Source organism: Cyanobium sp. T1G-Tous (genome assembly GCF_024345455.1).
Taxonomy (GTDB): Bacteria; Cyanobacteriota; Cyanobacteriia; order PCC-6307; family Cyanobiaceae; genus Cyanobium_A.
This window is the reverse complement of sequence record NZ_JAGQBD010000004.1, coordinates 112699-166587: the sequence shown is the minus strand read 5'-3', so window position 1 is coordinate 166587 and position 53889 is coordinate 112699. Positions and strand designations below refer to the sequence as shown.

64 protein-coding genes and 1 tRNA gene (1 of these 65 only partly in view) are annotated in these 53889 nt (G+C 61.7%); 27 read left to right on the top strand and 38 right to left on the bottom strand.

Going from position 1 to position 53889, the window contains the following annotated elements; translation table 11 throughout:
• Nucleotides 1-13 precede the first annotated feature (13 nt).
• The 9 genes from KBY75_RS04675 to KBY75_RS04635 all read right to left on the bottom strand — a co-directional run bounded on the left by KBY75_RS04675 (nucleotide 14) and on the right by KBY75_RS04635 (nucleotide 5007).
• Nucleotides 14-841: a hypothetical protein gene (locus KBY75_RS04675; protein ID WP_255023122.1), complete on the bottom strand. Its 828-nt coding sequence runs from the start codon at nucleotides 839-841 to the stop codon at nucleotides 14-16.
• Nucleotides 822-1073 (bottom strand): hypothetical protein, encoded by a 252-nt coding sequence (locus tag KBY75_RS04670; protein WP_255023121.1) that lies wholly within the window; start codon nucleotides 1071-1073, stop codon nucleotides 822-824. The genes KBY75_RS04675 and KBY75_RS04670 overlap by 20 nt, the downstream gene beginning before the upstream one ends.
• A 139-nt stretch (nucleotides 1074-1212) precedes the next feature.
• Nucleotides 1213-1286: transfer RNA gene (locus KBY75_RS04665), tRNA-Pro, on the bottom strand.
• Between the two features lie 11 nt (nucleotides 1287-1297).
• Nucleotides 1298-1639, bottom strand: a complete 342-nt coding sequence (locus KBY75_RS04660) for a hypothetical protein (RefSeq protein WP_254936871.1) — start codon at nucleotides 1637-1639, stop codon at nucleotides 1298-1300.
• A complete protein-coding gene (locus KBY75_RS04655) occupies nucleotides 1636-1818 on the bottom strand; it encodes a hypothetical protein (RefSeq protein ID WP_255023120.1) in 183 nt (60 codons plus the stop codon). The genes KBY75_RS04660 and KBY75_RS04655 overlap by 4 nt, the downstream gene beginning before the upstream one ends.
• A gap of 13 nt (nucleotides 1819-1831) precedes the next feature.
• A complete protein-coding gene (locus KBY75_RS04650) occupies nucleotides 1832-2122 on the bottom strand; it encodes a hypothetical protein (RefSeq protein WP_254936869.1) in 291 nt (96 codons plus the stop codon).
• 8 nt (nucleotides 2123-2130) lie between these two features.
• A complete protein-coding gene (msrA, locus tag KBY75_RS04645) occupies nucleotides 2131-2829 on the bottom strand; it encodes a peptide-methionine (S)-S-oxide reductase MsrA (RefSeq protein WP_255023119.1) in 699 nt (232 codons plus the stop codon).
• Nucleotides 2830-2855: 26 nt separating this feature from the next.
• Nucleotides 2856-3134 carry a hypothetical protein gene (locus KBY75_RS04640; RefSeq protein ID WP_254936868.1) on the bottom strand — a complete coding sequence of 93 codons (279 nt, stop codon included), beginning with the start codon at nucleotides 3132-3134 and terminating at the stop codon, nucleotides 2856-2858.
• Nucleotides 3135-3225: 91 nt separating this feature from the next.
• Nucleotides 3226-5007, bottom strand: a complete 1782-nt coding sequence (locus KBY75_RS04635) for an ABC transporter ATP-binding protein (protein WP_255023118.1) — start codon at nucleotides 5005-5007, stop codon at nucleotides 3226-3228.
• Between the two features lie 76 nt (nucleotides 5008-5083).
• On the opposite strand from KBY75_RS04635, the gene KBY75_RS04630 reads away from it, so the two are divergent.
• The 9 genes from KBY75_RS04630 (at nucleotide 5084) to KBY75_RS04590 (ending at nucleotide 15840) form a co-directional block, all read left to right on the top strand.
• Nucleotides 5084-5416 carry a DUF3288 family protein gene (locus tag KBY75_RS04630; protein ID WP_255023117.1) on the top strand — a complete coding sequence of 111 codons (333 nt, stop codon included), beginning with the start codon at nucleotides 5084-5086 and terminating at the stop codon, nucleotides 5414-5416.
• A 104-nt stretch (nucleotides 5417-5520) separates the two neighbouring features.
• Nucleotides 5521-6564 carry an anthranilate phosphoribosyltransferase gene (trpD, locus tag KBY75_RS04625; protein ID WP_255023116.1) on the top strand — a complete coding sequence of 348 codons (1044 nt, stop codon included), beginning with the start codon at nucleotides 5521-5523 and terminating at the stop codon, nucleotides 6562-6564.
• A 22-nt stretch (nucleotides 6565-6586) separates the two neighbouring features.
• Complete coding sequence (gene carA, locus KBY75_RS04620) at nucleotides 6587-7723, top strand: glutamine-hydrolyzing carbamoyl-phosphate synthase small subunit (RefSeq protein WP_254936864.1); 1137 nt, start codon at nucleotides 6587-6589, stop codon at nucleotides 7721-7723.
• Nucleotides 7724-7818: 95 nt separating this feature from the next.
• The gene (locus KBY75_RS04615) at nucleotides 7819-8163 is read left to right on the top strand and encodes an STAS domain-containing protein (RefSeq protein WP_254936863.1); all 345 of its coding nucleotides are present in this window, start codon (nucleotides 7819-7821) and stop codon (nucleotides 8161-8163) included.
• A 16-nt stretch (nucleotides 8164-8179) separates the two neighbouring features.
• Nucleotides 8180-8587, top strand: a complete 408-nt coding sequence (locus KBY75_RS04610) for a ribonuclease III domain-containing protein (protein ID WP_255023140.1) — start codon at nucleotides 8180-8182, stop codon at nucleotides 8585-8587.
• Nucleotides 8588-8602: 15 nt separating this feature from the next.
• Nucleotides 8603-10342, top strand: a complete 1740-nt coding sequence (rlmB, locus tag KBY75_RS04605; RefSeq protein ID WP_255023115.1) for a 23S rRNA (guanosine(2251)-2'-O)-methyltransferase RlmB — start codon at nucleotides 8603-8605, stop codon at nucleotides 10340-10342.
• 61 nt (nucleotides 10343-10403) lie between these two features.
• The gene (locus tag KBY75_RS04600) at nucleotides 10404-10643 is read left to right on the top strand and encodes a DUF1816 domain-containing protein (RefSeq protein WP_106501869.1); all 240 of its coding nucleotides are present in this window, start codon (nucleotides 10404-10406) and stop codon (nucleotides 10641-10643) included.
• A gap of 57 nt (nucleotides 10644-10700) precedes the next feature.
• Nucleotides 10701-12185: an Asp-tRNA(Asn)/Glu-tRNA(Gln) amidotransferase subunit GatA gene (gatA, locus tag KBY75_RS04595; RefSeq protein WP_254936861.1), complete on the top strand. Its 1485-nt coding sequence runs from the start codon at nucleotides 10701-10703 to the stop codon at nucleotides 12183-12185.
• 112 nt (nucleotides 12186-12297) lie between these two features.
• On the top strand, nucleotides 12298-15840 hold the full coding sequence (locus tag KBY75_RS04590; RefSeq protein WP_255023114.1) for a DNA polymerase III subunit alpha: 3543 nt from the start codon (nucleotides 12298-12300) through the stop codon (nucleotides 15838-15840).
• Here KBY75_RS04590 and KBY75_RS04585 read toward each other — a convergent pair.
• From KBY75_RS04585 to ruvA, 3 genes are all read right to left on the bottom strand, one after another.
• On the bottom strand, nucleotides 15820-16251 hold the full coding sequence (locus KBY75_RS04585; RefSeq protein WP_396097954.1) for a photosystem II biosynthesis protein: 432 nt from the start codon (nucleotides 16249-16251) through the stop codon (nucleotides 15820-15822). The genes KBY75_RS04590 and KBY75_RS04585 overlap by 21 nt on opposite strands.
• 11 nt (nucleotides 16252-16262) lie before the next feature.
• Nucleotides 16263-16532, bottom strand: a complete 270-nt coding sequence (gene rpsO, locus KBY75_RS04580; RefSeq protein WP_106501986.1) for a 30S ribosomal protein S15 — start codon at nucleotides 16530-16532, stop codon at nucleotides 16263-16265.
• 92 nt (nucleotides 16533-16624) lie between these two features.
• Nucleotides 16625-17272, bottom strand: a complete 648-nt coding sequence (gene ruvA, locus KBY75_RS04575) for a Holliday junction branch migration protein RuvA (protein WP_254936859.1) — start codon at nucleotides 17270-17272, stop codon at nucleotides 16625-16627.
• A 33-nt stretch (nucleotides 17273-17305) separates the two neighbouring features.
• Here ruvA and KBY75_RS04570 point away from each other — a divergent pair, with 33 nt between their 5' ends.
• Nucleotides 17306-17788, top strand: a complete 483-nt coding sequence (locus tag KBY75_RS04570; RefSeq protein ID WP_254936858.1) for a hypothetical protein — start codon at nucleotides 17306-17308, stop codon at nucleotides 17786-17788.
• 17 nt (nucleotides 17789-17805) lie between these two features.
• Complete coding sequence (locus tag KBY75_RS04565) at nucleotides 17806-18252, top strand: hypothetical protein (protein ID WP_255023113.1); 447 nt, start codon at nucleotides 17806-17808, stop codon at nucleotides 18250-18252.
• On the opposite strand, the gene KBY75_RS04560 is transcribed toward KBY75_RS04565, so the two are convergent.
• Nucleotides 18221-19063, bottom strand: coding sequence for a DMT family transporter (locus KBY75_RS04560; RefSeq protein WP_255023137.1), 843 nt, complete (start codon nucleotides 19061-19063; stop codon nucleotides 18221-18223). The two genes, KBY75_RS04565 and KBY75_RS04560, sit on opposite strands and share 32 nt — an antisense overlap.
• 71 nt (nucleotides 19064-19134) lie before the next feature.
• On the opposite strand from KBY75_RS04560, the gene dnaG reads away from it, so the two are divergent.
• Nucleotides 19135-21228, top strand: a complete 2094-nt coding sequence (dnaG, locus tag KBY75_RS04555) for a DNA primase (protein WP_254936856.1) — start codon at nucleotides 19135-19137, stop codon at nucleotides 21226-21228.
• A 365-nt stretch (nucleotides 21229-21593) separates the two neighbouring features.
• On the opposite strand, the gene KBY75_RS04550 is transcribed toward dnaG, so the two are convergent.
• A complete protein-coding gene (locus tag KBY75_RS04550) occupies nucleotides 21594-22226 on the bottom strand; it encodes an isoprenylcysteine carboxylmethyltransferase family protein (RefSeq protein WP_255023112.1) in 633 nt (210 codons plus the stop codon).
• 85 nt (nucleotides 22227-22311) lie between these two features.
• On the opposite strand from KBY75_RS04550, the gene KBY75_RS04545 reads away from it, so the two are divergent.
• Nucleotides 22312-22560, top strand: coding sequence for a hypothetical protein (locus KBY75_RS04545; protein ID WP_255023111.1), 249 nt, complete (start codon nucleotides 22312-22314; stop codon nucleotides 22558-22560).
• A gap of 30 nt (nucleotides 22561-22590) precedes the next feature.
• Here KBY75_RS04545 and KBY75_RS04540 read toward each other — a convergent pair whose 3' ends face one another.
• From KBY75_RS04540 to KBY75_RS04505, 8 genes are all read right to left on the bottom strand, one after another.
• On the bottom strand, nucleotides 22591-23895 hold the full coding sequence (locus tag KBY75_RS04540) for a Y-family DNA polymerase (protein ID WP_255023110.1): 1305 nt from the start codon (nucleotides 23893-23895) through the stop codon (nucleotides 22591-22593).
• Nucleotides 23896-23901: 6 nt separating this feature from the next.
• Complete coding sequence (locus tag KBY75_RS04535; RefSeq protein WP_396096911.1) at nucleotides 23902-24294, bottom strand: LexA family protein; 393 nt, start codon at nucleotides 24292-24294, stop codon at nucleotides 23902-23904.
• Nucleotides 24295-24327: 33 nt separating this feature from the next.
• Nucleotides 24328-24561: a hypothetical protein gene (locus KBY75_RS04530; protein WP_255023109.1), complete on the bottom strand. Its 234-nt coding sequence runs from the start codon at nucleotides 24559-24561 to the stop codon at nucleotides 24328-24330.
• Nucleotides 24558-24935 (bottom strand): hypothetical protein, encoded by a 378-nt coding sequence (locus KBY75_RS04525; RefSeq protein WP_255023108.1) that lies wholly within the window; start codon nucleotides 24933-24935, stop codon nucleotides 24558-24560. Before KBY75_RS04525 ends, KBY75_RS04530 begins: the two co-directional genes overlap by 4 nt.
• A gap of 86 nt (nucleotides 24936-25021) precedes the next feature.
• Nucleotides 25022-26023: a type I glyceraldehyde-3-phosphate dehydrogenase gene (gap, locus tag KBY75_RS04520; RefSeq protein WP_255023107.1), complete on the bottom strand. Its 1002-nt coding sequence runs from the start codon at nucleotides 26021-26023 to the stop codon at nucleotides 25022-25024.
• Between the two features lie 56 nt (nucleotides 26024-26079).
• Nucleotides 26080-26739: a TMEM165/GDT1 family protein gene (locus tag KBY75_RS04515; protein WP_254936849.1), complete on the bottom strand. Its 660-nt coding sequence runs from the start codon at nucleotides 26737-26739 to the stop codon at nucleotides 26080-26082.
• Nucleotides 26739-27155: a hypothetical protein gene (locus tag KBY75_RS04510; RefSeq protein WP_255023106.1), complete on the bottom strand. Its 417-nt coding sequence runs from the start codon at nucleotides 27153-27155 to the stop codon at nucleotides 26739-26741. Before KBY75_RS04510 ends, KBY75_RS04515 begins: the two co-directional genes overlap by 1 nt.
• A 10-nt stretch (nucleotides 27156-27165) precedes the next feature.
• Nucleotides 27166-27708, bottom strand: a complete 543-nt coding sequence (locus KBY75_RS04505; RefSeq protein WP_254936847.1) for a pentapeptide repeat-containing protein — start codon at nucleotides 27706-27708, stop codon at nucleotides 27166-27168.
• An 84-nt stretch (nucleotides 27709-27792) separates the two neighbouring features.
• Between KBY75_RS04505 and KBY75_RS04500 the strand changes: the two genes are divergently transcribed.
• Complete coding sequence (locus tag KBY75_RS04500; protein ID WP_255023105.1) at nucleotides 27793-28158, top strand: YraN family protein; 366 nt, start codon at nucleotides 27793-27795, stop codon at nucleotides 28156-28158.
• Here KBY75_RS04500 and KBY75_RS04495 read toward each other — a convergent pair.
• Nucleotides 28152-28382, bottom strand: coding sequence for a hypothetical protein (locus KBY75_RS04495; protein WP_255023104.1), 231 nt, complete (start codon nucleotides 28380-28382; stop codon nucleotides 28152-28154). The genes KBY75_RS04500 and KBY75_RS04495 overlap by 7 nt on opposite strands.
• An 80-nt stretch (nucleotides 28383-28462) precedes the next feature.
• On the opposite strand from KBY75_RS04495, the gene rsmA reads away from it, so the two are divergent.
• The 6 genes from rsmA to secF all read left to right on the top strand — a co-directional run bounded on the left by rsmA (nucleotide 28463) and on the right by secF (nucleotide 34130).
• Complete coding sequence (gene rsmA / locus KBY75_RS04490) at nucleotides 28463-29302, top strand: 16S rRNA (adenine(1518)-N(6)/adenine(1519)-N(6))-dimethyltransferase RsmA (protein WP_254936844.1); 840 nt, start codon at nucleotides 28463-28465, stop codon at nucleotides 29300-29302.
• Complete coding sequence (gene ispE / locus KBY75_RS04485; protein ID WP_255023103.1) at nucleotides 29295-30230, top strand: 4-(cytidine 5'-diphospho)-2-C-methyl-D-erythritol kinase; 936 nt, start codon at nucleotides 29295-29297, stop codon at nucleotides 30228-30230. The genes rsmA and ispE overlap by 8 nt, the downstream gene beginning before the upstream one ends.
• Nucleotides 30227-30562 (top strand): DUF3082 domain-containing protein, encoded by a 336-nt coding sequence (locus KBY75_RS04480; RefSeq protein WP_255023102.1) that lies wholly within the window; start codon nucleotides 30227-30229, stop codon nucleotides 30560-30562. Before ispE ends, KBY75_RS04480 begins: the two co-directional genes overlap by 4 nt.
• A 139-nt stretch (nucleotides 30563-30701) precedes the next feature.
• A complete protein-coding gene (locus tag KBY75_RS04475; RefSeq protein WP_255023101.1) occupies nucleotides 30702-31685 on the top strand; it encodes a pyruvate dehydrogenase complex E1 component subunit beta in 984 nt (327 codons plus the stop codon).
• A gap of 2 nt (nucleotides 31686-31687) precedes the next feature.
• Nucleotides 31688-33157, top strand: a complete 1470-nt coding sequence (secD, locus tag KBY75_RS04470) for a protein translocase subunit SecD (protein WP_254936840.1) — start codon at nucleotides 31688-31690, stop codon at nucleotides 33155-33157.
• Between the two features lie 31 nt (nucleotides 33158-33188).
• Entirely contained in the window at nucleotides 33189-34130 is a 942-nt protein-coding gene (secF, locus tag KBY75_RS04465; RefSeq protein WP_255023100.1) for a protein translocase subunit SecF, read from the top strand.
• A gap of 281 nt (nucleotides 34131-34411) precedes the next feature.
• On the opposite strand, the gene KBY75_RS04455 is transcribed toward secF, so the two are convergent.
• Genes KBY75_RS04455 through mnmH form a run of 4 tightly spaced genes read right to left on the bottom strand, consistent with a single transcriptional unit; the run spans nucleotide 34412 to nucleotide 37974 of the window.
• On the bottom strand, nucleotides 34412-35413 hold the full coding sequence (locus KBY75_RS04455; protein WP_255023099.1) for an AI-2E family transporter: 1002 nt from the start codon (nucleotides 35411-35413) through the stop codon (nucleotides 34412-34414).
• A 4-nt stretch (nucleotides 35414-35417) separates the two neighbouring features.
• Nucleotides 35418-36506 (bottom strand): AI-2E family transporter, encoded by a 1089-nt coding sequence (locus KBY75_RS04450; protein WP_255023098.1) that lies wholly within the window; start codon nucleotides 36504-36506, stop codon nucleotides 35418-35420.
• A 4-nt stretch (nucleotides 36507-36510) separates the two neighbouring features.
• The gene (gene psb28, locus KBY75_RS04445; RefSeq protein WP_254936836.1) at nucleotides 36511-36882 is read right to left on the bottom strand and encodes a photosystem II reaction center protein Psb28; all 372 of its coding nucleotides are present in this window, start codon (nucleotides 36880-36882) and stop codon (nucleotides 36511-36513) included.
• Nucleotides 36883-36927: 45 nt separating this feature from the next.
• Complete coding sequence (mnmH, locus tag KBY75_RS04440; protein WP_255023097.1) at nucleotides 36928-37974, bottom strand: tRNA 2-selenouridine(34) synthase MnmH; 1047 nt, start codon at nucleotides 37972-37974, stop codon at nucleotides 36928-36930.
• A 68-nt stretch (nucleotides 37975-38042) separates the two neighbouring features.
• Here mnmH and KBY75_RS04435 point away from each other — a divergent pair, with 68 nt between their 5' ends.
• Nucleotides 38043-38771 carry a GUN4 domain-containing protein gene (locus KBY75_RS04435; protein ID WP_255023096.1) on the top strand — a complete coding sequence of 243 codons (729 nt, stop codon included), beginning with the start codon at nucleotides 38043-38045 and terminating at the stop codon, nucleotides 38769-38771.
• 55 nt (nucleotides 38772-38826) lie between these two features.
• Nucleotides 38827-39276, top strand: a complete 450-nt coding sequence (locus tag KBY75_RS04430) for an ATP-binding protein (protein WP_255023095.1) — start codon at nucleotides 38827-38829, stop codon at nucleotides 39274-39276.
• Here KBY75_RS04430 and KBY75_RS04425 read toward each other — a convergent pair.
• Nucleotides 39203-39538 (bottom strand): DUF6439 family protein, encoded by a 336-nt coding sequence (locus KBY75_RS04425; RefSeq protein ID WP_315859052.1) that lies wholly within the window; start codon nucleotides 39536-39538, stop codon nucleotides 39203-39205. The genes KBY75_RS04430 and KBY75_RS04425 overlap by 74 nt on opposite strands.
• 52 nt (nucleotides 39539-39590) lie before the next feature.
• Here KBY75_RS04425 and KBY75_RS04420 point away from each other — a divergent pair, with 52 nt between their 5' ends.
• Entirely contained in the window at nucleotides 39591-39860 is a 270-nt protein-coding gene (locus KBY75_RS04420; RefSeq protein WP_106501840.1) for a hypothetical protein, read from the top strand.
• Here KBY75_RS04420 and KBY75_RS04415 read toward each other — a convergent pair.
• From KBY75_RS04415 to glnA, 3 genes are all read right to left on the bottom strand, one after another.
• A complete protein-coding gene (locus KBY75_RS04415) occupies nucleotides 39857-40915 on the bottom strand; it encodes a class I SAM-dependent methyltransferase (protein ID WP_255023094.1) in 1059 nt (352 codons plus the stop codon). The genes KBY75_RS04420 and KBY75_RS04415 overlap by 4 nt on opposite strands.
• A gap of 154 nt (nucleotides 40916-41069) precedes the next feature.
• Entirely contained in the window at nucleotides 41070-41270 is a 201-nt protein-coding gene (locus KBY75_RS04410) for a hypothetical protein (RefSeq protein WP_255023093.1), read from the bottom strand.
• A gap of 26 nt (nucleotides 41271-41296) precedes the next feature.
• The gene (glnA, locus tag KBY75_RS04405; protein ID WP_254936828.1) at nucleotides 41297-42715 is read right to left on the bottom strand and encodes a type I glutamate--ammonia ligase; all 1419 of its coding nucleotides are present in this window, start codon (nucleotides 42713-42715) and stop codon (nucleotides 41297-41299) included.
• Nucleotides 42716-42923: 208 nt separating this feature from the next.
• On the opposite strand from glnA, the gene KBY75_RS04400 reads away from it, so the two are divergent.
• Both KBY75_RS04400 and KBY75_RS04395 read left to right on the top strand, forming a co-directional pair.
• The gene (locus tag KBY75_RS04400; RefSeq protein WP_254936827.1) at nucleotides 42924-43442 is read left to right on the top strand and encodes an allophycocyanin subunit beta; all 519 of its coding nucleotides are present in this window, start codon (nucleotides 42924-42926) and stop codon (nucleotides 43440-43442) included.
• Nucleotides 43443-43504: 62 nt separating this feature from the next.
• Nucleotides 43505-44683: an alanine--glyoxylate aminotransferase family protein gene (locus tag KBY75_RS04395; RefSeq protein ID WP_255023092.1), complete on the top strand. Its 1179-nt coding sequence runs from the start codon at nucleotides 43505-43507 to the stop codon at nucleotides 44681-44683.
• Here KBY75_RS04395 and KBY75_RS04390 read toward each other — a convergent pair.
• The gene (locus tag KBY75_RS04390) at nucleotides 44646-45134 is read right to left on the bottom strand and encodes a nucleoside deaminase (protein ID WP_254936825.1); all 489 of its coding nucleotides are present in this window, start codon (nucleotides 45132-45134) and stop codon (nucleotides 44646-44648) included. The genes KBY75_RS04395 and KBY75_RS04390 overlap by 38 nt on opposite strands.
• A gap of 94 nt (nucleotides 45135-45228) precedes the next feature.
• Here KBY75_RS04390 and KBY75_RS04385 point away from each other — a divergent pair, with 94 nt between their 5' ends.
• Nucleotides 45229-46644, top strand: a complete 1416-nt coding sequence (locus tag KBY75_RS04385; RefSeq protein ID WP_255023091.1) for an aminotransferase class V-fold PLP-dependent enzyme — start codon at nucleotides 45229-45231, stop codon at nucleotides 46642-46644.
• 182 nt (nucleotides 46645-46826) lie between these two features.
• On the opposite strand, the gene KBY75_RS04380 is transcribed toward KBY75_RS04385, so the two are convergent.
• The 4 genes from KBY75_RS04380 to KBY75_RS04365 are packed head-to-tail and all read right to left on the bottom strand — an operon-like array spanning nucleotide 46827 to nucleotide 51570.
• Complete coding sequence (locus tag KBY75_RS04380; RefSeq protein ID WP_396097944.1) at nucleotides 46827-48374, bottom strand: DUF697 domain-containing protein; 1548 nt, start codon at nucleotides 48372-48374, stop codon at nucleotides 46827-46829.
• Between the two features lie 10 nt (nucleotides 48375-48384).
• Nucleotides 48385-50550 carry a transglycosylase domain-containing protein gene (locus KBY75_RS04375; protein ID WP_255023090.1) on the bottom strand — a complete coding sequence of 722 codons (2166 nt, stop codon included), beginning with the start codon at nucleotides 50548-50550 and terminating at the stop codon, nucleotides 48385-48387.
• Nucleotides 50531-50998 carry a signal peptidase II gene (lspA, locus tag KBY75_RS04370; RefSeq protein WP_254936822.1) on the bottom strand — a complete coding sequence of 156 codons (468 nt, stop codon included), beginning with the start codon at nucleotides 50996-50998 and terminating at the stop codon, nucleotides 50531-50533. Before lspA ends, KBY75_RS04375 begins: the two co-directional genes overlap by 20 nt.
• Nucleotides 50995-51570: a biotin transporter BioY gene (locus KBY75_RS04365; RefSeq protein WP_255023089.1), complete on the bottom strand. Its 576-nt coding sequence runs from the start codon at nucleotides 51568-51570 to the stop codon at nucleotides 50995-50997. The genes lspA and KBY75_RS04365 overlap by 4 nt, the downstream gene beginning before the upstream one ends.
• A gap of 105 nt (nucleotides 51571-51675) precedes the next feature.
• On the opposite strand from KBY75_RS04365, the gene KBY75_RS04360 reads away from it, so the two are divergent.
• Entirely contained in the window at nucleotides 51676-51900 is a 225-nt protein-coding gene (locus KBY75_RS04360) for an NAD(P)H dehydrogenase assembly family protein (protein WP_315859051.1), read from the top strand.
• Between the two features lie 21 nt (nucleotides 51901-51921).
• Here the strand turns inward: KBY75_RS04360 and KBY75_RS04355 are convergent, their stop codons facing one another.
• Nucleotides 51922-53220: a pitrilysin family protein gene (locus KBY75_RS04355; protein WP_255023088.1), complete on the bottom strand. Its 1299-nt coding sequence runs from the start codon at nucleotides 53218-53220 to the stop codon at nucleotides 51922-51924.
• Nucleotides 53217-53889: the 3' portion of a pitrilysin family protein gene (locus KBY75_RS04350; RefSeq protein WP_255023087.1), read on the bottom strand. It continues 596 nt past the right edge of the window; the window shows 673 of its 1269 coding nt (coding positions 597-1269); its start codon lies off the right edge, out of view — the gene reads right to left on this strand; the stop codon is at nucleotides 53217-53219. Before KBY75_RS04350 ends, KBY75_RS04355 begins: the two co-directional genes overlap by 4 nt.

Below are 53889 nucleotides of genomic sequence, written 5' to 3'. Positions count from 1 at the left end.
ATGCTTGCTTCCTCTACAGGGTGAAACGGTCCATGGCTTTCGTAATTCGCTCTTGGCCGAGCCACCTTTTATAGGTGTCCTCATGGACTGTGAGGCTGTGGCCCATGAGCCTTGCCCCGATCTCGGGGGGAACACCGTCGTCCATTAGCCGCATGGCGTAGGCGTGCCTCAGGTTGTAGGGCTTGATGGTGACGCCATCCCGATCAAGGGCATCGTTGAAAGCCTTGGCCATATTTGTGGCCGCCTGTGTCGGACGGGGGAGGCTGCGTAGGGAGAAGGTCACCACCCACTCGCTTGGGCATGGGGTGACTTTGCGGGCTCCGGTCTTTGTGTTTTCGTCGACTGTGATCCAGTCCTTCTCGACCCACTGCAGATCTGCGCACTCGTGGGGGCGGATGCCGTAGGCGGCGCACATGCCAAAAGTCCACCGCCAATGGGGCAGTTGGATCTCCTTCATGGCATCTTCGATCTCCCGGTCTTTGGGGATCTTTCGCTCGGTGAGCTTGTCGACTCCGTAACCACGGTAGGCGGCTAGCAAGGGCTCACTCTCTAGGCCGATTGATTTGGCGATCTGGGCAATGAGGTTGCCTTGGTCCCTACGGCCAGCGGAACCCTCGGGCATCGATTGGATGGTTTTGAGCAGGATCCGTTCGTTGATCGGCCCGGTCGTTGGCAGCTTGCGCAGGGCCGGGGCCCATTTTTTAGACCAGGCGTTGCCACCGCGCTCGGGGGACTTCAGGTATTTGCTGGCGTGGAATTTTTGGGCGGCTTTTTGGAAGTCGGCCGCGGTCAGGGCAGCCTGGCTTTCTGGTGCCACCCAGCTATCCCAGGAAGAAGGCATCGCCTCGGAGTTGTCGGCCTAGCTCGAGGGCTTTGGCTTCGGTTTCGGAGAGATTGGAGTAGTCCGCTTTTAGTCCCAAGGGAATTCGCTGCTGCCTCCGGCGGGCCGGGTCGTTCCGATCTGGCAGGGTGGCCCGAAGACTGAGAGTCTGGTTCTTCTGCTCGATTTGGCAGCGAGCCTGGCAGGCTTTCAGCCGGGTATTGATGCCCTCGAGGGCAATGTCCAGGGACATGAGCGGGACTAAAACCGGGACTAAAATCGAACAACTGAGGCTAACCCCGTCCAACAAGTGGCGATCGGTTTAGGCAAAAAAGAAGCCGCCTCTCAGGTGAGAAGCGGCTCTGTGACTGGGATTCGTTGCTATGAATAAATCGGAGCGACAGGATTTGAACCTGCGACCCCCACTACCCCAAAGTGGTGCGCTACCAAGCTGCGCTACGCCCCGGCAGATCGAAGTTACCACAGCGCTTTGCGCTGTTTCAGCCGGCGTATCAGCCGATCTGTGAGTAGCTCCCTTCCCAACAGCGCATACCCAGGCACGCGCAGGCGACGGGCTAATTGCCGCAGCTCCCCTACCCCCAGGCTCGCCAGCCGCAATTCGGGCAATCGGCTCCATACGGCTGAGGCCGCAGGCAGGTCGGAACCCTTGCGATTGGCTGAGAAGCTCAGCAGGGCGCCGCCAGCCATCCACTCAGGCACCAGCACAAACAACACGGCCAGCAACCCGTAGAGCTCTACAAGACCCTTCGGCAGAGGATGCAGGGGGCGCTTGCGTGGCCTGGGCTCGAGCTTGCTCACAGCAGGGGGGCCTTGGGGTCGTTCTGCCAGCCGGACGGCTGATCGGTGGGCCTTTCCCGCCATTGCAGCTGAGGTTCGGGCCTCGGGTTCAGCTTGACGCTCCAGAAGATCAGGGCAAAACAGAGCCCCAGGGTGATAAGTAAGCCAAGAATCACCAGGCGATCCGGTAAGGGGTTCAAAGTGCTGTCCTGCTCATACCTGGTCCGTGCGCAGGCACTCCAACCTTCTGAATTGCTGCTCCATAGTCAGCACATCGCCTCTCAGCACCAAGGTCAGTTGCTCGTTGCGATAACGGATGCCTGGTAGGTCTGAGGCCTCGCGAAACATGGTTGAACGGAAGCGCCCTGTGAGCAGGGAGGCTTGGGCGTCATTGCGCTCCAGAGTGACTCGGCTCTGATCGGGGCAGATGAATTGTTCGGTGATGCCGTAGTCCTCCCACCAAGGAGACCCCATGGAGAGCAAGACAACGGCAAGCAGCGGCATGGACATGCTCAGGCCAGCTGAATGGGTGCATTGTCCCCCCGCAGCACGCAGTGGGCCACCGTCCAGTCATAGGAAGACCACACCCGCGGATCGAGTTTGTAGGCCGAGCCTGCAAATTCACCGAGCCTTTGTCCGCTTGGCTGGGCCGAGCAGTAAGGCCGGCTGCCGGGTTTGGCTAGATATTGCTGGTGATAAGGCTCCGCATACCAAAGAGTTTGGTTGCTGCGCAGCTCAGTGGTGATCGCCCCAAAGCCAGCGCTGCTCAGCAGGGCCTGGTAAGCGTCGCGGCTGGCTTCTGCTAGAGCCACCAGGCCAGGATCATCCGCATAGATCACCGAGCGGTACTGGCTGCCCCGATCATTGCCCTGGCGGTCTCCCTGGGTGGGGTCGTGGCATTCCCAGAACAGCTTCAGCAAGTCACTGAAATCGATCAGGGCCGTATCCCAGACCACCCGCACAACCTCGCTGTGGCCTGTGCGTCCGGAGCAAACCTGGTCGTAGCTGGGTTGCTGGATTGAGCCCCCGGCGTAGCCCACCGCGGTTGTAACCACGCCAGGCAGGCGCCAAAAGCCCTTTTCTGCTCCCCAAAAGCAGCCGCAACCGAAAACTGCCTCTGCCTGGCCGATCTTTATGGCTGCATCAATTGGGGTGCCCAGCACAACATGGGGAGCTTGGGCCTGAGCGGTGCCCTGAAACAGGCCGAACACGCAGCTAATTGCAATGAAATCGGAGCCTAGACAGTCCCTTTAGTTGCCGCGTCGGGCTCAAAGGCAATGTGATTGAGGAGAGTGGTGGTGAAGGCGAACAGCAGGAACGGCAGGGAAAGCACCAGGATCAGGCCCACACCCACAAGGGCAAAGATCGGCTTGCTGGCCCCCATTAAGGCCAAGCCAGCCGCGAGGCTGGCGAAGATCACCAGCATCCAGATCAAAATCTGCCCGTAGATGTCGCCGAAGGTCAGGGTGCAGCGAAGCCGGTAGGGCAAGCCTGTAAGCGGGGCAACTGGCTCCATGGGTGCTCCAAGGCGAGGAACGCAAAAGGCGACACCATCCACCTAAGCCCCATCTAGGCCACTTGGCTGAACAGCTCAACAAGTATTGAGATCAGCCGGCAGCCTTCAGCTGCTCCGTTGCCTGCTCCCTATCCCAAAGGCGTCGGTAGGTGCCGCCCTCAGCAAGTAGCTCGCTGTGGTGGCCCTGCTGCACTAGCCGGCCATCTTCGAGCACCAGCACTCGATCACAGGCTGCAGCCGCCGATAACTGGTGGCTGATCATCAGCACGGTGCGACCCAGGCCTTGGTTATTTGATTGGGCATTGGCCTGCTCGCTGCGAATAGTGCGCAGGATCTCGGCGGCGGTGGTGTTGTCGACACTGGCCAGGGCGTCATCAAGCACCAACAGAGGGGTGCGTACCAGCAGGGCCCGCCCCAAGGCTGTGCGTTGTCGCTGGCCGCCGCTAAGGGTGATGCCTCGCTCCCCCACCAGGGTCTGGTAGCCGTCGGGGAATCCCTTGATGTCGCCCTCAAGCCTGGCCTGGCGAGCTGCTGCCTCGACCCGCTCCAACGGCGCATCAGGCTCGCCATAGCGCAGGTTGTCGGCAAGGCTGGCGGTGAACAGATAGCCCTCTTGGGGTACTAAGCCCACCTGGCTCCGCAGTTCAGCCAAATCCAGAGCGGTGATGTCGACCCCATCAAGCCAAAGTTGGCCGGGATCGACCTCGACCATGCGCCCCAGGGCACGGGCCAGGGTGGTTTTACCGCAGCCCACGGGGCCCACCACTGCCACAAGCTCGCCGGGGTGGAGCTCAAAACTGACGTCCACTAAGGCTGGTCGAGGAGCGTTGGGATAACGCACTGTGAGGCCGCGGGCCTCCACAGCCCCGCGACCGGGCTTGGCTGGGGGAGTTGGTGAAGTTGAAGAAACGATCAAGGGCCGCCTTCGCAGCAGCTCCTCGACCCGCTCCAGGCTCACCTGGCCGGTTTGGAAGGTGTTGAGGGTGAAACCCAGCAGGGCTGTGGGGAATACCAGCCGCTCTACAAACAGGATCAGGGCGACAAGGTCGCCGATGCTGAGGCGGCCACTTTCAAGTTGGCCACTGCCCAAGGCGAGCAGCAGTAGCAAGCTGATTGACGAGATTCCCTCCAGCAGCGGGAACAGGGTGCTGCGGGTGCGGGCCAGATTCAGGGCAGCATCCCGGTAGATGCGGTTGCGACCGGCGAAGGCGGTCTGCTCGGTGCTCTCCTGGCCATAGATCTTGATGGCGCTGATGCCGGAAAGGTCCTCTTGGATCAGGTCGCTTAAGGAGGCCAAGGCCTCCTGCTGGCGGCGTTGCTGGCGCATCATGCGACCGCCGAACAGGCGCACCACCATCAGCATCAGTGGGTAGAGCCCCACCGCCGCCAGGGTCAACCAGGCGTCGATTGAAAGCATCGCCGGCAAGGTGAGCGCGTAGGCCAGCACCGTGTTGGTAAGGCTGAGCACGGCGAAGCCCAGCAGCCTGCGCACGTTTTCAACGTCGGAAGTGGCTCGGCTGATCACCTCGCCGCTGCCAGTGGTCTGCACCCAGCCGGGCTCCTGCTTGAGCAGGTGATCAAAAATCTGTTGCTTGAGCTCGGCCTCCACCTGCCGGCCTACCCCGAACACCAGCATTCGTGAGTACAGCCGCACCGCCCCCATCACCGTTGCCAGGGCGACGATCAGCGCTGCCTGAGCGAGCACGTCTTGAAGTGCGAAACCATCCTGCAGGTCATCGATGACCCGCCGCACCAGCAGGGGAATGGAGACGCTCAGCAGGTTCACCACCACGAGGGCGGCGACGCCGATTAACACCACCTTGCGATGGGGCCGCAGGTAGCGACGGATCAGATCCAGCCGTATGGCTCCCATCAGGGGCCGTTTTCACAGGTCCCACCAACCTAGGCAGCTGCTTTTCCGGCAGGCTGGCCTCAGCAACAGCTGCGCCATGGCTTCCGCTCCATCCCAATCCGGCAGCAACGATCAAAGTCATCCGCTTTACGCCACGGATCGCGAGGTGGTGGATGGGCTGCTTGCTGCTGAGGTGCCAGCCGACCACCACCTGGTTGATGCCGCCCGCTTGTTGATGCGCTACGAAGCCTTTCCCGGTGCCCGAGATCTCAGCTCAGATTTGGCCAAGACCCTGCGGCTGTGGGGCATTAGCCGTGAAGATCTGCACAGCCGCACCCAGGCAATCTGGGCCAAAGGTTTTCGGCCCGCACCAGCGGCGAGCGAGGCGGTGGGCTCCAGCTTTGACACCGCTGACCAGGAGCAGAACTGACATTTGCCAAGGCAGCCATCGCCATTTACCCCTTCTTCGGGTGATAGTGGAGAGGTCCCCATCACCCGGCCCGGAGTGCTTTGCACCCGGGCTTTTTACTAGTCATGCCCATTGTTCAGTCCTGGCCTTCCCTGTTGGACCAGCTGCTCAATGGCGAGTCGCTGTCGGCCCAACAGGCCACCGAGCTGATGCAGGGCTGGCTGACCGAACAGATCGATCCAGTGCTCACCGGAGGGCTGCTGGCCGCCTTGCGGGCCAAGGGAGTAAGTGGCGAAGAGCTGGCGGCGATGGCCGAGGTCTTGCGACAAGCCTGCCCGCTGCCGGCTTCCCGCCCTTCGCTTGCTCTCGTTGATACCTGTGGCACCGGTGGCGATGGGGCCGACAGCTTCAATATTTCAACGGCTGTGGCGTTTGTGGCGGCCGCCTGTGGCGCCCACGTGGCCAAACACGGCAACCGCAGTGCCAGCGGTCGGGTGGGCTCAGCCGATGTGCTGGAGGCAGTGGGCATTCATTTGCAGGCCCCCCAGGAGCAGGTGATTGGCGCCTTACCAAGTGCGGGGGTGACCTTCTTGTTTGCTCCTGGTTGGCATCCGGCGCTGGTGGGGCTCGCCCCCCTGCGCCGAAGCCTGGGGGTGCGGACTGTTTTCAATCTGCTCGGCCCATTGGTAAATCCCCTGCAGCCGGAGGCCCAGGTGCTCGGGGTGGCCCGGCCTGATCTGCTCGATCCGATGGCTGAGGCACTGGCCCGGCTGGGGCTGCGCAGAGCTGTGGTTGTACATGGTCAGGGCGGCCTGGATGAGGCCTCCCTGGCTGGAGTTAATTCGCTGCGACTGGTGGAATCTGGAGTCGTGAGCAGCGACCAGCTTGATCCGGAGGCATTGGGCTTGCAGCTTGCCCCGATCACCGATCTGGCGGGCGGAGATCTAGCCACCAACCAAGCCATTCTCGAAGCCGTGCTCCAGGGCCGAGCTAGCCGCGCCCAGGCTGATGTGGTGGCCCTCAACGCGGCGCTGGTGCTGTGGGCCGCTGGTTTGAGCGACTCGGTCGCCGCTGGCCTGAGTTTGGCCCAGCAGGCCATTGCCGATGGAGCTGGCTGGCAAGCTCTAGAGCGGCTGCGCGCCGCCCTGCCAGCTCCCGTTGCGGGATGATCGAACCAATTGCCCTGAACCCGTGAGCGAGCCCGCTGCCACTGCCTTGCTGGTGTTGGCCGACGGCACCGTGCTGCGCGGAGAGGCCTTCGGGGCCAGGGGCACGGCCATCGGAGAAGTGGTGTTCAACACCGGTATGACCGGCTATCAGGAGGTCATGACCGACCCGAGTTACTCCGGGCAGTTGGTCACCTTTACCTATCCCGAACTGGGCAATACCGGGATCAACGATGCCGATCAGGAAGCGGATCGCCCCCATGTGCGTGGGGTGATTGCCCGTCAGCTTTCTCCTTGCACCAGTAGCTGGCGCTCAGAGGGTGATCTAGATGGCTGGCTTCTCCGCCATGGAGTAGTTGGAATTCGAGCAATTGATACGCGAGCTCTAGTGCGTCATTTGCGTGATGGCGGCGCGATCAACGGCGCAATTTGCAGTGATGGCACCTCGGCTTCGGCCCTGCTTGACCAAGTGCGCTCGGCCCCTTCGATGCAGGGACTAAACCTGGCGGCATCTGTTACTACCCCCACTCCTTATCACTGGGATCAAGCCTGTGGAGCGGCTTTTGATGCCCGTATGCAATCCCAGCCCGATCGCCCTTACCGGGTCGTGGCCATTGATTTCGGCATCAAGCGGGCGATCCTCGAGCGTCTTGTGGCCCATGGCTGTGAGGTGACCGTGCTTCCAGCCGATACCAGCTTGGAGCAGGTTCTTAGTTACAAGCCCGAGGGAGTGTTCCTGTCCAATGGGCCCGGCGATCCGGCCGCCGTTAGCTCCGCTATTGAGCTCGCCAAAGGTCTTATCGCCCTGCCTAATCTCCCCCTGTTTGGCATCTGCCTTGGCCACCAGATCCTGGGGCTAGCCCTTGGAGGCACCACTTTTAAACTGGGCTATGGCCATCGCGGTCTAAATCACCCTTGCGGCAGCCCAGGCCAGGTGGAGATCACCAGCCAAAATCATGGGTTTGCCCTCGTGCCCGAATCCCTGCCCGCCGACCGAGTGCGGGTAACCCACCACAACCTCAACGACCAAACCGTGGCCGCGCTGGAGCTGCTTGAGGCACCGGTGTTTGGCGTTCAGTACCACCCGGAGGCCAGTCCCGGTCCCCACGACGCCGACCATCACTTCGCGCGCTTCGCCGCCCTGATGGCAAGCCGCCGCTGACGCATTTTTGTTGCGTCTTCTGCAGCGGCAAATTTGCTTCCTACACTTCGCCCCAGAACGGATCGAGGACTGGAGCCATCAACGACCTGCAGCGATTGACTGTCTCCCTGCGAGGGGGCTTCGAGCAGCAGGCCCACTGCCAGCTGTTTCGCTTCACTGGCCAGCTGGATGCCTACTCCGACAAACAGTTCGGGGAATTTGTGGCCTCTCACCGCGGCAATGGTCAGCCTTTGGTGATTGATCTCAGCCACATCGACTTCCTCGACTCGTCCGGTCTTGGCGCCTTAGTCCAGCTTGCTAAGCAGTGCAACGGCGATCGGCAAAAGTTTCTGGTGGTGGGTAATGCCCGGGTTGTTCAAACCGTGAAGCTGGTGCGCCTAGAAGAATTTCTGCACCTTCAGCCCGACCTCGAAACAGCCCTTGGCAACCTCGCCGCTTGAGTCGGGAAAGGCTGAGCTGCGGCCCGCTTCGAGCTGGCTAGCTGGCCTTGCCCCCCATCCTCCCCAGGCCGAATTAGGCCCGCTACAGCTGGCCTGGCTGGGTGATGCGGTCTGGGAGCTTCATCACCGACTGCAGCGGTGTCAGCGTCCAGGCCGCTCCCACGCCCTGCATCAGGAGGTTGTGCAAGTAGTGCGTGCTGACGCCCAGGCCCTTGCACTGGCGAGGCTTGATCACCAGCTCACTGATGCGGAGCGAGACCTGGTGCGCCGGGGCCGAAATCGGGCTGGCAGGGGGCCCCGACGGGGTGATGCGGCGGCCTATGGCCAGGCAACGGGCCTTGAGGCCCTGCTTGGTTGGTTGTTTCTCAACGAGCCTGCCCGGTTAGCCGAGCTGCTAGATCACTTGAAGGAGATCGATCCATAACCTGCAGACAACGCCATGAGCCCACGATTTGAACGCCGTCCCGAGAAGCGGACGGGGGGCGGCGCCCGCGGGGCGGCTGGCCGCCCACCCCGCTTCAGCGGTCCCAAGCCTGAATGGCGCCGCGATGGAGCTGGTGAAGGCCGTGAGGGAAGAGAAGGCCGTGAAGGCCGTGAGGGCCGTGAAGGGCCAAGAGATCGGGAACCCCGGCGAGAGGCTGGTACGCGACCAGCCCCCCGGGGTGTATCCCGCTTCCAGCCCCGCCGGGATGGGCCAGCGGATCGCCCAAGTAGTCGCGGCGAGCGCCGCCCATTTGAACGGCGTGGTGATAGCGAGCGGCCGTCCTTCGACCGTCTGCCTGCTCCCCGTTTTTCTAGCGATCGCTCCGGCTCAGACAGCAAGCCCTACGAGCGGCGACCCGGTGGCCGCTTTGAAGGTCGTCCCCAGGGGCGCCGTCCCGACTCAGGTCGCCCAGATGGCCGTCGCTATGAAGGTGGTGGTCGCTTTGAAGGGGGCGGTCGCCCTGATGGCCGCCGTTTTGATCCCGGGGGCCGCCCAGCGCCTGGCAGGTTTGCTGGCAAGCCGCTGATCGTCGACGCGGATAGCCTCCCCCCCAGCGGTGATGCGGAGCGCCACAGCGTCGATCCCAGCGCCGATTTGATCTGGGGCCGGCATCCAGCGCAGGCGGCACTTGAGAGCGGTCGACCTATTCATCGCGTCTGGTGCACTCCAGAAATGCGCTTCAGCCCCAAGTTTCTGCAGCTGCTGCGAGAAGCCAAGGCCTCGGGGGTGCTGGTTGAGGAGGTCACCTGGGCGCGCTTGGGTCAGCTCACAGGTGGTGCGGTGCACCAGGGCATCACCCTGCAGACAGCGGCAGCTGAGACCCTTGATCTGCAGACCCTGATGGAGGGCTGCGCAACCATTGGTGAGCCGGCCTTGCTGATGGCGGTGGACGGTCTTACTGATCCCCAAAACCTCGGCGCAATTGTGCGTAGTGCCGAAGCCCTGGGTGCCCATGGCCTGGTTTTGCCCCAGCGCCGCAGCGCTGGGCTTACCGGCTCGGTGGCCAAGGTTGCGGCAGGTGCGCTTGAGCACTTGCCCGTGGCACGGGTGGTCAACCTCAATCGCGCCCTCGACACCCTTAAGCAGGAGGGTTATCGGGTAGTGGGTCTGGCAGCCGAGGGCACCGTCAGCCTGGAGGAGGCCGATCTAGGTGGGCCGTTGGTCATAGTCACCGGCTCGGAGGGGGATGGTCTCTCCATGCTCACCCGCCGCAACTGCGATCAGCTGGTGCGCATACCCCTGCGTGGCGCCACACCAAGCCTTAACGCCTCTGTGGCTACCGCCCTGCTGCTCTATGAGGTGGCTCGGCGTGGCTGGATGAAGGGTTTGACTGGTTCCCAGCCCGCGCCCCGTTTGGTGCGCCCCCAGCTGCCCGCTCCAGCCGCTAGCCCCGAGGCTGAGGAAGAGCCCCCGGCACCAGAAGCGAGTTCGGTATCAGCGCAGCAACTGCCTCCTAGCCAGCCGGCTAGCTCCCCTGAGCTTCTTCACGAACAAGAGCCTCAGCTGGAGCAAGAGGTAATGCCGGAAATTGAGCCAGAGGATCAGCCAGAGCTATTGGCAGAACAGCAGATTGCTGCAGATATCCCTGTCAACCAGCAACCGGTTAACCAGCGACCGGACAACCAGGAACCGGCCATTGACCTGGGGATGGAGCCAGCTGCCAAATCTGGTTTCCTTGGGGATATTCAACTGTGACTTTCCCTTCAAGCCACGGTACCGACGCCGGGCAGAATGACTTACAAGCCGCTCCTGCCTCATGAATCCCCTGCTGTGGCCAGTGCGCAGCTGCGCCAATGGTCTGGGCCTGGCTTGGTGGGCACGGGTAGAAACCCACTCTCCCAACGCTGTTTATTGGTTTGGCCCCTTCGTGCGTCGCGGCACTCTGGAAAGCCATCTGCCGGCTTTCTTGAACGACCTCCGGGCCGAATCTCCGGGTTCTCTGGATCACCAGTTATTGCGCACCCGTCGGGGCGAACCGCTCACCGAGCTCGACTGAGGGCTAGTGGCCGTTGCCGCTTGCTGATAGCGTCCAATCCAACTGGCAACAGGGTTGATGGGGATCGCTGATTCGCGCGAACAGGGGATTGCACAATGGCGTCAACAACTGCGCAATGGTGAGGTTTCAGCCCGTGAACTCACCGAACACCATCTGGCCCGCATCCAAGCGGTTGACCCCACTGTTCACGCCTATCTCGAGATAACCGCCGAGCGGGCCAGGGCAGATGCGGACCGTATCGACGTCCGCCGCGCTGCTGGCGAAGATTTGCCCCCCCTGGCAGGTATTCCTCTGGCAATTAAGGACAACCTCTGCACTAAAGGGGTCGTTACCACCTGCTCCAGCCGCATGCTGGAGCACTTCGTTCCCCCCTACGAGAGCACTGTTACCGACCGCCTCTGGCAGGCGGGAGCTGTCTTGCTTGGCAAGACAAACCTCGATGAGTTCGCCATGGGTAGCTCCACCGAGACCTCAGCCTTCGGCCCCAGCCGCAACCCTTGGAATCCAGAGAGGGTGCCTGGTGGCAGCTCAGGTGGCAGCGCCGCCGCAGTGGCCGCAGGCGAGTGCATCGCCTCCCTCGGCTCCGACACCGGTGGGTCGATCCGCCAGCCCGCCTCCTTCTGTGGGGTGGTGGGATTGAAGCCCACCTATGGCCGCGTCAGCCGCTACGGCCTGGTGGCCTTCGCCAGCTCCCTTGACCAGGTGGGCCCGTTCACCTCCTCGGTGGCGGATGCGGCCGAGCTGCTGCAGGTGATCGCCGGTGCGGATCCGCGCGATGCCACCTGCCTGCAGGCCGCCGTGCCCGATTACGTCGCCGCACTTGACCAACCTGTTGCTGGTTTGAGGGTGGGCATGGTGCGGGAGTGCTTCGAGGCTGAGGGCCTTGATCCCCAGGTGAAGGCTGCGGTGCTGGCCGCTGCCGCCCAGTTGGAGGCCCTGGGCTGCGAGCTGGTGGATGTGAGCTGCCCCCGCTTCAACGACGGGATCGCCACCTACTACGTAATTGCGCCCTCGGAGGCCTCTGCAAACCTGGCCCGCTACGACGGTGTTAAATACGGCTACCGGGCCCCAGATGCCACCAGCCTGGCCGAGATGACTGCCCGCAGCCGGGCTGAGGGCTTTGGCGACGAGGTGCAGCGCCGCATCCTGATCGGCACCTACGCCCTCTCGGCCGGATATGTGGATGCTTACTACAAGAAAGCCCAGCAGGTGCGCACCTTGATTCGGCGTGACTTTGACCGGGCCTTTGAGGCGGTGGATGTGCTGCTCACCCCAACCTCGCCTACCACGGCCTTTGGCTTTGGCGCCCACAGCGACGACCCCTTGGCCATGTACCTCGCCGACCTGCTCACGATCCCGGCAAACATGGCTGGCCTGCCTGCCATCAATGTGCCCTGCGGCTTTGATCGCGAGGGCCTGCCGATTGGTCTGCAGCTGATCACGGGGGTGCTCGAAGAGCCGCGCCTGCTTCAGGTGGCCCACCACTACGAACTGGCCGCCCAGGTGATGCAGGCTCGCCCTGTGGCCCCATTGGTGCCCTAGGACCTGGCCCCAGATCTAGTGGTTTCCCCCGCTCTGGTGAGCAAATGACACTGGATCTTGCGTGGTCGCCTAGCGTGGGGAGGCTTCCTATGCCTTCTGGCTAGACCTGCCCTTGGCCTTCGTTCCGCTCCACAACCACAGCGACTACAGCCTTCTAGACGGGGCTAGCCAGTTGCCGGCGATGGTGGATCGGGCTGTGGAGCTGGGCATGCCAGCCCTTGCACTCACCGATCACGGCGTCATGTATGGCGCCATTGAGCTGCTCAAGCTTTGTGCTAAAGCCGGGATCAAGCCGATCATCGGTAATGAGATGTATGTCATCAATGGCTCCATTGATGACCCTCAGCAGAAAAAGGAGCGCCGCTACCACTTGGTGGTGCTGGCCAAAAATGCGGTTGGCTATCGCAACTTGGTGAAGCTCACCAGCATCAGCCACCTACGCGGCATGCGCGGCCGTGGCATCTTTGCCCGTGCCTGTATCGACAAGCAATTGTTGAGCCAGTACAGCGAAGGGTTGATCGTGGCAACTGCCTGCTTAGGCGGCGAAATTCCCCAGGCGATTTTGCATGGCCGGCCCGATGCGGCGCGAGAGGTTGCCAGCTGGTATCAACGCACTTTTGGCGAGGATTTCTACCTAGAGATCCAGGATCATGGCGGCATCGAAGATCGCATCGTCAACACCGGGATTGCCAGCATCGGTGCCGAGCTAGGTATTGAGCTGATCGCCACCAATGATGCCCATTACCTAAGTGCCAACGACGTAGAAGCCCACGACGCGCTGCTTTGCGTACTCACAGGCAAGTTGATCAGCGACGTGAAACGTCTGCGTTACACGGGTACCGAATATATCAAGGGGGAGGCCGAGATGCTCTCCCTGTTCAATGACCACCTTCCAGCTGAGCTAATTGAGCGGGCTGTTGCGAACACAGCCAAGGTGGCAGACAAGGTGGAGGCCTATGACATCCTCGGCCGCTATCAGATGCCCCGCTTCCCGATCCCGGCTGGGCACACAGCGGTGAGCTATCTGACTGAGGTGGCCGAGCAGGGCCTCCGGCAGCGCCTACGCCTGCCTGGTGACGCTAGCTTCGAGCCCCAATATGGCGATCGCCTCGCCTTTGAGCTCCAGGTTATGGAGCAGATGGGTTTTCCCACCTACTTCCTGGTGGTGTGGGACTACATCCGCTTCGCCCGAGACAACGGCATACCTGTGGGGCCGGGTCGTGGTTCAGCTGCAGGTTCCTTGGTGGCCTACGCCCTGGGGATCACCAACATTGACCCAGTTACCAATGGCTTGCTGTTTGAGCGGTTCTTGAACCCTGAGCGCAAGTCGATGCCGGATATTGATACGGATTTCTGTATCGAGCGGCGTGGCGAAGTTATCGACTACGTCACTAAGCGCTATGGCGAAGAGAAGGTGGCCCAGATCATCACCTTCAATCGCATGACTTCAAAAGCGGTTCTCAAGGATGTGGCCCGCGTACTCGATATTCCCTATGGCGATGCGGATCGCTTGGCCAAGCTGATCCCTGTGGTGCGAGGTAAACCAGCCAAGCTCAAGGAAATGATCGGAGCTGAATCACCGGCTCCAGAATTTCGCGAGAAATATGAAAAAGATCCGGTGGTACAGCGCTGGGTTGATATGGCAATGCGTATTGAGGGCACAAACAAGACCTTTGGTGTACACGCCGCTGGCGTGGTGATTGCGGCTGAACCTCTTGATGAGTTGGTCCCCCTGCAGCGCAATAACGACGGCCAGGTGATTACTCAATACTTTATGGAAGATGTGGAGTCGATGGGTCTATTAAAAATGGACTTCCTCGGCCTCAAAAACCTCACAATGATTGATAAAACTGTCGATCTTGTGCAGCAGTACAGTGGCATTAAGGTCGATCCAGATGATCTGCCTCTTAACGACGTAGGAACATACGCTCTACTTGCCCGTGGTGATCTTGAGGGCATCTTTCAGCTTGAATCAAGCGGCATGCGCCAGATTGTGCGCGATCTCAAGCCTTCGTCGCTTGAGGATATCTCTTCGATTTTGGCCCTTTACCGGCCCGGTCCGCTTGATGCAGGTCTGATTCCTAAATTTATTAATCGCAAGCACGGTCGGGAGGTAATTGATGTAGCCCACGAGAAACTTGAGCCGATCCTTAAGGAGACTTATGGGATCATGGTTTATCAAGAGCAGATCATGAAGATCGCTCAGGAATTGGCTGGCTATTCCCTTGGTGAAGCAGACCTGCTGCGGCGGGCGATGGGCAAGAAGAAAAAGAGTGAGATGGAGAAACACCAGAGCCTTTTTGTTAGTGGTGCCACCCAACGTGGCGTCGAACCTCGAATAGCGGAGGCGTTGTTTGAGCAGATGGTTCTATTTGCTGAATACTGTTTCAACAAGAGCCATTCCACCGCCTATGGCGCGGTGACCTATCAAACGGCGTATCTCAAAGCTCACTACCCAGTGGCTTACATGGCGGCGCTTCTCACCGTCAATGCCGGAGACTCGGCCAAGGTGCAGCGATATATAGTTAATTGTAATGCTATGGGTATCGAAGTGATGCCTCCTGATGTGAATGCTTCCGGCATCGATTTCACACCCGTTGGTGATCGAATTCTGTTTGGTCTTTCGGCCGTTCGTAATTTGGGTGATGGGGCGATTCGACAGTTGATTGAGGCCCGCTCTGGCGATGGTTGTTTCAACTCCCTGGCTGAGCTATGTGATCGCATTCCTGGTCAGCAGCTCAACCGCCGTGCCTTGGAGGCCCTGATCCATTCAGGAGCACTTGATGCCCTCGAGCCTCTGGGCAATCGCGCCCAATTGATGGCGGATCTGGATCTGGTGATCGACTGGGCCAGCTCCCGTGCCAAGGATCGGGCCAGCGGTCAGGGCAACCTCTTTGATTTGTTTGGCGCCAGCGCCGCAGCCGACTCTGCTGGGGGTTCCGATGCCACCGGCCTGGCCGATATCAGCACCGCTCCCAAGGCGGCCCCGGTGCGCGATTATCCCCCGACCGAAAAACTTCGCCTGGAAAAGGAGTTGGTGGGCTTTTACCTATCAGACCACCCCCTCAAGCAGCTGGCCCAGCAGGTGAAGTTGCTATCGCCGGTCGCTCTGGGCAATCTCGAGGAGATGGCCGACAAGGCCAAGGTGAGTGCAATTGTGATGGTGCCTGAGCTGCGTCAGGTGAACACCCGCAAGGGCGACCGGATGGCCGTGCTTCAGCTTGAGGACCTAACCGGCAGCTGTGAGGCGGTCGTGTTTCCTAAAAGCTATGCCCGTCTAGCCGACCACCTAATGGTGGATGCGCGCTTGCTGGTGTGGGCTTCGGTGGATCGCCGCGATGATCGGGTGCAATTAATTGTCGAGGACTGCCGCTCCATTGACGATCTGCAGCTGTTGATGGTCGATTTACCCGCCGATCAGGCCGCCGACATCGCCATTCAGCACCGCCTGCGCGAGTGCCTACATCGTCACAAGCCACCCCAGGATGAGGCTGGCCTGCGAGTGCCTGTGGTGGCTCTGGTTCGTCAGGCGGGCCAGACCCGCTTCGTGCGGCTTGGCCCCCAATTCTGCGTAGGCGATGTGGGCGCTGCCCTTGACACCCTCATCGCTGCCGATTTTCAGGCCCGCATCAGTTCATCGCTCTTGGCGGCCTGAGCTGGTTGGCTGATTGCCTGCACCATTGCGCATCGCCTTAACCGAGCTGCGCAAGCGGCCGATATTGAGTCCGATCTGCTCAGTGCCTATCAAGCTGCCTGGCTTCTCTTCCCAGCTAGCGGAAAGCACACCAAAGCTCAAGCCCAACAGCCCTAGAAAAAAACATCCACCCGATGCCGCCAAGGTGGCACTCGGTGGAACGTCGAAGATTTGGCGGCTGACTAACAGGTAGCTACCAATAAATACGCCCATGCCCATCACAGTGGGAATGCCGGTGCCGATTGCAATTCGGCGAGCCATGCGATTAGCAACCGCGTCAGGGATTACCTGCTGACTGGGACCGGAACGCCGGGGCGGTTTTGGGTTGCCTTTGCCCGATTGGGCGCGACCCTGCATTCCCTTTCCGGCCATGGCTGCCTCGATCAGCCCCGGATGCCGAGCTTGGCGATCAAAGCGCTGTAACGCTCCTTGCTGATGCCATTTAGATAACCAAGCAGGCGCTTACGGCGTCCGATCATCTTGAGCAGGCCTTGGCGGGAAGAAAAATCGTGCTTGTTTTTCTGCAGATGGCCGGTCAACTGGCTGACCCGCTCACTGAGCATGGCCACCTGCACTTCCACCGATCCGGTGTCTGTGCCATGGGTCTGGTGACCGTTGATCAGTTCCTGCTTTTTGGTGGTGGTGAGCGGCATGGGCTGGGGAATAAAACGCAGGCTGGGCCCGGTTTGGGGACCTACGGTGCAAGCTCCCACCATACCTTCTGGTGGACATTGGTATTGCCGTCTCAGTCCATTGGGCGCGATAGCCAGCGCAAGCACTCTCGGATCCAATCTTCTGCCCCGGCCGACTCCCCCATGCCCACGGCGGCTACCGCGCGCAGGGCACGATGAATTTCAAGGGCTTCGTAGCCCAAAGCAGCCAGGGTTAACTGCACTTCATCACGGCCTTCTGCCGGCAGGAGGGGGCCGTCCGCTAGCGAATCCGGATCGCCGTGGTCTTCCAGTTGCCCCAGAAACCGCTGCTGCAGTTTGGTCCGCAGCTCAACAGCCAAGCGCTCGGCGGTGCGCTTGCCCACCCCGGGTGCCTGGCAGAGCCGGCGTAGATCGGTCTGCACGATGGCCTGCACCAACTCCCTGGGATCCATCACTCCCAATAATCCCAGGCCCATCTGGGGCCCTACGCCGCTGACGGCAACCAATTCCCGAAACAGATCCCTTTCGTGGCGCTCACCAAAGCCGTAAAGAATCCAGGCGTCGTCGCGGATGGCCAAGTGGGTGTGCAGCCCCAGCGCACTGCCCTCCTGCGGCAGCTGCTGCCATTGACGCTGGCTCACCTGAACCTCGTAACCCACCCCCTGACACACCAGCAGCAGCCCGTAGCGCTTGTCCTGCTGCCAGGGATGGTTGAGTTGCCCTTGCAGCCAGCCGATCATGGAGTCAGTAATAGGTACCCCATCGTGCCCGCCGTGTTCAGCCGTGCCCAGCCCCTGCTGTTCCCCCGGTTGAGCGCCTGGTTGCTGCCACTGCTGCTGCTGGTTTGCGTAGTGCTCACTGGTTGCAGTGCTACCGCTCAGCCGCCTCGATCCGTGTTGTTGCAGGCCCTTGAGTTGCAGATTCAGCTCACTCAGGCCGCCATCGCTGATGCCCTGGCCCTAGATGCAGGCGGCATGCCGGAGGTGAGTCGGGTGCGGGTGGCTCAGCAGCAGCCGATCGTGATCGGTGAGGCCAAGGGACTGCGGCTGGAGGGCCAGTTCGACTGGCGCCTCGCTGGCGATCCGATCCGGGTGGACAGTCCCTTTGAGCTCTTTCTGCAGCGGGGCGAGCGGGGGCAAAGCTGGCGTTTGGCCCGCCCCGTTGGCCCTGCCGCATCAACCGGCGCTGACGGGGACGGGACTGAAGACCAGCAGACCTGGATCACCGACCCGCTACCACTCAAGGCAAGGGGCTGATCAGCAAGACTTAAAGGATGGATACGAGCCCACCTGCCTGGCTGCCTGAGACAGCCGCCCGCATCTACCCCGGTTGGGTGCAGCGCAAGGCGGTCACCCTGTGCAAGCGGGATCAGAAACGTGGCGGCAGCAGCAACGTGCAGGAATACCGCATCGCCATCCATAACGCCGTGGTGGCATCGGGCGGCCTGGACCACTGGACCGGCGAGCAGCTCGACTGGCACCTGATTGGCACCTACGACAACCGGGAAGCTGAAGCTGGAAGGGGCGCACACAAGAAGCAATACGCCCTGCTTCCCACAATCGATCACCATTCCAATCTCCCCGAACCAGATTTCGTTATCTGCGCCTGGCGAACCAACGACGCCAAGCACGACATGACGCCGGAGGAGCTGGTGGAGTTTTGCCGCCGCGTTCTCGCCCATGCCGAGGCTAAGACGGCTTCTGTCGCTGACTGTGGCTAAGGCTCACCAGGGTGGCTGCCAGTACGAGGCCAGCCCCGGCGATGGTCCAGCTGTCGATTGACTCGCCAAATAGCAACCAGCCCCAGCCACCGGCAAACAGCACTTGCACGTAGCTGATCGCCGTTGCTCGCGCCGCCGGCAGGGCAGTGAGGCTGTGGGTCAGATACACCTGACCAAGCTGGGTGAATACCCCAACCCCGACCAGCCAAAGCAGCTCCGCTGGGGTGGGCAGCACGGGATTGAGGGCCACCAGGGGCAGGCTCAAGGGCAGGGCCACCAAGGGGAAGTAGAAGACGATCACCAGTGGGTGCTCGCTCGTGCCCAAGGAGCGCACGCTTACGTAGGCAAGGGCGGTGAACAGGGCACCGGCAACGGCGATCAGTACGGGAAAAAGCGCCAGGGTCGCGCCGCCCTGCAGCAGGCCGGCCGGCTGGGCGACGAGCAGCACCCCGAGCCAGCCGAGAGCCATGGCCGCCAGCACCCGCTTGCCGATTGGCTCCCCCAACATCAGCCAGGCCAGCAGGGCCGTGAACGGCGGGTAGAGGTACTGCAGCACCGTGGCCGCTGCCAGGGGCAAGGCCGCTAGGGCGGCATAAACACACAGCAGGGCGGCTGTGCCGATCGTTCCGCGCCATATGAGTAGCCAGCGCCTATTGCCCCAAGCTGGAATCCCGGCTCGGTGCAGCAGCCACCAGCTCAGGGCCACGCTCACGATCGCCCGGGCGAACACCACCTCGGCAGCGGGAATGCGCCCGCCCACCTGCTTGACGCAGACGCCCATCAGCGAAAAGCTCAGGGCACTGGCAACCATGCCGAGCATGGCTTGCCTCCCCCGGTCAGAATCAGGCTTCGCTTCAGCGCCCACCGCAACTAGCCCCTTCCTTGAGCCTGCCGCGTCTCCACCCCCGCACGATTGAGGCCGTCAAGGAGCGGGCTGACATCGTTGATGTGGTGGGCGAGCACGTGGTGCTCAAAAAGAAGGGGCGTGAGTACGTAGGCATTTGTCCCTTCCACGACGACACATCGCCGTCGATGACGGTGTCCCCGGCAAAGCAGTTCTACTACTGCTTCTCCTGTGGTGCCGGCGGCAATGCCATCAAGTTTTTGATGGAGCACCAGCGTCAGAGCTTCAGCGATGTGGTGCTGGAGCTGGCGCGCAAATACCAGCTGCCAATCGAGACCCTCGATGGCCCCCAGCAGGAGCGGCTGCGCAAGCAGCTCTCCCGCCGCGAACAGCTGCACCGGGTACTCACCCTGGCGGCTGGTTGGTTCCGCAGCCAATTGCGCGCCCCTGAGGGAGCCGCCGCTCTCACCTATCTGCGCGAAAGTCGTGGCCTGAGTGAAGCCACCCTGGAAGCCTTCGAGCTCGGCTTTGCTCCCGACCGTTGGGATGGCCTGCTCAGCCACCTGCAGCAGGTGGAGGGGCTGGGGCCTGAGCTGCTGGAGGAGGCTGGCCTAGTGGTGCCACGCAAGGGCGCCAGTTCCCAGGACGGCCGCGGTTTCTACGACCGCTTTCGCGGCCGGGTAATGGTGCCGATCAAGGACCGCCAGGGGCGGGTGATCGGTTTCGGTGGCCGCAGCCTCGATGGCGGCGAGCCCAAGTACCTCAACTCTCCGGAGACTGAGGTGTTCGAGAAGGGCAAGCATCTCTTTGGGCTCGATAAAGCCGCGGCTTCGATCCGCAAGGACGACCGAGCCGTGGTGGTAGAGGGCTACTTCGACGTGATCGCCCTGCACGCCGCCGGTATCACCAATGCGGTGGCGTCCCTTGGTACTGCCCTAAGTAGCCAGCAGATCACCCAGCTCTGCCGCTGCTGCGAAGGGCGGCGGATTGTTCTCAACTTCGATAGCGATGGCGCCGGTGTGCGCGCTGCCCAACGGGCCATCGGTGAAGTGGAGCAGCTGGCCTTGCAGGGCCAGCTGGAGCTGCGGGTGCTGCAGCTGCCCTCCGGCAAGGATCCCGATGAGTTCCTCAAGAGCCAGGGTGCCGGCGATTACCGAGCCCTGCTTGATCAGGCGCCGCTCTGGCTCGACTGGCAGATCGAGCAGGTGCTCGAGGGCCGAGATCTAGCCCGTCCCGACCAGTTCCAGCTTGCGGTGACGGCCCTTGTTGCCCTGCTTGGCAAGCTGCCCCAGAGCGCAGTGCGCAGCCACTATCTGCAGCGGGTGGCCGAGCGCCTCAGCGGTGGTCAGGCCCGTCTGGCGATCCAGCTGGAAGACGATCTGCGTCAGCAGGTCAAAGGCCAGCGCTGGCATGGACGTTCCCAGAAGTGGGAGCTGCCGGGTGAGGCTGGGCTTCGGGAGCGGGCAGAGGCGGAGGTGTTGCGGATGTATCTGCACTGCCCCAATTACCGCAGTGCGATCCGGGTGGAGTTGCGGCAGCGCGAACTCGATGATTTCGCCCTGAAGCACCACCGCCTGCTTTGGGCTGCGATTAGCGGCCTAGAGGAGGTCAACCTCGGTGTGGGCCGGCTCGAGGCGATCAACCGCGGCCACGACCCCGGCTCAGACCTCGCCGATCTTGATTTGCCCCGGTTGCTGGGTGATCAGCTGGTGGTGGAGCAGAGCGCCCTGCTCTCCAGGCTGACGCCCTTGCTGGAGCCTAATGAGCTGCAGCGCATGGCTTTCAGCCAGCCTCTGCTTCAGTTGCGCGGTGCTACGGCATCTCTGGAGCGCCAGAAGAGTGTCAAGCGCTGCCGGCATCTGCTGGATGCCTGGAGCAGTCAGCGTCTTGAGACCCTGGAGCGTTGTATTGCCCTGCTGCTAGAGCAAGAAAGGGAGGAGGCCCGGGCCACGGCCTCAGGCCTGGCACCGCTGAGCGATATGGAATCGCGCATCGAGGCCCTCTTCAGCGAACTCAACAGCGACGCCCTGCGCTTTCAGGAGCTCTATTACAACGAACGTAAACATCTCGAACACCTCGACTCCCAGCGCCGCGCTGGCTACGAGGAGGTGATGGCTCAACCGGCGGCTTAATTAGCTGTAACCACCTCTGTCTTGCCATAAGACCTTTCAGCACTCTTTTTCCCCCTCGCTTTGATGTTTCTTCCCCCACTTTCCCTGTTTTTACTGCCATCTTTACTGCTGCCTTTGTGGCTTACCCCTGCCGCGCTTGCCCAACCCTGCCCCTGCAGCTGTGAGCAACCCAGCCAGGGCGTGATCGGCCCAGATGGTCTGTGTCAGTGCCCCTGTGGGGTGGTGCCGATTCCCGGCATCAACGCCGAAACTCTCTCCGGCCCTCCGAAACCGCCACAGGCAGGTGGCCCCACTCCAACTTGGACTGTGGAACCAGCCTATGACGATGATTTTGGTGGCCCTTTCTGGGATGACTGGTGGTGATTTCACCAGAGCGTCAGCAGGTGGGGTAGCAAGCCAACGTTGCGCAAGCCCTCCACCAATTCAATGATTGCCGCAATCCATACAAACCAGATGTCGCTGAGGATGTGGCGGCGAAACAGACGCGGGTTGCTGCTCCAACTCGCTGGCTCGCTGTAGAGCCCGCGATTGGGCCAGAAGCGTGGCACCCGCTGCCGGTATTGGCGGAAGGACTCGCCGAATAGTTCTTCGAGCCGTCTTTCCTCCCGAGCCATGATCCCCGGGTAATAAAGACCAAATATCACCAGAAAGAGCAGCGGGTAGGTGAGTGTTTCGGTGCTAAGTCCCACCCCCACTAAACCAATACAGCTGAATACATATAACGGGTTGCGACTGATCGAGTAGGGACCTTCAGTGACCAGCTCTCCGTCCTTGCGGCCGGAGATAAAAAATGAACACCAGATCCGCCCTGTCGCTCCAATGGCAGCCAAGCCAAGGCCGGTGCTGAATAGGAAGCTGCCTACATTCTCATGCTCAAGCTCCCAGTGGCTCTGGGTGAGTGCGACCACGATGAAAGCCAGTGCTGCCACCAACTTCGATAGCCCGGTGCGCTGGTGTTCCCACCAGGTTTTGCCGGCAGCTTTAGTTGATGGCGTCATGGGCCCGTCACAGTCGCCCTTGGTCTACTCCTCCCCGTGGTGATCCCCGGATACGCTGCCTACCTGCTGATTCCACCCTGGTTCCATGGGGTTTTTCGAGGTGTTCTGGGACGGTGAGGCCATCGGCGATGGCAGCGATCTTGAGGAAGCTCTCAGCGCCTATCTCTCCGTGCAGCCTGAAGACATCAGCTGGGCTGATGCCTGCGCCGCTGCCAGCGCTCCTCCCTGCATCCGGCGCTATGCCTCGTTTGAGGCCTACCTCGACAATGCCGATGAACAGGAGACGATCGCCGTTACTGCCGCCATGATCGAAGCGGCCTTGTTGCCATTGTGATCAGGCCCGCAGTGATCGGGCCCGCAGTGATCAGGCCCGCACCACCGGGATGGCGTCTAGGCGAGTGGTGGCCGCCCCAGACAGTCGTGAGCGCCGCATCCGCCAAGGGGTTTGCAGTCCCGCGGCTGCCCATTGCACGGTGCCGCTGCCGTAGTGGCGATTGAGCTGGTCGATGGTCGCCATCAGGGCTGTGCGACGGTGTTGCTGCTCTAAGGGCAGTGGCAGCAGCAAGTTGTGCTGGAGGGTCTCCTCTCCCTGCAGTTGCTGCAGCAGCACCCCCGCTTTGTGCAGGGGCTTGTGGGGTTTGAACAGCACTGCCACCAGGGGTAGGGCTGCCTGCAGCAGTACGGCGGTGTCATTGCTGGCTAGTGGCAGGCTCACCGTGGCGCTGTTGCTGTAAAAACTGGTGCCGTTGAAGGGGTTGCTGCGCACGAACACCGTGATGGCACCAGCCCGTTGCTGTTGCCGCCGCAATTTCTCCGCTGCCCGGCTCAGGTAGGTAGCAACCGCCTCCCTCAGTTCGCTCTGGCTGGTGATCGGCTGGCTGAAGCTGCGGCTCACGCAGGTTTCCCGCTTGGCGGCCGGCAGGGTCTCTAGGGGTAGGCAGGCCATACCCCGCAACTCCTGCTGCAGGCGCAGTCCCACCACGCCGCAGCGGCGGCGCAGTTCGCCACTGGGCATGTCGCGCAGAGCCTTGGCATCGGCGATGCCGCGCAGGCGGCACCAGCGGGAGAGCTGGCGGCCCATACCCCAGACATCCTCGATGGCGACCGCTGCTAGATGGGGATCGGGGTCATCCATGCTGCCGAGGTCGAAGACACCCGTGGCGCTGGCCGTCGTCTTGGCAAGTCGGTTGGCGAGCTTGGCCAGCACCTTGCTGGGGCCGATGCCTACCGCCACCGGTAGGCCGAGCTGGCAGAGCACGTGGTGACGCAGCTGCCGGCCCCAATCGTGCAGGCTGCGCTGGTCGGCGGGCCGGCTTAGCTGGCCGAAAGCTTCATCGATCGAATAGATCTCCAGCGCTTCCACCCAGGGCTCCAGGGTGGCCATCAGCCGCTGGCTCATATCGGCGTAGAGGGCGTAGTTGGAGCTGCGCACCACCACGCCCTGGCGCTCCAGCTCGCGCCGCACCTGAAAGTAGGGCTGGCCCATGCGGATGCCGAGGGCTCGGGCCTCGGCGCTGCGCGACACGATGCAACCGTCGTTATTGGAGAGCACCACCAACGGCCTCCCCAGCACGGCGGGATCCAGCACCGCTTCGCAGGAGGCGTAGAAGTTGTTGCCGTCGATCAGCACGATTGCCTGGCGGCGGCTACTCCAGGGTTCGCAGGTCATGGCGCTTTACGGCACACCCCAGCCAGGTTCGAGCGTGCGGACCACGTGCAGGGCCACCGCCCAGATGCGAGCGCCATCAAAGCAATCCAGCTCTAGGGGCGGGTAGGCCGGGTGGGCTGCCTCCAGTCGTAGCCGGCCTTGGTGGGCTACTAGCCGTTTAAGGGTGAAGCAGCCATCTAGGCAGGCCACCACGATCTGGCCGGGGCGGGGCTCCAGGCCTCGATCGACGATCAGCAGGTCGCCGTGGTCGATTCCGGCTGCCTGCATCGATTCACCACTCACCCGCAGCAACACCGTGCTGGCGCGGCAACGGATTAGCTGGGCATTGAGACTGGCCCTGCCCGGCAATGGCGAGGAGGCTGGATGGGCTGGGTGTGCCAGGCGCGCGCCGCGGGTCAAGCCACACTAGTTCAGGCGTACTGCCGCGCTGTTTTAGTCGGGCTCGCCGGACTCGGGCGTGGTGGTGGTGAAGCGGCGGTAGAGCCAGGCGCCAGCGGCGCCCCACAGCAAGGTCCACAACGCGAAGGTGGTGAGGGTGCCGAGCTGGCCGGTTTCGAGGGAATAGACGCCGGCCTGGATTAGTCCCGCATCGATCAGGGAGCCGCCGATGCCCCAGCCGAGCACCCAGCTGAACAAAAAGCCGATCGCCTGGAGATTGCCGGTCATGGGGTGGAGGTTAGGCGCTGGTTGAAGCGACGTATGAACAGTGCCAGCGGCATGGGACCACAACGGCGTTGCCAGCCCAGCCCTTCCGGATAGCGGCGCCAGCTGGACAGGCGGCCACCGCGCCGGTCCAGGCAGATCAGGTAGCGGTAGGTAGCAGCAGGTGTTGGGGAAAGGGTTTCCGGTGCTGGCAGCGGCGCCAGGGGTAAGAAAACAGCATGCAGCTCCTGCCAGCTGCTGGGAGGCCTGCCGCTGCTGCGCAGGGGCGAGCCAAGCAAGCTGGCGAGCTGCTGGGGGAAGCCGGCATCTGGCAGCAGCCAGTGGCCCTGGCGGGATTGGCAGGGTTCAAGCAGGGAGATCACAGCGGCACAGGCCATGGGCAGAAAAGGGCATGACCCTTCTCCAGTGCCCGGCCTGTCCCACGGTCAGCCGCGCTGGGGCAGCTCCCGGATCTGAGCCGGCCCTATCCCACGCTGGCCATGTGGCGCATCAGGTCGAGGCACTTGCAGCTGTAGCCCCACTCGTTGTCGTACCAAGCCACAACCTTCACGAAGGTGTCGGTGAGGGCGATGCCGGCACCGGCATCAAACACCGAGGTGCAGCTCTCGCCCAGAAAGTCGGTGCTCACCACCTCGTCTTCGGTGTAGCCAAGAATTCCGGCCATGGGGCCTTCGCTGGCAGCCTTCATGGCGGCCTTGATCTGGTCGTAGCTGGCGGGTTTGGCCAGGTTCACGGTGAGGTCCACCACCGAGACATCCGGGGTGGGCACGCGGAAGGCCATGCCGGTGAGCTTGCCGTTGAGCTCGGGGATCACCCGGCCAACCGCCTTAGCGGCACCGGTGGAGCTGGGGATGATGTTTTGGGCCGCGCCGCGGCCGCCACGCCAGTCCTTCACCGAAGGGCCATCCACGGTTTTCTGAGTGGCGGTGGTGGCATGCACCGTGGTCATCAAGCCATTGACGATGCCGAAGTTGTCGTGCAACACCTTGGCGACAGGGGCCAGGCAATTGGTGGTGCAGCTGGCATTGGAAACCACGTCCTGCCCGGCGTAGCTGCTGTGGTTCACGCCCATCACGAACATTGGTGTGGCGTCTTTGGAGGGAGCGCTCATCACCACACGCTTGGCGCCAGCATTGATGTGAGCGCGGGCAGAGTCGTCGGTGAGGAAAAAACCGGTGCTTTCAAGCACGTAGTCGGCGCCAACCTCACCCCACTTGAGGTTATTTGGATCTCGCTCAGCGCTGATACGGATTACCTGGCCATTCACCATCAGCTGGCCGTTTTCGACGGTCACCTCGCCCTGGAAGCGGCCGTGGGTGGAGTCGTAACGGAGCATGTAGGCCAGGTAGTCGACCTCAATCAGGTCGTTGATACCAACTATCTCCACGTCCGCCAGGGTCATGGCACGGCGAAAAGCAAGGCGGCCGATGCGGCCAAAACCGTTAATGCCGATGCGAATGGTCATGCTGGAGCTCCCTAAACCCTGTGGCGAAAGTATGGGGGCACCATACGGGGAATGGATCAGCTCAGGGCCTGGCTCAGGGCCGCCAGACCAAACACCAGAAACAGGCCGCCACTGAGGCGATAGAGCAGGCGCTCATTCACCCATTGACCAATCCACTTGCCGGCGCCTACGGCCAGCCAGGTGACCAGGGCATGACCTAACAGCGTGCCGGCGAGCAGGCCGCCAAAGCTGAATACCTGGGCCGGCGCAGTGGCCATAAAAATCGTGGTGAACTGGGTTCGGTCGCCTAGCTCAGCGATAAACACCAGCACGAAGGCCTCCCAGATCACGGCCCAGGCCGTGTTGAAGGCCTTACTGCTTTCCGCCGTATTGATCGCCTGCTCAGCCTCCGCCTTCTCCTCGGTAGCCGCATTGGCAGCCATGCCCTGGGCATCGATCAGCAGCTTGATGCCAAAGCTGAGGAAGAGCACGGCGGCCAGCCAGGGCACCAGGCTTTGGGGTAGCAGCTCCCGCAAGCCGTATCCAAGGGCCAGGGAGATCAGGGTGACCGCGGTTAGGGCGGCAAATGAGCCAATAAATACCCAGCGGGCGCGGTGGCGCACCGCCAGGATCAGCGCCATGAAAAAGGTTTTATCGCCCAGCTCGGCCAGGGTGATGGCGGTGAGGCTGGAGCCGAAGGCAGCCAGGCTGGGATCGCTGGAAAGGGGTGGAGCCATCACTTATCAATAGCTGAGGGGATGTCCTCCTCGTCCTCCAGCAGCAATTGCTGAAAGGCGGTGTATAGATCGCCATATTCAGCTGCGGTGCGCCGATCGGCCCGCCCAGCGGTATTGCGACCACGGAGCTTGGTGGGGCTGGCGGCAATGGTTGGCGCCGGCGCAGGGGTAGCGCTCTGGCGGCGGCTCTCAAGCTCTCGCAGCCGCTCCATCAGGTGGGGCGGCACCGTGCCATCGGGGCTGACCTGCATCAGCTCCCGGAACAGGGCCTCCGGGTTTTGCTCCAGCTCCACCTTGTGGCGTCTATCGCTGGCCTTGGTTTGGCTTTGCTGAAGCGGCTCAGGCTTAGGTAGGGGTTGGGGCAGGCTGCGGCCCAGCGCCTGGAGGCGTTCACGACTACGGGCGTCGAAGCTCATCGATTAGCTCTCAGCTGCAGCCCAGGCTGGCGCGGGTGTCGCGGCCGGTCACCGGGTTGGTCCCACTGGCAAGACCACAAAGGGTTTTGAGCGCATCACCCCGCAAGGGCACATTGGTGAAATCTGCCCCCTCAATCACCACATTTGTGAATTTGGTATTGAAGGCAAAAGCGTCTTCCAGCACTGCATTGGTGAGGTTGGTGCCATCGAAGATCGCCGAATCGAGCGTTGCCTCTTTCAGGTTGGTGTTGCTTAGGTCAGCGTCCTGAAGCTTGGCGCCAAACAGGCTGGCCCCCTGCAGGTCGGAGCCGGCAAAGGTGGCATCCCGCAGATTTGTGAGGTTGAAGGTGGCACCCCTCAGATCCTGGTCATGAAAATCAGCGCCAATTAGTACCTGTTTGGCCACATCCATGGCTGCCTGGGCGGGCAGGGGGGAGACCAAGGCCAAGCCGATGGCGCTGGCCAGGGCGAACAACAGCGCCAGCACCCCGCCGGCCAGGCTGCGCGGAGAACGACCGGAACTGGATCGACCGGAAGATAAAAGTGGCAACATGACAGCTGGATGTGTATTTCCAGCCTAGGCAGGGCACCTAGCAGCGCACTGCGTGGGAACCCTGGGGGCTACTGCTCCAAACCAATGGCTCGCACCACTGCACGCCGCCGGGGCGACTGGGCCGAGCAGCGGGTGCTGCGCCTACTGCTCGGCAGCGGTTGGCGGTTGCTCACCCGCCAGTGGACATGTCGCTGGGGAGAACTGGATCTAGTGCTGGAAAAAGGAGGTCGCCTGTTGGTGGTGGAAGTGAAAGGTCGCAGCCGTTGTGGGCCAGATAGTTGGGGTGCCGGCGCCTTGCGCCGCGGCAAGCGTCAGCGCTTGGAGCGTGCCTGGCACTGCTGGCTGGAGGACCATCCGGTTTGGGCGGAGAGCTCGGTGGAGCTGGTCTTTGCCTTGGTGCCCCTGGCACCGGCGCCCGGACCTGTCCGCTGGATCCGTGCCGATCACTGATCGGTAGTGGCCGCCGGAACTGGCTGGCTGAATTCGACAGTGCATAGGTAGCGATAGTTGCCCATCCCGACCTCCGTCTCCTGGCAACGCTCAGCGGTAACAACCGCACCAGCTGGAAGCTGCTGCCGGGCCCGTTCAATCGCGTTGCTTTTGTCCCAGATAGAGGATGCGGTGACGCTGCCTGCTTGAGCGGGGAGGGTCAGGAACGGCAGAGCGGCAACCATGGCCGCCGCGCAAATCAATGCCGGCGAATGAATGCCTGGATCTGGGGCAACAGCCATTGTGGATACCTGACGACTTCAAGATGACATTTACTGCCCACCGCGCCCGCAAGCGCTTCGGCCAGCACTGGTTGATAGATCAGACGGTGCTCGCGCGCATCGTGGCGGCCGCAGAGCTTGAAGCCTGTGATCGGGTGTTGGAGGTGGGGCCGGGCCGAGGAGCTCTCAGCGAGCGGCTGCTGGCTACGCCGGCGGCAGCAGTGGCTGCAGTGGAGCTTGACCGCGATCTGGTGCTGGGCCTGCAGGAACGCTTTGGCGACCAGCCGCGCTTCCAGCTCACCTCGGGGGATGTGCTGACAGTGGAGCTGCCAGCCGCCAACAAGGTTGTGGCAAACATTCCCTACAACATCACCGGCCCCCTACTAGAGCGGCTGGTGGGCCGGCTCGATCGCCCGGTGGCCCATCCCTACGACCGCCTAGTGCTGCTGGTGCAGCGGGAGGTAGGGGAGAGGATCCGCAGTGAGCCTGGCGCCAGCGCCTTTTCAGCTCTGAGCGTGCGCATGCAGCTGCTGGCCAACTGCCGCTCCGTGTGTGCCGTGCCACCGCGCTGTTTTCAGCCTCCGCCGCAAGTGCATTCGGAAGTGATCCTGTTGGAGCCGCTGCCACTGGAGCAGCAATTGGCGCCCCAACTAGCCCGCACGGTGGAGATGCTTTTGAAGCGCTGTTTTGCTGCTCGCCGCAAAATGATGCGCAATACCCTGGCCGGTCTGCTGCCCGAAGCTGAACTTGCTCGGTTGGCGGAAGCAGCTGGCATCGGCCTGCAGCAGCGGCCCCAGGAGATCGCGCCAGCAGCCTGGGTGGCGTTGGCGGGCAGCTTGAATCAGGTCATTGCTGAGCCCGCTGCCGCCCCTACCCATGGCTGATTTATGCGTGCGTGCCCCCGCCAAGATCAATTTGCACTTGGAGGTGCTTGGCCTGCGCCCCGATGGCTTCCACGAGCTGGCGATGGTGATGCAGTCGGTCGATCTGGCTGACAGCCTGCGTTTGCGGCCCACGGCGGATGGCCAAATCAGCCTCCAGTGCGATCGGGCCGACCTGCCCACTGACGGACGCAATTTGGTCGTCAAAGCAGGTGAAATGTTGCGCGCCCGCTCAGGTTTTTCCGAGCTTGGCGCCCAGATCGTGCTCGAGAAGCGCATCCCGATCGGGGCGGGCCTTGCGGGCGGCTCCAGTAATGGAGCGGCGGCGCTGATTGGTCTCAACGAGCTATGGGGACTGGGCTTTGAGAGTCAGGAGCTGCACAGCATGGCGGCTGAGCTTGGTTCAGATATGCCGTTTTGCCTTGATGGCGGCACCCAGCTCTGCTTTGGCCGCGGTGAGCTGTTGGAAGCCTTGCCTTTCAATTCAAGCGAGCCTCCGGCGCTACTGCTGCTCAAGCACCCAGGGGTGAGTGTCAGCACGCCCTGGGCCTATGGACGCTGCAAGGAGCTACGCGGCGATTTCTATCTCGAGGCTGAAGCCGACTTTGAGCAGCGCCGTCAGGCCCTACGCCAGGCGCCCTTGCTAGGGGCCATCGCGGGGAATAGGACCTGGCCACCACTGCGCAACGACCTGCAGGCCGTGGTGGAACCAGAGGTGGAAACCGTGCGCCAGGGTCTGGCATTGCTGCGCCAGAGCGAGCAACACCTGGCAGTTGCGATGAGTGGTTCTGGCCCAACACTTTTCGCCCTGTTCTCCAACCTGGAACAAGCTCGCAGCGCCCATGCAGACCTAGCCGAACGATTTGAGCAGACTGGCTTTGAGTCTTGGTGTTGTGGCTTCAGCGATCGGGGTGTCAGCCTGCTTCAGTGACCAATCCCGAATCCCCTATCAAGCCCAGTGATCCAGCGCCCCGTAAAGGGCCGCTGAGTTTCCTCTCGGGCTCGCTCACCGCTGCTCTGCTGGCCTGGCTGGCCTTGGGTCTGAGCCAGAAATTGGTGGCGTACTACGCCCTGCATCCACCCAGCTATGGCTCGGCGATTGCCCAGAGCATCGCCACGGCTCTCAAGACGCTGATTGTTGGCATGTCGTTTCTTGCCACCTTCAGCTTTGCCTTCATTGGCATTGGTCTGGCATTGGTGTTCGTGCGCAGCTTGGTGTCCGGTTCCGGATCGGCCCCTGCCGAGGCGGGCGAAAAGCCCTAACTTTTCCCCATGACTCCCCACGATCTGGGTTTGCTGGTAACGCTGCTGCTCCCCGGCATGCTGCTTTCGGTGTTGCTGCTCTCAACCTTCGCCGCCGGCGGCTGAGATAGGTTGGCATCTAAATGGTGCAAGCCCAGACGTGGCAGAGACGCTGCTGTTCAATGCCCTTCGGGAAGCCATCGACGAGGAGATGGCTAGAGATCCTTACGTCTGCGTGATGGGTGAGGACGTCGGCCAATACGGCGGCTCTTACAAGGTCACCAAAGATCTCTACGAGAAATACGGTGAGCTGCGGGTGCTGGACACCCCGATAGCTGAAAACGCCTTTACTGGCATGGCAGTTGGCGCCGCGATGACGGGGCTGCGCCCAATCGTGGAGGGCATGAATATGGGCTTCCTGCTGCTGGCCTTCAACCAAATCTCCAACAACATGGGGATGTTGCGTTACACCAGCGGCGGCAATTACACGATCCCTACTGTAGTGAGGGGTCCTGGCGGAGTTGGTCGCCAGCTGGGCGCTGAGCACAGCCAGCGACTTGAGGCCTATTTCCATGCCGTACCCGGCATCAAAATTGTGGCGGTGAGCACTCCCACCAATGCCAAAGGCCTGATGAAGGCCGCAATCCGCGACAACAACCCCGTGCTCTTTTTTGAGCATGTGCTGCTTTACAACCTTTCCGAAGATATTCCGGAAGGTGATTACATCTGTGCCCTTGACCAGGCCGAGGTTGTAAAGGCTGGATCGGATGTCACGATTCTTACCTACTCACGCATGCGCCATCACTGTCTCAAGGCTGTCGAGCAGTTGGAGAAGGCTGGGGTGAGCGTGGAGCTGATCGATCTGATCAGCCTTAAGCCCTTTGATATGGAGACCATATCCGCCTCGATCCGCAAAACCCACAAGGTGATTGTGGTAGAGGAATGTATGAAGACAGGCGGCATCGGGGCTGAATTGATCGCCTTAATTACGGAACACTGTTTTGATGAGCTAGATGCCCGGCCGATTCGCTTGTCTTCCCAGGACATCCCCACCCCTTACAACGGTGCCCTGGAAAACCTAACCATCATTCAGCCCCATCAGATTGTTGATGCGGCCCAGCAGCTCGTCGCCGGAAAGATCTAGATATGGCTCGTCAACAGGGGTGGTTTGCCCTGATCCTTGCCTTGGCAATTGCGGCCGGGGCCTTGCTCTTTAGCTGGAACACACCGGAGACTCCCCTAGGCCAGCGCCTGGGACTGGATCTGCGCGGTGGCAGCCAACTAACCCTCCAGGTCTTGCCGGCCGGTGCCATCAAAACTGTCCAGAAGGAGCAGCTAGATGCTGTCAAGGAAGTGCTTGACCGCCGCATTAATGGTTTGGGTGTGGCTGAATCGACCTTGCAAACTGTCGGGGAAGATCAGCTTGTGCTGCAACTGCCTGGTGAGCAAGATCCGTCACGCGCCGCCAAGGTTCTTGGCACTACAGCATTGCTTGAATTTCGGGCTCAAAAACCGGGTACTGAGCAGCGGATGCAGGAATTGCTCAGCCTGAAACGTCAGGCAACGGCACTTTTAATCCGCCTAAATGGCCCTGTTAAGGAAGCTGCTGACTCCCAGCAGGATGAACCAACTACCCCTGACACCAAACAAGCTGATCGTGATCAGCTAGAGGCAGACCTGCAACGTATCAACGTTGACATTGTTGCCCTATTCGAACCAGCTGGCCTCAGCGGCAAGGATCTTGTCACCGCAGGACGCCAGCAGCAGCAAACAGGCACCGGCTGGGATGTGACACTCGGTTTCACTAAGGACGGTGGCGATAAGTTTGCCAGCCTTACCCAGTCGATCGCCGGCACTGGTCGTTTGCTCGGCATTGTTCTGGATGGTCGCTCCATAAGTGAGGCAAGCGTTGGCCCTGAGTTCAAGGCAGCGGGCATTACTGGAGGCTCGGCAAGTATCACGGGTAATTTCACCGCCGAACAGGCGCGGGATTTGGAGGTTCAGCTCCGAGGGGGCTCCTTGCCGCTGCCAGTAAAAATCCTCGAGGTGCGCACAGTTGGGCCTTCATTAGGAGCTGAAAACATTCGTACTAGCCTTGTGGCAGCCCTTACAGGCCTGCTGCTAGTAGCTGTTTTCATGGTGATCGTTTATCGATTGGCTGGGCTCGTTGCGGTAGTCGCCCTATCCCTTTACGGCCTATTCAACTTAGCCGTCTATGCCCTTATCCCTGTCACACTCAGCCTGCCAGGGATTGCTGGATTCATCTTGTCGCTTGGAATGGCAGTAGATGCAAACGTGCTTATTTTTGAGCGGATCAAGGAGGAGCTGCGATCTGGTAATACCTTAATTCGCTCAATAGATACTGGCTTCGCCCTTGCATTTTCATCCATCCTTGATGGCCAGGTTACTACGCTAATAAGCTGCATCGCTTTATTCGCTTTGGGAACGGGGCTTGTCAAGGGATTTGCGGTCACGCTTGGAATTGGTGTTTTGCTTAGTTTGTTTAGTTCCCTCACTTGCACCCGCACACTTCTGCGGGTACTGATGAGCTATCCCGGCTTACGCCGCATCAACTATTTCATTCCGCTTGTTCAACGTTCAGAGGGGGTTGCCTGAGATGTCCCTGGCACCAACTAGTCACCAGCCGATGTTTTCTTTCCGCGTTAATCGCCACCGCCGCCAGCTGTGGCTCCTGTCAACAGTGGCGTTGCTTTTGAGTTTGCTGGGAATGGCTGTCAGCTGGTTGTCGCCCTCAATCCGAGCTCCACTGCGCCCAGGGCTTGATTTTACCGGCGGCACTCAGATTCAAATTGAGCGCAGCTGCGACCCAGCCTGTGCCCCGTTGGCTGCTGATTCGGTTCAAGCAAGCCTGGTCGCCTTGAAGCTGCCAGTGGATGGCTCAGATCCTGCTCCACCACTAAACGGAGCCACAGTCCAGCTTCTTGATGGTGGACGCTCACTGGTCTTGCGCCTGCCCAGTCTGAGCCCTGCCCAGTCAGAAACGGTGATCAAGTCCATTAAGAGCCAAATCGGCGATACGGTCTCGGGGGGTCTGTCCGTAGACACGATTGGCCCCACCCTTGGCTCCCAGCTGCTGAGGGCCAGCTTGGTTTCTTTGTTAGTTAGTTTCGTAGGCATATCCATATATATTTCCTTACGCTACGACCGCGTTTATGCATTATTGGCACTTGTTTGCCTGGGTCATGATGTTTTGATCACTTGTGGATTGTTTGCATGGCTTGGACTGCTGGCTGGTATAGAGGTTAATAGCCTTTTTGCCGTGGCCTTGCTTACCATTGCTGGCTACTCAGTTAATGATACCGTGGTCATCTTTGACCGAATACGTGAGAAACGTGCCCAGCTCAAAGATTTATCCCTAGCGGATCAGGCGGATGAGGCGGTGATCAGTACGTTGACCCGATCCGTTTACACATCCCTTACAACCCTTCTGCCTTTGATTGCTCTCATTTTCTTTGGTGGTAGCACTTTGTTTTGGTTCTCCATTGCCTTGAGTTTTGGCATTTTGGTGGGAGCTTATTCAAGTATCGGTGTTGCTCCAACCCTGCTACCGGTATTGTCCCGTCGCTAATCAGGCCCCTGCTCATGCTGTAAAGCTGCGCCGGCGCAGCCTGGGAGGCTCCTTCGTGCCAATCCTTCTTGCTCTGCTTGCTCTTCTGGATCTGCGAGTCGAGCTGCAGCTACTCGCAGACCACTTCACCTTGACTTCCTTGGCGGCAGCGATTCGCAATCATCTCCTTGCTACCGCGGTGCTATTGCTGTTGCCTTCGTTATTGCATCACTACCGCCAAAGAGCTTAGTAATTATTCTGCCGATCACTACTGGTGGTAGTCCAGAGATCAATTACAGCAATCAATTCCAGTGATCCATCACTTCCTTTACCAATACTTCTTCAAAGAGAACTTGTAGAACAACAATTAAGGGCAAGGCAAGTAGCACTCCTGGTAGCCCAAGGAGTGCTCCTAGGCATAGCTGGGCAGTGAGGGCAACGGTGGGTAGCAAATTCACAGTTCGCCTTAGCAGCACAGGCGTAAGCAAAAAGGCTTCGGCATTTTGCAAAATGAGCCGCAGCACTAACACCTGCAGCATTTTTGTTGGTGACACCAGCAGCCCCACCGCTAGTGGCAACAAGGTGGCTGCGGTGGGGCCAATCGTTGGTACGAAGGTAAGCAGACCGCACACCAGGGCGCTCAATAGGGCCAACGGCACACCCAACAGGGCTAACCCGGCCCAGGTGAGCAGAAACACGCTCACGGCAGAAAGGGTCATGCCGGCGAGCCAGCCACCCAGGGCCTGGCGGGATTCACCCAGCAGATGTTGCATCTGGGGCCGCCAGAAGCTGGGAGTAAGGGAAACAATCACCTTTTGATGACTGCGAGGATCCAGGGCTAGCAGAATCGCCAGCAAGGCCATCAACAGCATCTGGATTGTGGTGTTTGCAGCACCGCCCGCCAGGCCAAGCAGCTGGCCGCCTAGGGGCTGGAGCCGCTCCCATGTACCAAGTGCCATCAACTGCTGCTCTAGATCAGGTAGCCAGTCCACCTGGCGGGCCAGGCTGCTCAGCCGCAAAGCCAAGACAGGCAAAAGGGTGGTCAATTGTTTGATCTGCTCCAGCAGCTCAGGCAGCAACAGCTGACCCAGCACCCCGCCGAGCAACACCAGTGAAACCAGCACCACAATCAGGGCAGCTGGTCGGTTCAGGGGCAGAAGACGCCGCAGCAGGGTGATCGGTACGTCAAGGGCAACAGCCAGCACCACGGCGCCGAACAGCACCAGCAACACCCAACGCAATTCCCAGGTGAGCAGCCCAATGACAATCAGGGCTAGTGCTCCAAGCACTGTGCGGCCGTTCATCGCGTCAGCCTGTCAGGCGCAGACGTTTCCATGGGTCCAGGATGTCGCGGATTAGCAGTTCGCGCACCATCACCTGCAGGCAAACGGCTAAAGGCAAGGCCAGCAGCAACCCCAGCGGACCAAACACAACCGTAAATAGCAATTGGGCCGTGAGGGTGAAGCCAGGCAGCAGCTTGAGCTGGTGATGCATCACCGAAGGTGTAATCAAATAGCTTTCCAGGTTTTGCACAGCGACATAAAGCGCTAGCACCGCTGCCGCTTTCCAGGGAGCATCTAAAAGTGCCACGGACATCGGAAAAACCGTGCTTAGGGTTGGTCCGATGTTTGGAATGATGTTGAGCAGGCCTGCAAGCAGGGCGTTTGCTGCCACCAACTTCACCCCGAGCAAACTCAAGCCGATTGCTGCCAAGATTCCCACGCAAAGGGAGCTGATTAACACTCCCACCATCCAGGCACTTAGGGCATCGCCGCATTGCACCAAGACCTGACGGAAGCGGCGCCTGTAAAAAGATGGCACTAGCAGCACACCCACCTCTAGGTAGGCGGTGGGCTGCACAGCCACCATCACAGCAACGGCAACTACAAATAGGATCTGCAGCAGACTGGTGCCAACTCCACCTGCAAGCCCAAGCAGGCGCAGGGCGCCGCTGCCCAAGCTGCTGCTCAGGCTGGGGGAGAGCCCTGGGGCACCGCCAGCGTCGCTACCAACCAGCCCCTCTCGCAGCCAGGCGAGGCCGCCATCCCCGCTGCCATAAATCATTTGAGAAACCTGCGATAGAGCGTCTCTCAAGAGATCCAGCAGGGTTTCGGCAGCTGCGGGCAACTTGCCAAGCAACTGGCTGAATTGGTCAACGAAAGGGGGGATCACCACGGTGGCTGCCACAGCCAGCACCAGAAGGACCGTGCCAAGGCTGAGCAAAACTGCCAGCGGCCTGGAGCACCCCAGCCGGGACCGGATTGATCCCACCAGAGTGCAAAGGGCCATAGCCAGCACCACAGCCGCAAACAGGTAAATCAGGCTCTGACGCAAGCTCCAAAGCAGCACCAGGGATGCCACCAATGCCAAAAGGCCTAGCCACTGGCCGAATTTCAAGGCGTCAGGCCTCGTCCTGCTCGGGCTGATCATCATCTTTATTGCCCGAGAAGCCCAGATCGTGGCTGTCGGCGTAGCGCTGGGCAAAGCGCATGAAGCGATCGAAATCCTCTGTGCTCTTCCAGGTGAAGGTGCACTCCAAGGCGCTGGCCTTGCCGTTGACGAAGCGGGCCTTCACTTCACGGGTGACCAGCTCGCCTTCCTCATCGACCAGAAACATGCCGGTAATGTCGCCCATGCTTTCGGGCGCAAGGGCATCGGGCTCCTCGAACACGAAAAGGGCCTGGCCGGTGCGGCCGTCCCGCGAGCGGGTGAGACGGATGTCGGGCACGACCGGCTCATCCACCCCACGGAAGAACTGAATGGCGGCGCCCATGGCAAGCGGGAACAAAAATCAATCCTAGGAGCCCGCCTTAACTAACTACCCGCAGAGCTGCTCCCACCAGGGAGCTGGTTCCAGCAATTCAGCTGCAGCTGCATCGGGGTCTAGTCCGCCCAAATCGAAGCTGGACAACAGGGGCTTATCGCGTCTGCTGAGCTCTTTGTCGTAGCAGCGGTCGTAGTAGTCGAGCATCTGCTGGCAGGCAGCCGCCCAGTCTTGAGAGGCGATCGCATCCAGAGCAGTTGCCGTGCGTTGGGGGCCAAGCCGCCGGGCGATGCGTTCGGTGGCGAGGCGTAAGGACTCCTCCCCTTGATTGCCATATACCGCAACCAGTTGCTCAACCCGCTCCGCGATTGGTCGTTGGATCTCAACAGCCGGCGCCTCACCCATTTGGCGCCACAAGCCCGCGGGAATACGGCAGCGACCGACCTGGGCGCTTTCGGCTTCAAGCCAGATCGGTGCCTGGCCTGCGCTGGCCGTAAGGCTGGCAGCCAGTAGGTTCTCGTAATGTTCAGTGGTCGGCTGGGGTGGTTGGCCCAAGCCACCGAAACTGCTGCCCCGGTGATTGGCCAGTCCCTCGAGATCAACGACCGCCTGCCCTCTTTGCCGAAGGGCATGCAACAGGTCGGTTTTGCCAGTGCCGGTGCGACCGCCCAGCACCAGCAGGGGCCAGGCGGACTCAAAACAGGCCAAGACCCAGCGGCGGTAGGCCTTGTAGCCGCCTTCCAACAGCAAAACGGGCAGCCCCAGGGTGCTCGCCAGCCAAGCCATGCTGCCTGAGCGCATGCCACCTCGCCAGCAGTGCAGGCGCAGGCTCTGGTCTGCTTCGGCAAGCTCCAACAGAGCCTGGGCAAGGGATGGCAACTTCAGACCAACCAATTCCAGGCCAAGTTGCACGGCAAGCTGCCGTCCCTGTTGCTTGTAGGTAGTGCCAACTTGGGCCCGCTCGTCGTTGTTAAACAAAGGCAGGTTGACCGCTCCGGGCACATGACCCTGTTCAAACTCCCCAGGGCTGCGCACGTCCACGATCGGCCCCTTGGCCGCCAGGAATGCGTTCACATCTTGGGGAGGGCAGGGGCCCGACATCACTGTTGAGGATCTCAGCTGACATAGTGGGCCACGCTGGCACTGCTTCAGGCTCGGCTTCCATTTCCATGCTTTCCGGACCTCCGGTCACCGCCACTACCGGCACCAGCCCTAGGGCCCTGCTTGAGCGCTTTCAGGCTGGCAATCCCCGTCAAAGGCGTGCCTTGCTGGCAACCCTGCAGCAGCAGAGCCATGCCTTGCGGCCCCTAATCCCAGACCATCTGGCCGGCGTTGATGCCACCGGAGATGACTGGGCAGCTGGTTTCTTAATTCAGCTCCTGCTCGATGAACAGGATGGACTGCGCGAAGAGTTTCTGGCCCGCTATCCCGACGGCTGGCTTGCCACGGTGTCGGCCCGTGGGCTGGACTATGCACCCCTGCAGCGGGCCCTGATGGCTCAGCAGTTTGAGGAAGCTGACCGAATAACCAGCAGCTTGCTGCGGGAGCTGGCCGGCCCAGAAGCCGTACGCCGCGGTTACGTGTACTACAGCGAGGTGCCGCCGATAGCCTCCGCCGACCTAGACAGCCTCGATCGGCTCTGGGTCTGTTTTTCACGCGGCCGTTTTGGCTTCTCGGTGCAGGGCAGGTTGCTACGCAGTTGCAATGGCCGCTGGGAGCTGCTCTGGCCCAAGTTGGCCTGGAAGGATGCAGGCCGCTGGACGCGCTATCCAGGCTCCTTCCAGTGGTCTATTGAGGCCCCTGAGGGCCACATGCCCCTTGTCAATCAACTGCGCGGCGTACGGCTGATGGATGCCCTGCTCAACCACCCAGCTCTGCAACAGCGGATCAAGGCCTGAGCCAGGGTGCAGGCAGCGGCGTATGGTCAAAACGGCACCTGCGTAACTCAGCCCGATGGCCCTGCGCTGGTCGGACTTCATCACGCCTTCAACGCTGCAGCTGGCACCGCTGTTGGAACTGTTGATTGAGCCCATTCGCTGCCTGCAGCTTCAGGGTCAGGTGCAGCTTGGCCTGCAAGAAGCACTGGTCAATGCGGTCCGCCATGGCAACGGTTGCGACCCAGCCAAATGCTTGAGAGTGCGCCGCATTGAAACCCCCAACTGGCTGGTGTGGCAGGTGCAAGACGAGGGAGCTGGGGTGCCACCAGCGGCTCGCCGCACCAGCCTGCCTGAGCAGCTTGATGCGGCGGGTGGCCGCGGGCTGTTTTTGATTCATCACTGCTTCGATGACGTTCGCTGGAGTAACCGTGGCAACCGGTTGCAACTGGCGGTCAGTCGGCAGAGAGCGTCGTCGCAGGCGCCGGTCGGTGACTGGGGCAGCCAGGATCGCTCAGCTCAGCCTTAAGCCAGCCCAGCCCATGCTCAACCAACTCGATGGCCTGGCGGCGGGCGTCCGAGCTTTGAGTTGCCCCGGGATCATCGGCCCTAAGCAGCAGCACCAGGGCTGCTGCAAGCTGCTCAGCGCCGCGGCGGGGGCGTTGGGACTTCAAGGCGTGCCAGTCCCTGTCACCTATTGCCAGATGTCGCTGCAAAGCGACAGCCACCTCTAAGGAGCCTTCTGGCCAGCTTCGTTTTTGCTTGGACAACGGGGTTTGCACTGGACGCATACAGGCTCGAGGTTCCATCCTGAAGCCTGTAACGCCTCGTTGGGAGCTGGCCATGCCGACGCGACCATTGGGCCACCATTCGGTGCGCCAACCAATTCGCCTCCTGCACCTGCTGGATGGGTTGCTCACCCAGGCATCTTTGACAGCTAAAAGTTCCGGAGTGAACCAGCGGCGGCAACGCCAGCGTCTTGAGTTAACCCAAAGATTGCTTGATCCTCTGCCCGAGCAGCTAGCCCCCCCCTATCGCCAGGAGGTGCTGTTTTGGCGTGGGCTGCGCTGGGCCACCGCCGGTCTGCTCCTGGCCTGGATTCTGAAGCGCTAGCGAGGCTTGCGGGCCGTCCAGACCCGGGTCATGAAATGGCTTTGGGCTGTGATGCCCTCAAAGCCAGGCTGGGCAAGGCGAGCGCCGATGTCATCTGAGATGTAATCGCGGTAATAGGGCTCATGGAAAACCCGCCGGAAGTTTTCCATTACGGCACTGAATTGGGGTGAATCAGCAAGCTGAACGGAGTCGGCAATGACCACAACCCCGCCGGGCTCCAACACCCGGTAGGCCTGATTGATCACGTTCTGACGGGCCTCGCCCGGCAGCTCATGGAACAGAAAAACGCAGGTGACCGCTTGAAAACTTGCGTCTGCAAAGGGCAATGCCTCAGCATTGCCTTGCGTTAGCTGGGGAAGTTCACCGGGCAGCTGGCTTAGCCATTTGTTGGCCTGGCGCAGGTAGGCACTGGAAAGATCCAATCCCACCAGCTGGGCCTTGGGCAAAGCTGCCCTTATCTGGCGCAGGGTGCGACCGGTGCCGGTGGCAAGGTCGAGAACTCGCACCTGGCCGGCTGGCCGATCGGCGAAGGCTTTGATACCCCGCAGCAGGGGAGCAAGCACCCGCCGCCGCATCGGGTCGGCAGTGCCATTAAACAGAATTTCCACCTGCAGGTCGTAGAGAGCCGCGGAGTGGTCGCTTAAGTAGCCGTCAGTCTGGTGATGAAAATTTTGAAGGTAGTAGTCGGGGTAATTTTCTAAATCAACACTGCTGGGTAAATCGCGCACGTTGCGCTCCCGGCGGCGAGTCCAGGTGCTGGGCATATCGAGCCAAACCAGTGGATACCGACTGGCCCAATCCAGCCAGGGGGCATCGAACAGCAGAGATGGCGGGTAAAGCCCCTGTTCTGCTTCCTGCCAGTCGCGCTCGTGCAATGAAGCCATCGCCTGCCTGAGGCTGCCCAGCAATTCAGGCGGTATTGGCACGGTTTTGGGGGTGCCATCTGGAGCAAGCAACCCCATCAGCCTGGTACTCACCTCCTTATGGGTTACCCCCAGCAGCGCCCTGCCCTGCTGCATGGTTTGGTAGGCCAGTTTTGTGAGCTGATCGGGCATGGCGAGGCAATGGCTTGCGCCCATTCCAGCGAATTTGAACTCACACCGCGATTGCTGAAGAGCTGTGAAGCTCTGGCTATTTAGTAGCAACCGCTACCAAAACAGCTGCAGACTGGATTGAGAGAGAGGGGAGCACGCCATGACCACGACCCGCCTACAAGGCCAGCATGCCGATCCTGAATTTTAAACCTGGAGCCTGTTGCACGCCCGCGACAACCGCCTCCATGGCGCCGAACTGGCCCAGATAACCCAGCACCACGATCCCAACCCCGCCGGCGACGCCCTCCATCAGCTCCAGGCCTGGGCCAGGCGCCAGGCCCGCGCAAAGCAACTGCAGGCAAGCGCGATCGCCCACCTGCGCTATTGCCCACCGGCGCCTGCTCAGGCGTCGTAGTACATCACAAACTCGTGGGGGTGGGGCCGCTGGCGCAGCTGCTGCACCTCCTCGTATTTAAGGGTTATCCAATTGTTGATGAAGTCTTCGGTGAAGACACCACCAGCTAGCAAGTAATCCTTGTCTGCATCGAGGGCCTCAAGGGCACCATTCAGAGAGGCCGGCACAGTGGAGATGCGGGCCAATTCCTCTGGGGAGAGCTCGAATAGATCAACATCGGTGCCATCTCCCGGGTCGATTTGATTCTTGATGCCATCGATGCCGGCCATCAACATGGCCGCGAAGCCGAGGTAGGGGTTGGACAGGGCATCGCCGGAGCGGAATTCCAGGCGCTTGGCCTTGGGGCTCGGCCCGGTGAGCGGAATGCGAACCGCAGCGGAGCGATTGCCCTGGGAATAAACCAGGTTCACCGGGGCTTCGAAGCCTGGCACCAATCGCTTGTAGCTATTGGTGGTGGGATTTGTGAAGGCCAGGAAACTGGGGGCGTGCTTCAGCAGGCCACCGATGTACCAGCGGGCAGTCTGGGAAAGGTTGGCGTAGGTGCCTTCGCCGAAAAACAGGGGATTGCCGCCTCTCCAGAGGCTTTGGTGCACGTGCATGCCGCTGCCGTTATCGGCGAACACGGGTTTGGGCATGAAGGTGGCCGTTTTGCCGTACTTACGGGCAACGTTGCGCACTACGTATTTGTAGATCATCACGTTGTCAGCTGCGCTGATCAGCTCGGCAAACTTGATGCCCAGCTCATGCTGGGCTGTTGCCACCTCGTGGTGCTGCTTTTCGATCGGCACCCCCAGGCTGCCCATGGTGAGCAACATCTCCGTGCGCATGTCCTGCAGGGTGTCGTTGGGGGCTACCGGGAAGTAGCCCTCCTTCAACTGAATCTTGTAGGCGAGGTTGCCGCCCTCCTCAAGGCGGGCGCTATTCCAAGGGGCTTCAACTGAATCGACGCTGTAGAAGCTGCTGCCGCTGCCTGAGCTGTAACGGACGTCGTCGAAGACAAAGAATTCAGGCTCCGGCCCGAAGTAGGCGGTATCGGCGATACCGGTGGAACTGAGGTAGTTGAGCGCTTTCTGGGCCAAGGCCCGGGGACAACGGCCATAGGGCTTGCCACTTCGGGGCTCCTGGATCGAGCAGATCAGGCTCAAAGTTTTGTGGCTGTAAAAGGGATCGATCCAGGCGGTGTTGGGGTCCGGCACCATCGCCATGTCCGATTCGTTGATCGCCTTCCAGCCCCGTATCGAGGAGCCGTCAAAGGCGACGCCATCGCTGAAGGAGGCCTCGTCGATCAGGTCGCGGCAGACCGTCAGGTGCTGCCACTTGCCATGCAAGTCGACAAACTTGAGGTCGATCAGCTCGATTCCCTCCTCATGGATCTGACGGAGGACGTCTTGGGCTGTTTGGGCCATTACGAACAAGAAGGATGGGTGCCGACAGGTTGCGGCGTTGCCGGACCGTACGGATCGGCCAGACGCTAATTGGTAGCGCCCGTAACCAAACTGACGGAGAGGATTGCGTAACCGTTTCTGTCAACTTCCCCAGAACCCATCCCTGGCCTGGGATTTGGCGGAATGTGAGTGCTAGTTTTCGATACAGGTGCGTCGATTTGATTCCGCCATGCGCGATGCCATCACTGGTCTAATTGGCCGTTATGACCAGCTCGGCCGCTACTTAGACCGCGATGCGATCGACCGCATCAGCATTTATTACTCCGAATCCAGCGTGCGCCTGGCTGCGGTGGAGCTGATCAACCGTGAGGCTGCGGCCATCGTGCGCGAGGCGGCCCAGCGCCTCTGGCTTGCCGATCCCGAGCTGATCCTGCCCGGTGGCAACGCCTACACCACAAGGCGCCTTTCGGCTTGCCTGCGGGACATGGATTACTTCCTGCGTTACGCCAGCTATGCCCTGATCGCCGACGACGCATCGATCCTCAACGAGCGGGTGCTGAACGGTCTCGACGACACCTACAAGAGTCTTGGCGTACCGACCGGCCCCACCGTGCGCAGCATTGCCTTGATGGCTGATGTGGTCTGCGAGATGCTGCTCGATGCGGGTGTGGCATCGGCGGCAGTGGTTAGGGCCCCCTTTGACCATCTCTGCCGTGGTCTTGGTGCCACCAATCTGCGGGCCCGCTAGGCCCCGTAATTGCTACTTAGGCTCGATTTACACGCTCAATCCTGGTCTTGGTTCCCCTGCCCGTGCTGCCACCAGTTAATTCAGCCCATCGCCGCACGCTGGCTCCCATAGCCACGCCGGATCGTCTGCTGCTCGGTCCTGGCCCCTCCAATGCCCATCCCACCGTGCTTCAGGCCCTGGCCCGAATGCCGATTGGTCACCTCGACCCCCTTTACGTCGAGCTGATGGGTGAGGTGCAGGATCTGCTCCGCTACGCCTGGCAGACCGACAACCGCCTCACCATTCCAATGAGCGGCACCGGCAGTGCGGCCATGGAAGCCAGTCTTGCCAACACGATTGAGCCCGGCGACACTGTTTTGGTGGCCGTCAAGGGCTACTTCGGCCTGCGTCTGGCCGACATGGCCGGTCGCTATCGGGCCAATGTTGTGACGATCGAGAAGCCCTGGGGGGAAGCTTTCAGCCTTGCGGAACTCGAGCACGCCGTAGCCACCCATCGGCCCAAAATTCTGGCCATCGTCCACGCCGAAACATCCACCGGGATCTGCCAGCCCATGGAGGGCATCGGCGATCTCTGCCGTCAGCACGACTGCCTGCTCTTGCTTGATACCGTCACCTCCCTTGGTGCGGTGCCCCTCTACCTCGATGAATGGAAGGTGGATCTGGCCTACAGCTGCAGCCAGAAGGGCCTGAGCTGTCCTCCTGGGCTTGGACCCTTCACCATGGGCCCGCGAGCCGAGGCAAAAATGATGGCCCGGGCGGGCAAGGTCCCCAACTGGTACCTGGACGTCACCCTGCTGAATCAGTACTGGGGCAGTGATCGGGTGTACCACCACACAGCGCCAGTAAATATGAATTTCGGCATGCGCGAAGCCCTGCGCCTGCTTGCCGAGGAGGGACTGGAGGCAGCCTGGGCCCGCCACCGCAGCAATTCCGAGCTCCTATGGGCTGGTCTCGAAGCCCTCGGGCTCGAGCTGCATGCCCCGGCAGCCCTGCGCCTTCCCACCCTCACCACAGTGCGCATCCCCGCAGGAGTTGATGGCAAAGCCTTCTCTCAGCACCTGCTCACTAAGCATGGAATTGAGGTGGGTGGAGGCTTGGGCGCCCTGGCGGGCAAGGTTTGGCGGATCGGCCTGATGGGTTACAACAGCCAGCCTCAAAACGTCGACCTCCTGCTCAACCTGTTTGAAACCGAGCTGCCAGCCTTCATGCCTGCAGTTGCCCCTGCTGCCGTCGCCGCTTAAACCAGCTCGCCAGCAGACCGCTGGCCTGTTCGCCCAAAACCCCTCCGATCACCGTCATGTGGTGATGGGCACTGGCGTTGCTGGCTAAGTCAAGGCAACTGCCGAGGGCGCCCCTTTTCGGATCCGTAGCGCCGAAAATTACAGTTCCCATGCGGGCTTGCACCAAGGCACCGGCACACATCGGGCAAGGTTCCAGGCTCACCAGCAAAGTGCAGCCATTAAATCTCCAGTCGCCGCGCAAACGGGCCGCCTGGCCAAGGGCCACCAGTTCTGCGTGTCCAAGGGGATCGTTGTGCTGTTCGCGTCGATTGCTGCCCCAGCCGATACAGCGTCCGCCTTCATCGAGCACCACAGCGGCGACGGGAATTTCGCCCTGGTTTCCGGCCCGTTCTGCGTGGCGCAGCAGCAGTTGCATCCACTGGCGCTGCAGCTGGGGCCCTGATGGGCCCATGAGTTGGGAACGATCCACTGCTTGCTGCCCGCAGCACAAACCCACTTGTAGCCCACCTCCACAGGTGAGAATGGCTTGATCCGATCGGTTTTCGTTGGCTAGCGCCCCCCCTCCCCCGCGGGCCAGCCAGCCCCTGCCCTTCGCCAGTCCGGAGCAGCTAGACCCCAGGCTGCAGGACTTTTTAGAGCAGGCTTCACGGCAGCTCTGTGTGTGGCTTGGTAGTGCTGCAGAACGCTCGCCACTGCCCGGCTTGAGCGTTTTGCCACCGGTGGAGCCGGAAGGTCACGGTTTGGCTCCGGAGATGCTGTTGGCCGATCTGCAGCTCGTGATGGATGGGGCCTTTAATCCCAACCACCCCGGTGCCCTTGCCCATCTCGACCCACCACCACTGCCGGCCTCGGTGGCTGCAGATTTGATCTGCGCCGGCCTTAACAACAACATGTTGGCTGAGGAATTGTCCCCCAGCTTGAGCCGACTAGAGCGCAGCCTCACGGCCTGGCTGGCTGAGCAGCTGGGCCTGCCTGCTGGTAGTGGTGGTGTGGCCGCCAGCGGCGGCACCCTTTCCAACTTGATGGCCCTGGTCGCAGCGAGACGCCAGCGGGGTTTGGCCATAGACGGCCGGGCGGTGGTGGTGGCAAGCATTGATGCCCATGTCTCCCTCGCTAAAGCACTGGCGGTGATGGGCTTACCGCCTGAGGCCCTGCGGCCGGTGGCAGTCGATAGCCAGGGCCGACTAGATCCAACCGCTTTGGAGCTGGAGCTTGATCAACTCGAGCGGGCTGGGAAGCCTGTAATCGCGGTAGTTGCTACCGCTGGCACCACCGTTCGGGGGGCAGTCGACCCCCTCAGTGAGATAGCTGGGATTTGCCAGCGGCGCGGCCAGTGGCTGCATGTGGATGGGGCCATCGGCGCCGTGTTTGGCCTGGTGCCTGCCCACCGCCATCGGGTTGCTGGCCTGGAGCGAGCCGATTCGATCACGATCAATCCCCAGAAACTGCTGGGAATCACCAAAGCCTCCTCCTTGCTATTGCTGGCCCGCCCCCAGGCACTGGCGGAGGCGTTTCACACCGGACTGCCCTACATGGAGCCGAGCTGGGGTGGTATCCACGGCGGTGAAAGTGGCCTGCAGGGCACCCGCCCCGGTGAAATTCTCAAGCTTTGGCTCGGTTTGCGGCAGCTTGGCCTGGTGGGGATCGAAGCGGTGCTCGATGGGGCTATTCAGCGTCGCCGCCAGCTTCAGGCCCTACTGGCACCCAACGAGCGGCTGCAGTTGATCGGTGGCTCCTTCCATCTGCTGGCCTTCACCCCCCATCAACTTGATGCCGCTGCCAGCCAAGCATGGAGCGATCGCACTCGCCAGCGTCTGCTCCAGGAGCAGCTGATGCTTTCGCGGCCTCACTACGCCGGGCGCCACCATCTCAAGGCCGTGCTCGGTAACCCCCACACCAAACCAGCCCACCTCGAGAACCTCGCCAGGGTGGTGCATGCCAGCCTCGATGAACAACCCTGATACACCTCCTCCTGTGAGTGAACCCCCTGCTGTGACGAGCTCCGGCCGAGGCCGTTGGGTCGCGGTTGTGACTGGCGCCATTTCGGTATTAATCGGCGTTCTTTATTTGGCCATGATCGTGGTGCTTGATAGCCGGGGACCACTGCAGCCACCACCACCGGAGGCCTTGGGCGAGCTGCCGGTCAGTCGGGCCCAGGCCTTGGCGGCAAACTCCGCTGCTTTGCCTGCAGTGGTTGCACCACCCGGCTGAAGGCGGCTTTAAGGAAGCGACTCATGGCCCCGTCGCGTCGGCTGAGGTCGTATTGCTGCTGCACGACCTCCTGCACACCACCGTCGCCCCATTCTTGGTCGCGCTCGAAGTAGGTGATGAAGCTCAGCCCCGCAACCCGGGTGAGCCAGGCAGCACTGACCGCCTGAATGGCACGGCTCACAACCAGAGCAGGTACGTTCAGGCTTAGGGCCGCACTAAGCAGGCTGACGCCCCCCTTCACCAGCCCGAGGCCAGCCATGGTGCGTCCAACGGAAAGGGCCAGATCTTGGGCACTTTGGCGACTCATGCTGATGCCATAAATACGGGCGATCTCCACCACCATTTGGGCGTTTACAGCTGCGGCACCGAGCAGATCCAGACCAGGCAGGGGTGTGACGGCAAGCACCCCGGCTCCGATCCACATGTAGCGATCAACGATCACCTCGCAGTCGCTGCGGCGCTGCCGGGTCAGCAGGGAGCGGCTGGCCTCACTGAGCCGCCGGCACTGCAAAAGCAGATTGTCGGCAATCAGTTCTTCCCCGTCGGCGTGGAGTACGGCGGCGATACGGCGTAACAGGGCATCGACCTCGGCGGCTGGCTGCAAGGGACGCCCCCCTGGCATGGGCACGCTCTGGGGTGCCGCGCTGGCGGGGATCACGTCTTCGGCCGCAATGTGCTCGCGGCTGCGTTGGCGCAGCAGCTGCAGCAACCTTGCTTCCTCCTGCTCACCGCGCAGGTCGCACTTGTTGAGCACCAGCATCAGCCGCTTTCCCAGACCAGCCAGGGCATCAAAAACCTCAAGCTCGGCGGCGCGCAGGTCGCCGTCCACCACGAGCAGAAGCAGGTCCGCCTTGCTTGCCTGGTCGCGGGCGAGCCGCTCCCTCTCTAGCCCAGCAGGACCTGCTTCGAGGATGCCGGGCGTGTCAACTAAAACCACGGCTCGCTGCAGGCTGCGCAGCCGCAGGCGATAGCGCTGGGTTTCGCTGGTAGATCCCATGGCTGCTCCCACCTTGCCCACCAGCTCTTGCAGCAGGGCCCGGATCAGAGAGGTTTTGCCTGCCGACCCCGTACCAAACAGCACAATCACGAGATCGCCCCGTTCGAGCTCGGCCTGCATGCGCTGCCGCTCTTGACGCAGGGCTTCCCGCTCCACCGCATCGCGCACCCGATCGAGGGTTTGATCGATGGCGGCCAGGTTTTGGGCAGCTGCTTCCCGCCGGTTACCCGGCGGCGGCAAGCTGGCGGCCGCTCCTGACCTGGCCTTGCCGGTAATGGTCCGCAGCCACGGCCAGGCCAGTTGCACAAGCAGCAGCACGAAGCCAGCGAAAACAAGAGCAAACACCGGCTGAACAATCCAGCTCGGCAAATACCAGCTCAGTTGCCAGTAGAGGTTGTTGACCCCCTGCAGCAATGCGCCAACGGCGATCAGGGCCAGCACAGCTAGGCCGGCGATCATCCACAGGCGGGTGCGGGTGCTCACAACTCAGGCATCAGGGTCGGGCTGCTCGGATGATCTCGCTCCACAGTCCTGCAGCCAAGGCGCTGCTGGCGCGGCTGGGGCTGTTGTCGTCATTACCCAACCAGATACCCACCACCCAATGGCGCTGGGGTTCATAGCCGACAAAGAGCAAATCGCGGCTGTCATTGGTTGTGCCGGTTTTGCCACCCTCCTGGCCGCCAAGACTGGCCATCTGGCCCGTACCCCGCTGCACCACGGCCCGCAGCAACTGCTGCATGGCGCGGGCCGTCGCCTCGCTGCTGACCCGGCGTCCCGCCTGGGATGTTGTGGGGGCGTTGGCCTGGCGGCACTGGCTTGATGACTGGCCGTTACATGCCTCTCCATCGGTAAGGCGCCGAATTGTGCTGGGGGAGTGCCAAACGCCACCGTTGGCGATTGCCGCGTAGGCAGCTGTGAGCTCCAGCAGGGTTACCTCGCTCTGGCCGAGGGCCAATCCGGGCACGGCCGCCAGGGGGCTGGTGAAGCCAAGATCGCGAGCTTTCTGCACCAGTGCATCAAGCCCTACCCGCTGGGCCAGACGCAGCGCTGCCGTGTTGCTGCTGATAGCGAAGGCATATACCAGGCTCAAATTGCCACCACAACCGCTGCTGAAGCTCTGACCGCGCCAGCGCAATGGCGAGCAGCTGATTGGATCACTGGGCTTACCGCCCCGCTCGAGAGCGACCAAATAGGGAATCAGCTTGAAGGTGCTGCCGGGCTGGCGCAGGGCCATCGTGGCCCGATTGAACTGGCTTTGGCGGTAGTCACGACCGCCGGCAAGGGCAAGGATGCCGCCGGTGCGTGAATCGAGCACCACTACGGCCCCTTCGCCTACCCCCAGCGTCTTGCTGGCGCTAAGTCGTTGGCGCAGCAACCGCTCCACCTGCTCCTGCAGGTTGCGATCCAAATAGGTATCGATCAGGAAATTACCCTCGGCAGCCACCTCTGCCCCCACCAGCTGATCGAGGTCGCGGCCCACCTGGTCTGAATAAAAGGGGACTCCGCGAAGAGAGCTGCTACTGCGGCAGGCCTGGGGCGAAAGCCGGATTGGGCTGCGGCGCCCGCTGCGGGCCTGGTCGGCACTGATGCGGCCCGTATCTCCCATCTTGCTGAGCACGGCATTGCGGGAGCTCAGGGCCGCCTGGGGATCGAAACACGGGTCGTAGCCATTGGGTGAGGGAAGCAGGCCCACCAGTAGGGCGGCCTCCTCAAGCTTCAGGTCGCTGGCGGGCTTACCGAAATAGTGGCGGGAGGCATCCTCAAAACCCCAGCCAACGCCTAGATAAACCCGGTTGAGGTAGCTCAGTAGCAAATCCCGCTTGCTGAAACGGGCCTCGAGCTGTAGCGCCACCAGCAGCTCACGCCACTTGCGGCCAAGGGTTTCACCTTGTCCCACCTGATCGGGGTACAAGCTGCGGGCCAGTTGCTGGGTGAGAGTGCTGCCGCCCTCCAGCACCCTTCCTCCGAGCACGTTGGTAACAAGGGCTCGGCCCGTACCAACTGGGTCGACGCCTGGATGCCACCAGAAGCGGCTGTCTTCACTAGCAAGCAGGGCATCGATCAACACCCGGGGATAGCCCTGCAAGGCTTTGAGCTCCCGATGCTCCTTGGCCTGGGCAGTTGCGATTGCTTTGCCCTGCCGGTCGTAGAGCACCAGCGGCCCCCGCACCGTGGCGAGGCTGCCGCGAATCGGCACCTGGAGGCCAGAGATGGCCTGCAGGCCAAGGCCGCCTAGGGCCGCCGCCGCAAGCATCAGGCTCGTTGCCCGCAGCAACCTTTGCAGCTGGGGCAGGGGACGGATCTGAAAATCGAGCTCGGGCAGTCCCGCCTCCTGGCTGGGGCCGAAGCGCAGGCTGTCGCCGTCGCGAAGCAGCAACTGCTGCACCCGCCGGCCCTGCCACCACAGGCCATTGGTTGAGCTGTCGTCGCTGAGCAACCAGTGGGATCCGCGCCGCTCCAGCAGGGCGTGCTGGCGGCTGACCGCCGGATGATCAACGCAAATTTGGCAGTCGTTGTCGCGCCCGATGCGATAGGTACCCGGGTGCAGGGGCACCAGGCGCGAGGCTTGGCCCGGTAGATGCACCTGGAGTTGGGCTTGGCCTGGCTGGCTGAACCGCTGCCAACGGCGGCCTAGGGCTTCAAACGCCTGCTTGACCATGGTTACCCAGCAGGTCGATGGCGAAGCAAAGCACCGCCAGGTTGATGGCCACATCGGCCAGGTTGAACACCGGGAAGGAAACCGGCACCAGGGCTAAAAAATCCACCACAAAGCCAAGGCGCCAGCGATCGAGCCCGTTGCCGAGGGCTCCCCCCAGCAGCAGCCCTACCCCAAGGCTCCGGATGAGGTTCAACTGACCCTGCCTCTGAATCCAGACAGCCACACCAATAGAGACCAGAAGGCTCACCAGGCCGAGTAACTGGGGGTTGCCACTGAAGAGGCTGAAGGCCGCTCCGGTGTTGCGGACAAGCTGCAGGGAAAGGAGCCCCGGCAGAAAAGTTGAATTGCTTCCTAGCGGCAGATTGGCAACGGCTAGAGCCTTGCTGAGCTGGTCAAGCAGCAACACCATGGCAGCGCTGGCGTAGGCGAGGTTGCGCAGCCGTCTCATGACTCCACCAGCAGCAGACGGCGCAGCAGCAGGGCCATCAGAGCTACGGCGCAGCAGAGGAGCAACTGGGGTAGCAAGGGCGCCAGGCTGTAGCTGAACAGCAGGATTCCAAAATTTGGTCCCCAGCGGCCAGCCAGTGCTCCCAGCAATAGGTTGGCTATGCCGCAGATCTGAAGGACGCCCAGCCCGACCACTGCGGCGCCAAACAAACCCAGTAGGTCGTCCATGCCTTGCTGGCGCACGAGCTTGCCGGTGAGCCAGGCGGCCGGGATGAAGCCAGCTAGATAACCAAAGCCAGGATCCAAAAGGTAGGCGGCACCGCCCCCGCCCTGAAACACCGGCAGCTGGAACAGGCCCAGGCTCAGGTAAGCAACTGCTGCGAGCATGCCGCTGCGGGGGCCGCAGACCAAGGCGGTGAGCAGCAGGGCCGGTACCTGGAGGGTGATGGGCAGGGTCGTGAGGTTCCAGCCCCCACTGGCGGCCGGAAGCGGGGCGGCGGCCTGAATCAGCCCGCCTACCAAGATCAGCAGCAGACCGGCGATTGCGCCGCTCCAGGTGGCTAGGGCCCTCAACTGATCACGTCGTTTCTGCTTGCCATTTTGGGGGGTCGTGCCAATGGGGCCGCTAACTTCGAGGTATCAAGAGAAGCTATGGACGAGCCCCTAGGAGCCGAGTCGTTGGAGCCACTGCCTTTTGCCGTGGGCGATGCGGTGCAGCTGAAGGGCCGGCCCAACTATTTAAAAACAGCTGATCCAATGCCGATGTTGCGTCCCCCAGACCTGGTGGACAGCGATGAGCAAGGCCAGGTGCTGGCCATTAAGGCGCGCAATCAACTGGCAGTTCGCTTTCGTCGCGGCACCTTTTTGCTGGAAGCCGACCAACTAAAAGCTGCCGCGCCTTAATCAGGCACTGGGCACTAGCTATCAGGCCCTGAGATCGTGGCGTTGCCAGGCTTGTTCTGCGGCTGCAAGGGCTGGCGCTGGACCACAGATGCTGAGGGCGGGAGCCGAAAGCCTGCGGCGAGCTGCCGCCAGCAGGGTGCCGGCATCCAGTTGCTGGGCCCGCTCCAGGCTGTCCTCCACGTAGCTCCAACCCAGGCCATGACCCAGCACCAGCGCCTGACGATCGGCGATCTGGCCGCAGGTCTGGCGCCCCATGGCGTCCTGGCCACGGTATTTGGCCTTGGCCAAAGCGAGCTCAGGCGCGCTCAAGGGCTGATCTAGAACCCTTTGCCACTCCTCCAGCAGAGCAGTGGTGGCCTCCTCTGCCCGCTCAGCGGAAGTGGAGAGGTGCCAGATGAAGGGAGTGGCGCCGCGCCGCGCCGGCATGTGGACCCCAACGTCGTAGGCCAGGCCGCGCTCCTCCCTCATAGTCACGAAAAGACGGCTGGACATGCCCATGCCCAGGTGGGCCTGAAGCAGCCTCAGGGCCAGCCCGTCCGGATCACCCAGGGGCACGGTCGCCGTACCCAGCATCAGTACCAATTGCTCAGTGTCCTGCTCCAAGCAGGCAAAGCGATCCAGCCCGGAGGCTGCGCCGGGGCCGGCACCGGGGCTTGGCGGGGCCGTATTCCAAGGGCACTGATTAAGCAGGGGATTGAGCAGCTGGGGCAGTTCGTCATCCAAATCACCGCAGGCCACCAAAAGGGCGCCGTTCTGGCCTAGATCAGGCACCAACGCCCCTATCTGCTCCGTGTGCAGGGCGGCTAATTCCCCATCTACACCAAGGGGATCGTGGCCATAGGGCCCATCGCCATAGAGCATGTGGCGCAACTGGTCGTGGGCTAGCTGGAACGGATCTTCCCGCTGGCGCTGAAGGCTCTGGAGGTTCAGGTCCCGCTCGAGCTCGAGTTGGTCGGGATTGAGCCAGGGCTGCCTGGCCATTGTCAGCAACAGGGGCAGCAGCTCGCTCGTGTCGCTGCTGGCGCACTTGAGGCTGATCACCAGGCAGTCTTCGGCGGCTTCAGCGCGCAGGGCAGCCCCGCGACCCTCCACCAGGTCGGCCAAGGCTTCAGGCCCGTAGCTGCCGCAACCGCGGGTCATTAAGCCGGCCAGCAATTGACCAGCCCCGCGCTGGCCAGGCAGATCCTCACTGCTGCCTCCCCGTATCCACAGCCGGCAGGCCACGATCGCCGGTCCAGGCCGGCGCTGCCAGATCAGCGGTAGGCCGCCCTCAAGGCTGGTGTGCTGCCAGTTGGCCGTGGCTGGATGGGTGCTGCTCATGCCGGCACCGCCTCGAGAACGCAGGCTCGGCTGGGATCAAGCAGGGGAACGGCCTGCTGCAGCAATTCGGACGCACTCCAGCAACCGATCTCTTCGAGCGGCAGTTCCAGCCTGTGTTGGCGCCCCCAGAGACGGTTACTGCCGATCAAGCCCGCCACACCGCCTGCGGCTTCTAAACCAAAGCGGTAGCCGTTTGCCACAAGACGCTGGGCCCGCTGCAATTCCGCCTCAGCCATCCCCTCCTGCACCAGCTCGCACCAGACCGCATCAATCGCTTTGCGGACGGAGGTCAGCTCGTCCGTTTCGCAGATCGCCTCCAGCAGGGCAAAGCTGCCGAACTCCATTACGTGCAGATCGAGATCGATACTTTCCACGATGCGCAGTTGCTCGCGCAGCCTCTCCACTAAGCGGCTGCGGCGCCCCTCTGCCAGCACGGTTGTGAGCAGGTCTGCACCCATCACGTCGTGCAATTGAGAGGCTGGAGGCAAACCCCAAAGCATCAGTAGGCGTGCCGATTCCAGCCGCGGCACTTCGATCCGGTGCTCCCCTGGCTGCACCAGAAGGGCTTGCCGGCTGCGGGGCTCCTCCACCAGCGGCAATTGGGCCAGGCCACTGGCGGCGATGCGTTCGGCCAAGGGCTCGAGCTCGAAGGCGCCGCCCATAGCCAGC

Bases quoted from the DNA above. Each gene is read 5' to 3' on its own strand.
- KBY75_RS04635 (WP_255023118.1), bottom strand. From the start codon at position 5,007: ATGGGAGCCATACGGCTGGATCTGATCCGTCGCTACCTGCGGCCCCAT.
- KBY75_RS04675 (WP_255023122.1), bottom strand. From the start codon at position 841: ATGCCTTCTTCCTGGGATAGCTGGGTGGCACCAGAAAGCCAGGCTGCC.
- KBY75_RS04455 (WP_255023099.1), bottom strand. From the start codon at position 35,413: ATGAACGGCCGCACAGTGCTTGGAGCACTAGCCCTGATTGTCATTGGG.
- rsmA (WP_254936844.1), top strand. From the start codon at position 28,463: ATGACATTTACTGCCCACCGCGCCCGCAAGCGCTTCGGCCAGCACTGG.
- KBY75_RS04420 (WP_106501840.1), top strand. From the start codon at position 39,591: ATGCCGACGCGACCATTGGGCCACCATTCGGTGCGCCAACCAATTCGC.
- KBY75_RS04540 (WP_255023110.1), bottom strand. From the start codon at position 23,895: ATGACCTGCGAACCCTGGAGTAGCCGCCGCCAGGCAATCGTGCTGATC.
- KBY75_RS04510 (WP_255023106.1), bottom strand. From the start codon at position 27,155: ATGAGCTTCGACGCCCGTAGTCGTGAACGCCTCCAGGCGCTGGGCCGC.
- KBY75_RS04400 (WP_254936827.1), top strand. From the start codon at position 42,924: ATGCGCGATGCCATCACTGGTCTAATTGGCCGTTATGACCAGCTCGGC.
- trpD (WP_255023116.1), top strand. From the start codon at position 5,521: ATGCCCATTGTTCAGTCCTGGCCTTCCCTGTTGGACCAGCTGCTCAAT.
- KBY75_RS04390 (WP_254936825.1), bottom strand. From the start codon at position 45,134: ATGGGCCCATCAGGGCCCCAGCTGCAGCGCCAGTGGATGCAACTGCTG.
- KBY75_RS04600 (WP_106501869.1), top strand. From the start codon at position 10,404: ATGAATCCCCTGCTGTGGCCAGTGCGCAGCTGCGCCAATGGTCTGGGC.
- KBY75_RS04560 (WP_255023137.1), bottom strand. From the start codon at position 19,063: ATGGTTGCCAGTGCCCTGAGCTTTTCGCTGATGGGCGTCTGCGTCAAG.
- KBY75_RS04525 (WP_255023108.1), bottom strand. From the start codon at position 24,935: ATGGCCTGTGCCGCTGTGATCTCCCTGCTTGAACCCTGCCAATCCCGC.
- KBY75_RS04425 (WP_315859052.1), bottom strand. From the start codon at position 39,538: ATGCGTCCAGTGCAAACCCCGTTGTCCAAGCAAAAACGAAGCTGGCCA.
- KBY75_RS04435 (WP_255023096.1), top strand. From the start codon at position 38,043: ATGCTTTCCGGACCTCCGGTCACCGCCACTACCGGCACCAGCCCTAGG.
- KBY75_RS04640 (WP_254936868.1), bottom strand. From the start codon at position 3,134: ATGGAGCCAGTTGCCCCGCTTACAGGCTTGCCCTACCGGCTTCGCTGC.
- rpsO (WP_106501986.1), bottom strand. From the start codon at position 16,532: ATGCCGCTCACCACCACCAAAAAGCAGGAACTGATCAACGGTCACCAG.
- mnmH (WP_255023097.1), bottom strand. From the start codon at position 37,974: ATGTCGGGCCCCTGCCCTCCCCAAGATGTGAACGCATTCCTGGCGGCC.
- KBY75_RS04505 (WP_254936847.1), bottom strand. From the start codon at position 27,708: ATGTTGCCACTTTTATCTTCCGGTCGATCCAGTTCCGGTCGTTCTCCG.
- KBY75_RS04550 (WP_255023112.1), bottom strand. From the start codon at position 22,226: ATGACGCCATCAACTAAAGCTGCCGGCAAAACCTGGTGGGAACACCAG.
- ruvA (WP_254936859.1), bottom strand. From the start codon at position 17,272: ATGATCGGCTGGCTGCAAGGGCAACTCAACCATCCCTGGCAGCAGGAC.
- KBY75_RS04585 (WP_396097954.1), bottom strand. From the start codon at position 16,251: ATGGCCGGAAAGGGAATGCAGGGTCGCGCCCAATCGGGCAAAGGCAAC.
- KBY75_RS04515 (WP_254936849.1), bottom strand. From the start codon at position 26,739: ATGGCTCCACCCCTTTCCAGCGATCCCAGCCTGGCTGCCTTCGGCTCC.
- KBY75_RS04565 (WP_255023113.1), top strand. From the start codon at position 17,806: ATGGATACGAGCCCACCTGCCTGGCTGCCTGAGACAGCCGCCCGCATC.
- KBY75_RS04630 (WP_255023117.1), top strand. From the start codon at position 5,084: ATGGCTTCCGCTCCATCCCAATCCGGCAGCAACGATCAAAGTCATCCG.
- KBY75_RS04530 (WP_255023109.1), bottom strand. From the start codon at position 24,561: ATGACCGGCAATCTCCAGGCGATCGGCTTTTTGTTCAGCTGGGTGCTC.
- gap (WP_255023107.1), bottom strand. From the start codon at position 26,023: ATGACCATTCGCATCGGCATTAACGGTTTTGGCCGCATCGGCCGCCTT.
- secD (WP_254936840.1), top strand. From the start codon at position 31,688: ATGGCTCGTCAACAGGGGTGGTTTGCCCTGATCCTTGCCTTGGCAATT.
- KBY75_RS04375 (WP_255023090.1), bottom strand. From the start codon at position 50,550: ATGGTCAAGCAGGCGTTTGAAGCCCTAGGCCGCCGTTGGCAGCGGTTC.
- KBY75_RS04500 (WP_255023105.1), top strand. From the start codon at position 27,793: ATGGCTCGCACCACTGCACGCCGCCGGGGCGACTGGGCCGAGCAGCGG.
- psb28 (WP_254936836.1), bottom strand. From the start codon at position 36,882: ATGGGCGCCGCCATTCAGTTCTTCCGTGGGGTGGATGAGCCGGTCGTG.
- KBY75_RS04355 (WP_255023088.1), bottom strand. From the start codon at position 53,220: ATGAGCAGCACCCATCCAGCCACGGCCAACTGGCAGCACACCAGCCTT.
- lspA (WP_254936822.1), bottom strand. From the start codon at position 50,998: ATGAGACGGCTGCGCAACCTCGCCTACGCCAGCGCTGCCATGGTGTTG.
- ispE (WP_255023103.1), top strand. From the start codon at position 29,295: ATGGCTGATTTATGCGTGCGTGCCCCCGCCAAGATCAATTTGCACTTG.
- KBY75_RS04545 (WP_255023111.1), top strand. From the start codon at position 22,312: ATGGGGTTTTTCGAGGTGTTCTGGGACGGTGAGGCCATCGGCGATGGC.
- KBY75_RS04495 (WP_255023104.1), bottom strand. From the start codon at position 28,382: ATGGTTGCCGCTCTGCCGTTCCTGACCCTCCCCGCTCAAGCAGGCAGC.
- rlmB (WP_255023115.1), top strand. From the start codon at position 8,603: ATGAGCCCACGATTTGAACGCCGTCCCGAGAAGCGGACGGGGGGCGGC.
- secF (WP_255023100.1), top strand. From the start codon at position 33,189: ATGTTTTCTTTCCGCGTTAATCGCCACCGCCGCCAGCTGTGGCTCCTG.
- KBY75_RS04415 (WP_255023094.1), bottom strand. From the start codon at position 40,915: ATGCCCGATCAGCTCACAAAACTGGCCTACCAAACCATGCAGCAGGGC.
- gatA (WP_254936861.1), top strand. From the start codon at position 10,701: ATGGGGATCGCTGATTCGCGCGAACAGGGGATTGCACAATGGCGTCAA.
- KBY75_RS04670 (WP_255023121.1), bottom strand. From the start codon at position 1,073: ATGTCCCTGGACATTGCCCTCGAGGGCATCAATACCCGGCTGAAAGCC.
- glnA (WP_254936828.1), bottom strand. From the start codon at position 42,715: ATGGCCCAAACAGCCCAAGACGTCCTCCGTCAGATCCATGAGGAGGGA.
- KBY75_RS04650 (WP_254936869.1), bottom strand. From the start codon at position 2,122: ATGCCGCTGCTTGCCGTTGTCTTGCTCTCCATGGGGTCTCCTTGGTGG.
- KBY75_RS04430 (WP_255023095.1), top strand. From the start codon at position 38,827: ATGGCCCTGCGCTGGTCGGACTTCATCACGCCTTCAACGCTGCAGCTG.